The following is a 56,539-nucleotide window of genomic DNA, read 5'->3' as shown; positions in this document are numbered from 1 at the left end:
TCAACCTTCCCGTCTTCACCGACAGCACCCCGGAAGGATTCTTCGAGCGATTGCTCGCCGGCAAGCCTCGGCCCGACACCGGAAAGCCCGACCCGCAGCGGATGGCCGCGTTCATGGACCGTCATCCCGAGACCGCGGCAGCGATGAAGATCATCAAGCAGTCACCGCCCAGCGCGGGCTTCGCCGACAGCGCGTATCACGGGCTCAACGCCTTTCGGTCCTCCAACGCCGCGGGCGCGACCGTCGCGGTGCGCTGGTCGGTGCTGCCGGTCGACCCGCCGGCCCCGATCGGATCAGGGGGAAAGGATTACTTGTTCGACGAGCTGGTCCGCACGGTGGCGCAGCGACCCCTGCGGTGGCGGCTGGTGTTGACCGTCGGCGACCCGGGGGACCCGACCAATGACGCCACCAAACCGTGGCCGCCATCGCGGCGCACTATCGACGCGGGCATCCTGACTGTCGCCGCCGTGCAGACCGAAGCGGCCGGCAATGCGCGGGACGTCAATTTCGACCCGACGGTGTTGCCGGACGGCATGGCCCTCTCCGACGATCCCCTGCCCGCGGCCCGGGCCGCCGTCTACGCGCGGTCCTTCACCCGCCGTGCCGAAGAGCCCAAGTCGCCGAGCGAGGTCCGCGTCTGATGGCCGAAACAACCGCCGTAGCGCCACGTTTCGCGGTGTCGTCGCGCATTCTGCACTGGTTGATGGCACCGATGGTGATCGCCCAACTACTGATCGGCGTGACAATGGTGGCGTCGCTGACTTACTACCCCCTGCTGCTGGCGATCCACCGCCCGCTAGGGGTGCTAATCCTCATCTTCGCGGTGATCCGGCTCATCAACCGGCTCACCCACACGTTGCCGCCGTTCCTGACGACCATGGGACCGGTGGAACGGCGCATCGCGTCCTGGTCGGAATACCTGCTGTATGCGCTGCTGATCGCCCAGCCGTTGACCGGATGGGCGATGCTCTCGGCCGCCCGGAACCCTATTGTGTCGCTGGGCCCGTTCCACTTGCCCGGCATCGCTCCGCAAAGCATCGACGTCTACGCGCTGCTACGGCAGTGCCACGAGGCCTTCGCTTTCCTGTTGTTCCTGACGTTCACCGCCCACGTCTGCGCGGTGCTGTTCCACACGCTCGTGTTGCGCGACCGGATCATCGACCGAATGGCGGTGTGGCCCACCAGGCGTGGCTAGCGCGGCCCGATCAGCGGTGGTGCTGGGCGAAGAACTCCCAGATGGTGTCGGTGGCATCGAGCGCGGTCGAGGGTTGCGGCAAACCCAGCCGGTCCAACAGCGGTCCGCGGACACCGCCGGGCCATTGATGGCCCGCGTCGGCCACCGAGATCAAGCGAACCGTGCGACCGTCCGGACAGTCGGCCGTCTCTGTGGTCACCACACCGGCGGTGGTCGAGGTCGGTGCCGGGCAGCCGTCGATGGCGCGCCAGGCGGCGGCCACCGCCGGTATGGCCGGTCCGTCGACGCGCGGGTTGCCGTCGAACTTCAAACTCTTACCGGGGCCGCCGTTGTAGGGCACGCTGGCGTCGGCCGTGCCGTGAATCTGCAGTACCGAGGTCGGCCGGGCCCGCGAGCAATCGGTCACAGTGGTACCTGCCACGGGAGCGATAGCGGCGAAAGTGTCTGTCTCGCAGGCCAATCGGAGTGACATCATGGCACCGTTGGACATGCCGGTGGCATATACCCGGCTCATGTCAACGGCCGTCTGTTGCGCTATCGCGCCGACCATGGCGGTGAGGAATCCGACGTCGTCGAGGTTGGACTGTGCGGGGCCTCCGCAACATGAGCCGGCGTTCCACGCTCGGCCCTGACCATCGGGATAGGCGACCAGGAAGTGGCCCCGGTCGGCCGTACTGTCCCAGTGGTAGGAGCGTTCGGCCTGGGCTCCGTTGCCGAATCCGCCGTGCAGCATCACCACCAACGGGGCCGCTTCGGTCAAACCCGCCGGGCGGTAGAGGTGGAAAGTCCTGCTGCTGCCGGCCCATTGGATGGTTTGCGAGGACTGACCGACCGGGATCGTGGGATGGTCCGGGGATCCGACGGCGTGGCCACCGCCGAAACACCCGGCCAGCAACGTCGCAAGGGCGGCTACCACCAACACTTGCCAGGTCCGGGCATGTCGCGAGGCCATCAGTCCATGGTGGCAGGGCCGGGCGAGATTGACAAGTAACTTGTCAAACTTGGTGGAGATGGCAGACTCGGCATTCATGCGACGTCTGGCGGATGCTCAGTGGGAACCGACGGTGCCGGCCCTGATGCAACTAGTGGCGGCTACTGGTGGTCCGCGGCTGCTGGGGGCATTCACGGCCGCCGGGCTCGACGGCATCAGGCCGGCGCAGGCCGTGGCGCTCGTTCCGTTGGCCGGCGGGGGGTTGCACGCCTCGGATCTGGCCGATCGGCTCGGGATAAGTCGGCAGGCGGTGGCGCAGGCAATCACCGCGTTGGAGCGGGGTGGCTATGTGATCCGCGAGTCCAATCCCGTCGACGCACGTACCCGGATCATCGAACTGACCCCACGCGGTCGGCACGTATTGCGTGTCATGCGTTCCAGTGCACTGGCTTTGGAGAAGAGCTGGGAGCAGACCCTCGGCTCCCGCCGGCTGGCCGAATTACGCCGCGCGTTGCAGGACCTCTTGGCTGCCACGGGGGACTGACAACGCGACGGACGGGCGCACCGCCGCCAGTAGCCGCGCGGCCATCAACGCGACGAGCATGATCGAGACGCACACCAGCCCGTCATCCTTGAGCCCCCACTTCACCGCGGTGAGGATCGCTGCCCCCGCCACGCAGAGCAGCACGCCGACAACGGTGCCCCGCCCGGCCGAGGTGATCGGCGGGACGCCGTCCCAGCCCCGCAGCGGGTTGTTTTCCAATGGGCGCAGCGCGAGGAACAGCACCGCCACCACCGCAATCATGATGAACAGCTGCGCGAAGGTGACCAGCAGAAAGTCCGGCTGGCCCGGGAAGCGTGGCTGACCGAAGGTGTCGAACAGCACGTGCACCCCCAACAACGCGGGCATGTGCCACAGGTACAGGGTCATCGCCCCGGAGTTGCCGATCGCGGTCAGCCACCACACGCGCGGTCGCCGTGCCCACCGGTTGATCGCGGGCGCCGCGGCGATTGCCAACGCGCTCAGCACGATTGCGTGTCCGGCGAGCAAGAGTGACGGCGGGCTCATGTTGGCCAGGCGCTGGCCCTCGATGCCGACCAGGCTCAACTCGTAGGGCCCCCACCGGACCAGCGCCACGTCGACCGCAACCAGGGCCAGCGCCGTCATCAGCGCCGTCCGCCGGGTCATCAGCTCGCGCCGGTAGGCGACCCCGAACATGCCCGGGATGAGCCAGGCGACGAGGTTGAGGTAACCGATCGGTGCCGCGGCGGGCCAGTGCAGCCGGACCGCGTCGACGAGGGCGACCAGCGCGTAGACACCCATGACGCTCGCGGCCAGCCGGGCTGGTGTGGTGATCCGGTGCAGCAAGGGAATCGCCGCCAGCACCACGACGTAGACGCCGAGGAACCACAGCAACTGAATGCTGATGCCGGCCACCGGCTCGTAAACGTGTTGTGGCAGAGCCGGATACAGCACGGCCAGAGCTAGCGCCCAGAACGCCAGATAGTAGAACACCGGCCGGAACAGCCGCGTGCTGCGCTTCATGAGCCAGCCGCCCCAGTTGGTGCCGGGCTGCCACGAGGTCAGGCACGCCGCGGTACCGGCGAAGAAGAACAGGGGCATGATCTGGAAGATCCACGTCAGCGCCTGAAATGCCACCGACGTGGTGAGCAGGTTGTCCCAAATGAGTACGCCGCCGCGGATGATGCTGATCGCCATCACGGTGTGGCCGATCACCACGCCGATCAAAGCGGTGATGCGGATGACGTCGAGGGCGCGGTCGCGGCCAAGTGGTGTGCGCGCAGCCAGTTCAGCAGGGCTGGGAAAGCCCGTCAGAGAGGTCATTCAAGCAGCATCGCCGTTCGACAGCCGCCCACGCCTGCGTAGTTCTACTCGTCCTGCCTGGGTACCGCTACCCGAGTCCGTCCGGTCCGGGCAGGCCGGCCCGGCCGAGCAGTTCACCGCGACTGCCGCCGGTGCCGCCGTGCGCGGGGGTGAACCCGGAACCACCGGCGCCGCCGTCTCCGCCGTCGCCGATCAGTTGCGCGCTGCCGCCGCTGCCGCCCGGCCCGGCCGTCCCGTCCACCGGCGAGGCGTCGCCACCGCGACCGCCGCGACCGCCGTTACCGATCTGGCCGCCATCGCCACCGTCACCGCCGATCCCGCCGCGCGCGGAGGTGCTGGATCCGAATCCGTCGCCGCCCGCGCCGCCGTTACCGAAGTACTGTCCGCCGTTACCGCCGTTGCCGCCGTCGCCGCCACCCAAGGGGCCGCTGCCGCCCGGGCCGCCCGCGCCACCGTTGCCGAACCAGCCGGCGCTGCCGCCGAAACCACCCCAGCCACCGATCATGTTCGCGCCGCCCTGTCCGCCCTGACCGCCGGAGCCGCCGTTGCCCAACAGCCAGCCGCCGTTACCGCCGTTACCGCCGAGCGGCGCGATCTTGTTGATCGCGGTGCTGATCCCGCCCTGCCCGCCGTTGCCGCCGTTGCCGATCAACCCGGCATCGCCGCCGCGCCCGCCGAATCGGCCGGGACCCCCGGAGCCGCCGTTGCCGCCGTTGCCCAGCAGCCACCCGCCCGGGCCGCCCGACTCACCCGTGAAAGGCCGTCCGTCGACGCCGTTCCCAATCAATGGGCGTCCGGTTGCGGCTTGGGCGGGCGCGTTGACGGCGTCGAGTAGGACTTGCGGGGCCCGCTGCAGCAGGGTCTCGAGACTGGCCGTTTCGGTGGCGGCGTAGGAGCCGCCGGCGGCGCGTAGTGCCTGCACGAATTGCTCATGAACAGCGGCCACTTGGGCGCTGACCGCCCGATACGACTGCGCATTTCGGGCGAAGAGCTCCGCAATCGCAATCGACACCTCGTCGGCGCCGGCGGCCAGCATTTCGGTGGCAGGGCCGGCCGCGGTGGCTGCCCTGATCGCCGCGCCGATGCCGGCGATATCGGTGGCCGCGGCGGTGAGAAATTCCGGCGCCGCTAGCACGTAAGACATTGATTGGCTCCTGTGCCATCGGCACCTATTGCATGGCTGGTTACAGGGCCTGCTGCGTCAGTGTGAAAAAGAGATAGGCAATGCAGAACAGGAAATTGAGCGCGACCAGAACCAGGCCCGCGCATATCGCCGCATGTTTGCAACGCCGTTGTGCATGCGCGACTTTCGCGCTCTTTTTCTCGCGGTTGTATTGAGTGGCGATAAGCGCGAAATTGACGTCGGTCATTTCTCTGTCCGCCACGGGTGAACCGGTGACCAATTGCTGAAGGCGCCTCGGCGGAATGTCAACGCCGACCAGCGCGAAGCGCCGGCTGAGCCGGCGCGCCTGCCTGCGGCCAAGAATCTGACCTCGCATCTGCAGCTGTTGCGAGAGTCTCCGTCGTTCGTCGCCCCAAGGGTTCGACGGGGTCGTCACAAGCGGGAAGTCTATGTCGTTCGTCACGTTTTGTGGGAGAGAACTCAGCTCGAATTTTCGCCCGTCTTCGGACGGTCAGCGCAGCTGCTCGGTGGGCACCGCGTAGCGGTCCTGGTAGGCGCGCACCCGGTCGCGGACTTCGTCGGCGTCCAGGCCGGTGTCCGACCAGGTGTATCGACCCCGACCGCCGTCGCCGGGGTGGGCGGCCAAGAAGTCGCGCATCCGCGCTTCGGTGTCGGGCCGCAGCTCGCGGCCCAACTTGCGGTAGATGCCGCCGATCGTGGTCCAGGGGTCGTTGATGAAATCGGCGTAGTGCACGTCGATCACGCGATCGACCGGGATTCTGCCGCTGTCCCGCAGCGCCATCTCGCGCTCGAGGCCTACGACGATCTCCTCGTAGGACTGCGCCGCACATTCGGCGATCTCGGACTCGTCGCTACCCATCCGCCGCAGGTGGTGGGTCAGCGCGGCGATCGACGAGATGACGTTCAGCGGGTCGCGGTGCGTCTGCACGATCAGCGCGTCGGGATACTCGGTGAACAACGCATCGAGCTGCCACAGATGCGCCGGCGATTTCAGCAGCCACTGTCCCGGCACGCCGGATTGCAGGTGCTGCAAGAAGATTCGGTGGTAGCGGTAGGCGCCGGCGTGGTCGGCGTCGTTCAGCAGCCAGCGGTAGTAGCTCGGCAGGCGGTACTGCACCGAGAAGATCATGCTGGTGAACTCGCTGGCGGTGATGCGGACGCACTCCTGGCCGACCAGTGCGCCCATCGGGTGGAACGCCAGGAAACCAGGGATGATCTGCTCGGACATCTCGATGCTGGCTTGAGTGACGGCGATGCGGGGGTCGTCGTGGTAGGTCGCCGGCTGCGGTACCGGACACGGCGCGTCGACCTCCCAGGTCAGCGGCGCGCGCAGGTCGGGATCCTGGGCCAGCAGATCGAACAGGATCGTCGTCCCGGTGCGGGGCTGGCCGACGATGAAAATCGGCGCGTCGATGCCCTTGGCGGCGACCTCCGGATGCTGTTTACGCCAAGCGATCACGTCGAGGCGGTTCCTCAGGGCGCGCATGAGATCGAGATGGGCGATCTCCACCCCGATGGCTGACAGCCTCGCTTCGTTGAGCAGTCCGTCGACCAGCAACTCCAGTCCGGGCTGCCAGCCGTCGTCGCCGAAGTCGTCGGAACCGGCCTCTTCGCACGCGGTGGCGATCAAACGTTCCGGGGCGAACCGGTCCTGCAGCGCGGTCATTGCTGTGCAGCCCGCCGGCGCACGGACACCTCGACATCGGGCGCGGCCGGATTGTCCAACCACCGCAGCACCACAAACCCGCGATGCCGGCCCCCGGTATCGAGCCAATGGCCCAAGCCAAGATCCTCGGCGGCAATCGCGATGCGCACCCGGCCGTCCGGGTCCGGCGTGACGGCACGGTTGGTCACCGAGCTGTGCCGGCGAGGCGGCTCCAGACACTCATGCCAGATGCTTTCCAGGGTGACGTTCCAATACCGGGTGTCCGGCGGGGCGATGTCGAGCACCAGGGCTTCGTCCGGGTCGAGGCGGAAGGTGCCGATCATGTACAGGTTGTCCGGGGTGGTGTCGGCCGCGCCCAAGTCAGCGGCCTCGGCGGTGAGCAGGGTATTGGGGTTGTCGAGTAGCTCCGGCTTGATCGTGCGGTGCAGTGTCGTGAGCTTCATCAGCGACCAGGCCATCGCGGTGAACTGCTCGGCGAGTACCGCGTCGGTCAGCGGTGTCACGGGGTCTGGGTCGAGTGCCTCAATGTGCAGGCTGGCCAACTGCTCGGACGCGCGGTCGCCGATGTACTCGCGGACGACCACCGACGAGGCGTCCTGCGGAATCTTCAGCCACTGCGCGCCGCCGCTGTCGGCCGGCTCCTCGGTGGCCAGCACCAGCTCGAAATCGCCCGAGTGCAAGACCAGGTCGGCGTCGCTGAGATATCCGGCCATGCGTCGCGGCGTCAGCCCGGTGCCGGCAAGGATCTGAATGCCGAGATAGGCGCTGGTCCCGCGGGTGCCGGTGATGCGGTATCGGCGGTCACCGCGGATCATGGCGAGGTAGTAATTGCCGTCCGGATTCGGGCCGCCGATCATCCGCGTGGGCGAACACATGTCGAAGAACCATGGCTGATCCGGGTCGGCTTCCACGGACAGCTGCGCGCACAGCGAGCTCACGCGCGCGATCACCCGCAACCCTTCGGCGAGTTCCCGGTCCGACTCGGCGTCCTCAATCACCACGTTGGTGACGTTGCCCAACATTTCCTGGAAGAACCGCCACGAGGCCAGGGCCTGCGGCGCCTCGGCTTGAGTCATAGTCTCATACTTAGACTATGTCTCATCCAATAGCCAGCACTTCGCGGCAATCTCTTGTCGAGCAACGGCGCGCTGCGACCCGGCAGCGCATTGCCGCGGCCGCGGCGCAATTGGTGGGAAGTGTCGGCCTGGCCGGCGCGACGGTGGACCGGATCGCCGAGACCGCCGCGATCGGACGTGCGACTTTCTTTCGCTACTTCAACTCCAAGGAGGACGCCGTCGCCGAAGGGGTGAATGTCCAGTGGCTGGAGCGGATCACCACGGCGCTGGCCCACCAACCGGAAGGCCTGTCCGCCGGCGAGGCGGTGGTCGCGGCCTTTGGCGAACTGGGTGACGGCTTCGCCGAGATCGAGGACCAGATACGCGAACTGGCCACGCTCACCAGGTCATCGGAGACCCTGGACGCCTGGACGCTGCACATCTATGTGCGCTACGAGGCGGCGATCGCGGACCTCGTAGCGTCGCGCATACCCGAATTGGCGCCGCTGGATCCGCGGCCCCGACTGATCGGCGCACTGGCGATGGCCACCGTCCGGATCGCGCTGGACGACTGGTTGAGCCATGGCGGCTCGCTACCGGAGCGGGTGCGTGCCGGGCTGGCGGTCATCTCGATCGGGTGAGCGCATCGATGATGATCCGGGTGGTCAATTCGGCCCGCCGGCGTGAATACCGTTTGGCGTCCGAGAGGATCGGATAGACGACGCCGCCGACGATCGCATCCGCAGCGGACTCGGCGGTCTCGTCGTCGATATCGTCGGCGACCAGCCGGGTGCGGACACTGTCGTGCAACGGTTTGCTGAATCCCGCTCGGAGCTTGACCGCGGTGTCCTCGTGCTCCATGCCGGCGACGGTCAGGGTGCGCAGCATCGCGGCGCCGCGGGCGGTTGTCAGCGTCGAGGCGAGCTTGCCCACCCATTCGACGACGTCGGCGGCGAGATCACCGGTATGGTTCATCGTCGCCAGGATCCGGTCGGCGTCTTCGAGCATGACGTCGGCGACGAGCGCGGGCCGGCTGCGCCACCAGCGGTAGATGGTCTGTTTGCCCACGCCGGCCCGGGCCGCCACCGCCTCGATGGTCAGGCCGTCGAAACCCCGCTCGAGTAGCAACTCGCGGGTCGCGGTCACAATGGCCGTGCGGGACTTCTCGCTGCGGCGGCGCGGCGAGTTCGCCTGGGTTTGATCCGGTGGCATCTGGGGTGGTCCCGTTCGACTTCGATGCGGCAGGCTTGTTACCCTGCCACAAGACGAGACGGTTCGTCTTGTAAGGCCGAAAGGATAGCAGCCGGTGGGGGCGAAGCACAGCACTCTTGGGCGGCCTTCGCAGTGGGCACGCCGATGACCCTGGGATTGACGGCCGAGCAACAGGAGCTCACCGATGCCGTCGGGCAGTTCGCCGCCCGGCATGCTCCGGTTGCCGCGACGCGGGAGAGCTTCGACGCGCTTGCCCGGGGCGACCTGCCGGCCTGGTGGGATGCCCTGGTGGCAACCGGATTTCACGCGGTCCATCTGCCAGAGAGCGTCGGCGGGCAGGGCGGCGGACTGATCGACAGTGCATGTGTGCTGGAAGCGGCCGCCAAGGCGCTGCTGCCGGGCCCGTTGCTCCCGACGGTGGCCGCGGGTGCCGTTGCGCTGCAAGCGGTTCCGACACCGCCCCGGGAGGCGTTGCTGCGCGAACTGGCCTCCGGTCGGCCCGCGCTGGTCGTGCTGCCCGGCAACGGGGAGTTTCATGCCCGGCCCGCCGGTGACGGCTGGGTGATTTCGGGTGCCTCGGACCTCACGGCGGGCGTGTGTTCGGCGAAGGTGATCCTGGTCGCCGCGGTTGGCCCGGACGGCGACCTGGTGTGGGCCTTGGCGCACCCTGAAAGCCCCACGGCCGCAGTGGAAGCCGTCGACGGCACCGATATCGTGACCGATGTCGGCCGGCTGCGCCTGACCGACCACCGTGCCGAGGGAGTCCTGGTCGGCATCGACCCGCACCGGGCCGAGTGCGTCGTGGTGGGGTTGGTGGCGGCAACCACGGCTGGCATCACCCAATGGTGTGTCGAAGCCGTCACGGCACACCTGCGCATCCGCGAGCAGTTCGGCAAGGTGATCGGCACCTTCCAGGCGCTGCAGCACAGCGCCGCGATGCTGCTGATCAACAGCGAACTGGCCACCGCGGCAGCCTGGGACGCGGTACGCGCCCAGGACGAATCGCTCGAGCAGCACCGGATAGCGGCCGCCGGCGCGGCGGTGATCGCCATCTCACCAGTGCCCGACCTGGTGCTGGATGCCCTGACGATGTTCGGCGCTATCGGCTTCACGTGGGAACACGATGTGCATCTGTACTGGCGGCGCGCGATCAGCCTGGCCGCCTCGATCGGTCAGGCTAACCGCTGGGCCCGGCGGCTGGGGCAGCTGACTTGCACCCAGCAGCGGGACATGTCGGTGAACCTGGGTGACGCGGATGCGCAGTTCCGGTCCTGGGTGGCCCAAACCCTGGACACGGCAATGCAATTGAGTAATCCTCAACCGGGGCGTCAGGGTGACTACGAGGAATTCAAAACCGGACCGCAACGCACCCTGATCGCCGAAGCCGGCCTGATCGCACCGCACTGGCCGCCGCCGTGGGGACTGGACGCCGGTCCGCTGCGGCAGCTCATCATCGACGACGAGTTCGCCAAGCGCCCCGAACTGGTCCGCCCGTCGCTGGGCATCGCCGAGTGGATCCTGCCGTCGGTGCTGCGGGCGGCATCGAAAGAATTGCAGGACAAGCTGATACCGCCGACGCAGCGCGGTGAGATTGCATGGTGCCAGCTGTTCAGCGAACCGGCGGCGGGTTCCGACCTCGCCGCGCTGACCACCCGCGCCACCAAGGTCGACGGGGGCTGGCGCATCAACGGGCACAAGATCTGGACCTCGGTCGCCCAGCGGGCGGACTACGGTGCGCTGCTGGCCCGCACCGACCCGGCGGCCAGCAAGCACCGAGGCATCGGCTACTTCATTCTCGACATGCGCACCCCGGGGATAGAAATTCAGCCGATCAAGACCGCGACGGGCGAGGCGCACTTCAACGAAGTTTTCCTGACCGATGTCTTCGTGCCGGACGAGATGTTGCTCGGTGATCCGGTCGGCGGCTGGAATCTGGCCATCGCCACCATGGCCGAAGAACGTTCGGCGATCAGCGGTTACGTGAAGTTCGATCGCGCCGCGGCCCTGCGTCGCCTGGCTTCGGAAGCGGGGCCGGATCGCGACGACACGCTGCGCGCGCTTGGAGAACTCGACGCCTACACCAACGCGATCCGGGCCCTGGGTGTGCGCGAGACCATCCGCCTGCTGGATGGCCAGGCCTCCGGGCCGGCCTCCAGCATCGCCAAGGTGGCGATGAATGTTTTGCTGCGGCGCACCTTCGAAGCCACTCTGCAGCTGACCGGCCGGCTGGCCATGGTCGCGGACTCGGACCCGGCCATCGTGGAACCCTATCTGCACCTACCCGCCGAGCTGATCGGCGGCGGGACCCGGGAGATCCAGCTGAACATCATCGCCCAGATGATTCTCGGCCTGCCCCGCAAATAACCGACCACATAGCCGACAACGAGGAAACCACATGGGATTACGCGGGGAAGCCGCCATCGTCGGGTATGTCGAACTGCCACCGGAGCGCCTGAACAAGGCCTCGCCCGCGCCGTTCGTCCTCGAACAGTGGGCCGAACTGGCCGCGGCTGCGCTCGACGACGCGGGCCTGCCGGGTGACGTCGTGAACGGCATCGCCGCATCGCATCTGGCCGAGTCGCAGATCTTCGTGCCCTCCACCATTGCCGAATACCTCGGCGTGCCGGCCCGATTCGCGGAACTGGTGGATCTCGGCGGTGCCAGCGCGGCCGCGATGGTGTGGCGGGCCGCCGCGGCGATCGAGCTCGGCATTTGTGACGCGGTGTTGTGCGCATTGCCGGCCCGCTACATCACCCCGTCGTCCAAGCAGAAGCCCCGGCCGATCGTGGACGCGATGTTCTTCGGTTCGTCGAGCAACCAATATGGCTCTCCGCAAGCGGAATTCGAGATTCCCTACGGAAACCTCGGTCAGAACGGGCCCTACGGTCAGGTGGCGCAACGCTATGCGGCGGTGTACGGGTACGACGAGCGGGCCATGGCGAAACTCGTTGTAGACCAGCGGGTCAACGCCAACAACACGGAGGGCGCCATTTGGAAGGACAAGCCGCTCACCGTCGAAGACGTGTTGGCCAGCCCGGTGATCGCGGACCCGCTGCACATGCTGGAGATCGTGATGCCGTGCGTGGGCGGCGCCGCCGTCGTGGTCGCCAACGCCGACCTGGCCCGCCGGGCCAGGCGCCGGCCGGTGTGGATCAAAGGATTCGGCGAGCATGTGCCGTTCAAAACCCCCACCTACGCCGAAGACCTGCTGAACACGCCGATGGCGGCCGCGGCCGATACCGCGTTCGGCATGACCGACCTGACTCGCGAGCAGATGGACATGGTCTCCATCTACGACTGCTACACGATCACCGTGATGCTGTCTCTCGAGGACGCGGGTTTCTGCGAGAAGGGCACCGGCCTGGACTTCATCACCGGCCATGACCTCACCTTCCGCGGGGACTTTCCGCTCAACACCGCCGGGGGCCAATTAGGTTTCGGTCAGGCCGGATTGGCCGGCGGCATGCATCACGTTTGCGACGCCACCCGCCAGATCATGGGCCGTGCCGGTGCGGCACAGGTCGCCGACTGCAACCGGGCGTTCGTATCCGGCAACGGCGGAATCCTCTCCGAGCAAACCGCCCTCGTGCTGGAAGGCGACTGACGATGAACTTCGACCGCCCGATGCCCGTCAAAACACCCACCACCACGCCGTTCTGGGATGCGCTGGCCGAGCACCGCATCGTCATCCAGTACTCACCGTCGGCGCAGGCGTACGTCTTCTACCCCCGGGTGCGGGCACCGCGGACGCTGGCCGACGACCTGGAATGGCGCGAGATCTCCGGCATGGGGACGTTGTATTCGTACACTGTGGCACGCCGGCCGGTCAGCCCGCATTTCGCCGACGCGGTTCCGCAACTGCTGGCCATTGTCGAATGGGATGAGGGGCCAAGGTTTTCCACCGAGATGGTGAACGTCGAACCGGACGGACTGCGGGTCGGTATGCGGGTACGCCCGGTGTTCTTCGACTACCCCGACCACGACGTCACGATGCTGCGCTACGAGCCCGCCTGAGGCGAGCGTCTGCTCGCGCAACGGAATGCAACAGAAGTTACATCTGTGCCCAGACGATCTTGGTCTGCAGGTAGGTCTCGAGGCCGGCCTTGCCGGACTCGTACCCCCACCCGGACTGCTTGTACCCGCCGAACGGCATGGAGTGGTCGAACTGCATCTGGCAGTTCAAGCCGACCGTTCCGGCCTTGAGTCGCTTGGCGATTCGATGCGCACGGCCCAGGTCGTTGGTCCAGGCGGTCGCGGCCAGCCCATAGGTGCTGTCGTTGGCCAGCGCCACCGCCTCGTCCTCGTCGTCGAACGGTATGACCGCGACCACCGGGCCGAAGATCTCCTCCTGGAAAAGCCGGCTGGTGGTGGCGACGTTGGTAAGCACGGTGGGGCGGATGAAGTAGCCCCTGCGGTCCACGCGATTCCCGCCGGTGACAACCTCGACGCCGTCGTTGCGGCCCTGCTCCAGGTACCCCAACACGCGGGTCAGCTGCTTCTGGCTGATCAGCGGGCCGATCAGGCTGCCCTCGTCTTTGGGACCGCCCTGGGGCAGGGCGTCGGCGACCTTGGCCAGCTGCTCGACGAACTGGTCGAAGATGCCGCGCTGCACAAAGATTCGCGAACCGCACACACATGCCTGACCGGAGTGGATGAAGGTGCCGAAGGCCGCCATCGGGACGGCCTTGGACAGGTCGGCGTCGTCGAATACCACCACTGGCGACTTGCCGCCCAGTTCCAGGGTGACCTTCTTCAGGTTGCTGTCACCCGCGGCGTGCACGATCGCGCGGCCGACCTCGGTGGATCCGGTGAAGGCGACCTTCTCGACGTCGGGGTGCGCGGTGATGGCCGCACCGGCGGTGTGGCCGTAGCCCAGCAGCAGGTTCGCCACCCCCTCGGGCACGCCCGCTTCGTGCAGGATGTTGTCCAGCACCAGCGCTGAGAGCGGAGTCTCCTCTGCGGGTTTGACCACGCTGCTGCATCCCGCCGCCAGCGAGGGCGCAAGCTTGGCGCAAAAGTTGAAGACGGGTCCGTTCCACGGAAAGATCAGGCCCACAACGCCGTACGGCTCTTTGAGGGTGTAGGCGTGCTGGTGTGAGTCGATGCCGGTGAGGCCCCCGGTGTGGACGTCGGCCGCGATGCCTTCGATCTTCGTGCACCAGCCGGCGTAGTACCGGAAGAACTCCGACCCCACCGTCACGGTGCCCTGGGCCTGCAGCGGGGTCATGCCGGCGTTCAGCGACTCGAGTTCGGCGAGCAGTTCGGCGTTCTGGTCGATCAACTCGCCGACCCGCCACAGGATCTTGGCCCGCTCGCTGGGCGGCTTGTCCCGCCACACGCCTGACTCAAAGGATTCCCGCGCGCGCTTGACCGCGTCCTCGACGGCTTCGGGACCGCAGTCCTTGAACTCGGTGACCTGCTCTTCGGTGGCGGGATCGACTACCGCGATCGTTTCACCGGTGCCGGGTCGTTCGCGGATCTCGTCCAAAACAGCCTGGACCGCCATTCGTACTCCTCCTTGAGTAGCTACCTCGTCATGGCGAGGTTATGCGCTTAACCAATCAATGTCCAGAGCCGGCGTTGCGCGCCGTCAGGTCGACGAGCGCACCACGACCCAAGCGATATCGGTGATGTCGGGCGACGGCGGGGACGGATATCCCAGCTTCTCGTAGAGTTCGGCGATTGCCGCGTCGGCCAGCGCGCGGGGATTGAATTCGACCGAGGTCAGCGGCGGTGTGCTGACCACACCCATGGGGCTGGCATCCACCCCGATCACCGCCAGGTCCTGCGGGCACCGAAGTCGCGCCGCATGGATGCCGTACAGGACGACGCAGGCGATGTCGTCGCTCTGCGCGCAGACCGCGGTGACGCCGTCGCGGACCCATCCCCGGACCACCTCCGCGGCGTTGTCCACCGCGATCTCGGCGACGAATACCGGTGGCAGGCCTCGTGATTCGACGGCGCGAGAGACGCCGTCGAACCAGTAGTCACCCAGCGCGCGCCACTTGGGGCTGCCGCCGTAGGCGAAGGCCATTTGCCGGTGCCCACGCGACACGAGGTGTGCCACCCGCATTTCGCCGACGGCGAGGTGCGGGTCGCCGAGGGCGGGCAGTGTCCCGATTTCGACGTAGGGGATGCCCGCGGCTTTCACCGCGCTTGCGGCGGCCTCGCTGAGCGGAAAGAGGCTGGTCACCGCCACCGGGTCGAGATTCTCGATGGCGTCGACCACGTGGTGGTTGTCCTCGGTCTCGAAGATCTGCACTTGCAACAAACCCAGTCGCGCCAGCTCCGTGGTCATCCGGGAACCGGCCTGGATCGGCATGTCGCCCACCGCGATGTGCGGCACGACGAAAAGAACGACGCCGCTCTTGCCACGGGCTAGATTGCGGGCCGCCATGTTCGGGCGGTAACCGAGCAATTTCGCGGCGCGGTTCACCGCTTCCCGGGTCTGCGCGGAGATCCGACGGCCCTCGGCGTTGTTGAGCACGTAGCTGACGGTGGCGGTCGAGACATCCGCCAGGCGAGCCACGTCAGCGGTGGTGGGCCGCACACCTTTGTCCCCGCTCAACTCGTCACCTTCCGGGCGCCGTGATGCCTCATGGTGGCACGCGCCCTCGCGCCGCAGCGCGCAATACCCCGTCCTCGGGCCGCACCGGATTTTCGGAGTGAATGACTAATAGTCTGTAATCGGGCGCCGCCTAGTCCGTTCAGCACATGCGTTCTACCTCGTAACTCCGTTGACACCGCAATCGAAATCATTGTCTACTAGTCTGCGGAAAAAGGGGTGCGGGAGATGGACAAAGACAATCTGATCCTGATCAGCGTCGACGACCATATCGCCGAGCCGGCGGACATGTTCGAGGCGCACGTGCCCGCGAAGTACAAGCACCTCGCCCCGCGGGTGGTCATCGAGCCCGACGGCATCCAGCAGTGGTACTACGGGGAGATCCGTGGTCGGAACATGGGTCTCAACGCCGTCGCGGGCAAACCCCGGGAGATGTACAACGTCGACGCCTCACGCTACGACGAGATGCGCCCGGGCTGCTTCAACGTCGACGAGCGGGTCCGCGACATGAACGCCGGCGGGCAGCTGGCCGGTCTGAACTTTCCGAATTTCACCGGCTTCTCCGGCCAGGTGCTCAACCAGGGCCCGGACCGCGACGTCAACCTGGTGATGATCAAGGCCTACAACGACTGGCACGTCGACGAGTGGTGTGCCGCCTACCCGGGACGGTTCATCCCGTGCGGCGTCCTGCCGCTCTACGACGTGGACGAAGCGGCCAAAGAGGTGAAAAGGCTGGCGGACAAGGGCTGTCACGCGGTGACATTCTCGGAGAATCCGGAAGCGTTGCAGATGCCCAGCATTCACACCAGGTATTGGTATCCCCTGTTCGAGGCCGTATGTGACAACAACACCGTTTTGTGCACCCACGTCGGCTCGGCCTCGCGATCTCCGATGGTGTCCATGGACGCACCGGCCAGCGTGATGATGACCGCCTCGTCGATGATGAGCATGTTCACCTTCACCGAGCTGATCTGGGCGGAGTTCTGGGCCGACTTCCCGGAGCTGAAATTCTCACTCACCGAGGGTGATGTCGGCTGGATGCCCTACTTCCTGTGGCGGGCCGAGCATGTCTACAACCGGCATTCGGGCTGGACCATGGCCAAGTTCCCGCGCGGTTACCGCGGTCCCGCCGACGTGTTCCGGCGGCACTTCTACACCTGCTTCATCAGCGACAAGGTCGGCGTGCAGAACATGGACTGGTTCAACGAGGACATGCTGTGCTGGGAGTCCGACTTCCCGCATTCCGACAGCAACTGGCCGTTCGCGCCGGAAGACGTGATCGAGACGATGGGCCATCTCGACGACGCCGTGATCGACAAGATCACCCACGAAAACGCCATGGCTGCATATTCTTTCGACCCCTTCCGGCACATCCCCAAGGAACAGGCCCGCGCCGGCCGGCTGCGCAGCCAGGCTACCGACGTGGACGTGGTGACGCACGTCGGCCACCAGGCCAGCCAGCGCGACCGGGACGCCTGGACCCGGATGACTCAGTTCGCCCTACAGGCGCAGGGCGCCAAGCCGGTGACGGTGGAGGCGCCGGGGATTGCCGGACGCGCGACCACCCTGGGTAACTGAAAGTGACACCGCGGGCAGCTTTCGACGGCTGGCGGGTGCTCGAACTGTCGAACGGGATCGCGGCGGCATACGCCGGGAAGATGTTTGCCGACGCGGGCGCCGAGATTGTGAAAATCGAATCAGCACAGGGTGATTCACTGCGGCACTGGTCGGCCGGCGGCGGACCGCCCGGAGCGTTGTTCGATTACCTTGCCGCGGGCAAGAAGTCGGTGGTCGACCAGAACCCGGCGGCCCTGCTCGCCGGTGTGGACGTGGTGCTCACCGACTTGACCGACGGGTGGACGCTGGACCGCATCACGGCCCAAACCGGGCCGGCGGCCGTGGTGGTGGCCGTGACGCCGTTCGGGACGACGGGACCATACATCGACGAGCAGGTGGTCGCCAACGAGTTCATCCTGCAGGCTCTGTCCGGTTCAATCGCGAGCCGGGGCTGGCCGGGCGACGAACCCGTCCAAGCGGGCGGCCGGCTCGGCGAGTGGCTTGCCGGAACCTTCGCGGCGGCCGTCGCCGCGGCGACGGCGCGTCGTGCCCGACGATGGGGCGCGGGCGAAATCATCGACGTGTCGACGTATGAGGCGATGGCGATCGCGATGGGCGGACTGCCCGCCATGTCAGCCAGCGTGATGGGGCCCGACTCCGTGATGAACTCTCGCAGCTTGGAACTGCCGTCGATCGTTCCGACGGCCGACGGGCTGGTCGGCTTCTGCACCATCACCGCGCAACAGTTCCAGGACTTTCTGGTGCTGATCGAGCGGCCTGAGCTGATCGACGACCCGGAACTGGCGGCCGTCGACGGTCGCATCGCCCGCCGCGACGAGTTCCTCGGCATGGTCACCGAATGGACGCAGCGACGCACCACCCAGGAGATCGTGGACCTGGCGGTCGCCTTCCGAATCCCGGTGGCACCCATCGCCACCCCAGCCGCCTTGCCCACCGTCGACCACTTTGTGCACCGCGGTGTATTCGTCGAATCCCCACTCGGCGTTCTGCAACCGCGGGTGCCCTACCGTGGCGACGCGATCGCGACCAAACCCCCCGGGTGCGCGCCGGAGCTCGGTGCCGACACCGGCACCGTGCAGTGGCCCCCGCGACCCCACCAGCCCAACCCCGCCGCCGCCGAAGCACTTCCGTTGTCCGACATCCGCGTCGCCGACTTCACCGCCTTCTGGGCCGGACCGTTCGCCACCCAATTCCTCGGTGCCCTCGGCGCCGACGTGATCAAGGTGGAGGGAGTGCGTCGCCCCGACGGCATGCGGTTCTCCGCGGGCCGCCCGCCCAGCTGGGAACAGTGGTGGGAATGGGGCCCGGTGTTCCTGTGCAGCAACAACAACAAGCGCGGGACCAGTGTGGAACTGAGCACCGACGTCGGCCGCACTGTGGCGCTCGATCTCATTGCCGCAAGCGATCTCGTGATCGAAAACTTTTCGCCTCGGGTGATGGAGAATTTCGGTTTGGAGTGGGCGGCGGTGCACGCGGCCAATCCGCGCGCGGTCATGGTCCGGATGCCGGCATTCGGGCTCGACGGGCCGTGGCGCGACCGGGTGGGGTTCGCCCAAACCATGGAGCAGGCCACCGGAATGGCCTGGATGACCGGACATGCCGATGGGCCGCCCCTCATCCCGCGGGGGGTGTGCGACCCGATCGCCGGACTGCACGCCGCCTTCGCCGCCGTTGCGGCGCTGGTCATCCGCGACCGGGACGAGATCGGTGTGCATGTCGAGTCGACGATGGCGGAAGCGGCACTCAACGTCGCCGCGGAGATGCTGGTGGAATACTGTCGCAACGGGATCGAATTGCGTCGCAATGGGAATCGAGGACCCGGGGCGGCACCGCAGGGCATTTTCCCTTGCCAGGGCGAGGACCGGTGGGTTGCCCTGGCCGCGACGGACGATGCGGGCCGTCGTGCCCTGGCCGAACTGATCGACCGGCCGGACCTGGACGCCGACGAGGCCTCCTGGCGAGATCGGGCCGACGAACGCGACAAGTTGATCGCGGACTGGGCCGCGCGCCGCGGCGTGGCCGACGCCGTCGACGCGTTGCGCGCCTGTGGCGTGGCCGCCGCACCGGTGAAACCACCGGCTGACCTGCTCACCGACCCACAACTGCTGGCTCGGGGCTTTTGGGAACGGGTAGACCACCCGGCCGCGGGTTCATTTCTGTGTACCGGCATGCCTTTTGCGTTCGTCGGCAAACCGCGGCGCTGGATCCGCCGGGTCGCGCCCCTGTACAGTCAGCACACCGGCGAGGTGTTGACCGGCCTATTGGGTTACAGCGCAGCACAACTGGCCGCGTTGATGGCCTCGGGCGTCACCGCATCGCGGCCGGCGGGACTCTGAGATGGCCGTCACGCTGTGCGTCCCGCCCCGCCCGGGCGAGCTGTGTGCTCCCGTGCGCTTTCTGCTACGCCAGAATTCGGTGGTGCTGGAACTGACCGCGCGGCACCGCATCACCGGTGTCGAATGGGACGAGGACCAACAAGCCGTCGCGATGCTTGTCGAAATCACCGACCCGCAGACCGCGCGGCCGGTTGATGTGCGGATCGACGTTGTCGAGGCCGGAGACTCACCCGCCGACGGCCGGTCCCGAATGATCGGGCGCGTTGCCCGGAGCGGCCGTGACTATGACGTCGTAGGCACCTATCTCGGCGTCGTCGCAGACGAAAACTGAAGGTACAGGAGCGAAGTGAGCCCCACGATCAAGCCCACCGCCGCCATTGTCGGTGTGTACAACACCCGGCAGGGTCGCCGGTTGGACGGCGAGACCTCACGCAGCCTCGCGGTTCAGGCCATTCGCGGCGCCCTCGACGACGCGGGGCTGACCCTTGACGACGTAGACGGGGTCAGCGCCGGCCCGATGTCCACCGCGCTGATCTACGACCTGCGGATCGGACCGGCCTGGCAGGGGCTGGGTTTCGGGGTCGGCATGATCACCGAGGCCGCCACGGCGATCGAACACGGCATGGCCGATGTGGTGGTGCTGGTCGCAGCGCAGGCCGGCGAGTACCGCGACCACGAGGCCACGGCGCCGTGGACCAGACCGGAGAACGAATTCGTCGCACCGTGGGGCATGTTCACCGCCGCCGAGTTCGCGCTCATCGCCCGCCGGCACATGCACGTCTACGGCACCACGCGCGAACAACTGTCGATCGTCGCCGCCACCATCCGCAACAACGGCTCCCGTAACCCGGAAGCCGTTTACTACCAACGCGGTCCGTTTCAGCCGGACGACATCACCGCATCCCGCCCCATCGCCGATCCGTTTCATCTTCTCGACTGCGCAACCACATCCGAAGGTGGGTGCGCATTGGTGGTGGCCAACCTGGCGAAGACCCAAAGCTCGGCGAAACCCATTTACATTCTGGGCAGCGGTGCGGATTTCCACGGGCCGTCGTATCAGCACCCGCCCGCCTGGGATCTGGTGGGCCGCCGCGGTGACCACGTCAACGGTGTGGTCGGCCGGCGCGCCGCCGACCGGGCGTTCACACACGCGGGCCTGTGCCGGGATGACGTGGATGTGCTGGAACTCTACGACCCGTTCTCCTTCGAGATCATCCGCCAGTTGGAGGCATTCGGCTTCTGCGGCGAGGGCGAAGGCGGACCCTTCGTCGCCGACGGCCACATCGATATCGGGGGCAGTCATCCGATCACCACGGACGGAGGAACCATGTCGTTCAGCCACGCCGGCGCCAACCCACAAATGATGCAGCGGGCCGTTCGCGCCGTCACCCAGCTGCGGGGCGATGCGGGAGAACTGCAGGTCCCGAATGCCCATGTCGCCCTGTGCAGTAACGGGGGAGCGGGTGCCCTGTTCACCACGGTCCTGCTACTCGGAGACGAGCCACGGTGAACGCCGCAGACCCGCTGCGACCGCAAACCGGTGCCGTCCCACACGCCGCCGGCCACCTCAGTGCGCCATTCTGGGACGGCTGCCGGTCAGAAGAATTGAAATATCAACGCTGCCAAGGCTGCGGTGCGGCCAACTTCCCGCCGACCGAGCACTGCCGGTACTGCCTGTCTGCTCACCTGATTTGGCTGCCCAGTGCCGGAGAGGGCGAAATCTACAGCTGGACAATCGTTTACCGGCCGGTGACCGCGGAATTTGAACCGCCCTACGCACCGGCGATCGTGACCTTGGACGAGGGTTATCAGATGCTGACCAACCTGATCGATGTCGCGCCCGACGAGGTGGCGATCGGTATGCGGGTGCGCGTGCAATTCCGAGTCTTGACAGACGATCTCACGCTGCCCTACTTCACCAGGTCGCCGTGAGTCCCCGCCAGACCACCGACGGTCTGCCGGTGACGGCCTACCTGGTGCTGGGCGTGCTGGCGGCCAACGACGAGCAACTCACCGCCGGCGAGATCAAGATGCGCGCCGAATTGTCGGTGGGCCACTTCTACTGGTCGCCGTCGGTCAGTCACGTGCGGCGCGAATTGAACCGGTTGCTGGAGCGGGGCATGGTCGGCGAGATCCAAGCCCAGGCCGGCAAGCGGGCGATCACGCTGTACGAAACAACCGAGTCGGGTGTCGACGGGCTGCGCCGCTGGGTGCAGCACTTCCCCGGCGAGGACCAGGTGGTCATCAAGCACCCGGTCATCCTGCGAACCTGGCTGGCCCGCGGTGAGGACCCCGAACGCGTGGTCGACACCCTGGATCGGCATCTCGAGGCGACGCGAGCCCGGTTGGACGAAGCGCTGTGGTCCAGACAGCGGTCCCGCGAGCTCGGCATCCCTGACGATCCCGATCAGCGTTACTCGCTCGCGGTGCTCGACTACGCCATCCGGGGTCTGTACGCCGAGATCTCCAACATCGCGCAGCTGCGGGACGAGATCGCCACGGGCACAACACAAGACCCGGTACGACGGGTCAGACGACCGAAGGGGCAGATCCGCCGCCGCGGGACCGGCTGACCCAGCGTCAGCCGCCCACCATGATCAGGCCGCCGTCCACGGCCAGCAACTGGCCGGTGATGAAGCCCGAGCCGGAGCCGGCCAGGAACACCAGCACCGGCGCCAGGTCTCGCCCCGGGTCGCCGAGTGCGCCCCCGAGCGGAATCCGCGTCTTGAGTTGTTGGTCGATCAGGGCGCCCGCCTCTGGACCGAGGAAGTCTCGCAACCGGTCGGCCCCCGGCGTCTGCACGGCCGGCGCCAGCGCGTTCACCGTAATCTTGTCCGCGGCCCAGGCCTGAGCCGCCGATCGTGTCCAGGCTTGTACCGCACCCTTGGTCGCGGCGTAGACGGCCGAGATCGGGCTGCCCATCACCGCCTCGGACGACCCGAAATTGATGATCCGACCGCCCTTGCCCTTCATCACGCCGTAGACGGCCTGGTTGGTGAGGATGGTCGCTTTCACATTGGTGTCCAACAGGAACGAGATCTCATCGGCGCCGATATAACCCGGTATGCCGGGCTGCCACAGTCCGGCGGCGTTCACCAGCACGTCCAGTCCGGCCAGGTGTTCGGCGGCGGTATGCACCATCGACGCAACCGCGTCGGCGTCGCGCACGTCGCACTGCAGCCACGTCGCCTCGAGTCCGTCCGGCGGGGGTGTCCGGTGATACGTCGCGACGACCTGAGCGCCCGCCTCGGTCAGCGCGGCGACCGCGGCCGCGCCGATACCGGTGGCGCCACCGGTGACCAGAATTCGTCGGCCTTGCAACGTCGTCACCTCGGACATGAGGAGAACGTTAGCCCGGCGATCGGGCAGTATCGGTAGTTATGGCGCTACTGCTCTGGGATCAGCACACCTGCCTGCCCCTGCAGGCCGGCGCCGAAGTCGACCCGCTTGCCCGGTATCAGCGGCGCGGCGGCGCATTGCTGTCGGTCAATGCTGGCTATTCCCCGCACGGTTTCGACGACACCGTGGCGCTACTGCACCACTTCCGCGGTGCCGTGCAGGCTCATCCCGGCCTGGAGCTGGCGGCCACCGCCGAGGACGTGGAAACCATTGCGGGCGTGGACCGTACCGCGGTGGTCTTCGACCTGGAAGACTCACGCCCCGTCGACGACGACCTGGACAACCTGGCGGTATTGGCCGAGCTGGGGGTGCGAACCCTGCTGCCCACGTACAACCACGCCAACCGCGCCGGCAGTGGCTGTCTGGATACCCAGGACGGCGGCTTGACAAGCTGGGGCCGTTCGATCGTCGCGGAGCTGAACAACGTGGGTATTGTTCCAGACGGTTCGCACTGCAGCGCCCGGACCGGACTGGGCATGTGTGAAGTGTCAACCGGCCCAGTGATTTACAGCCACTCCTGCATGCGTTCCGTCTGGGACCACCCGCGCAACATCACCGACGAACAGGCGCGGGCATGCGCAGCCACCGGTGGAGTCATCGGCATCACGGGTGTCGGTATCTTCCTCGGCCCCAACACCCCCACCCTTGAGGCCATGACTCGGCATCTGGAGTACGCGGTGGACCTGGTCGGCATCGACCACGTCGGCATCAGCAGCGACTATTCCTTCGACTACGCCGATTTCGTCGAAGAGTTCACCCGAAACCCGCACCTGTTCGACGACAGCTACACCCGCTGGGGCACCATCCAGTGGATGCCGCCCGAGACGCTGCTGATGCTCGCGGACCATCTCGGGCGGCGCGGCTGGCGCACTGACGACATCGCGGCGGTGCTGGGCCGGAACTTTCTTCGGGTGGCCGAACGCGCCTGGCGCAATTAGCCCCGGGACTAGGTGCGCACCGCGACCGACGACAGCAGATCGGCGAGCCGGTCCGGTTGGTCGACCATCGAAAAGGTCCGAGCGCCTGCGATGACCTCGAGCCGGGCATTCGGGATGGTCGCCGCAAGTCGGCGTCCGTCCTGGAGTTCGAAGAACGCGTCATCCTCGGACCAGGCGATCAGTGCGGGCTTATCGAACCCGGGCAACCGGCGAGCGACGTCCAGGGTGACCTCGGTGCGCAGTGAAAGCGTCAGCTGGCGAAGGTCTTCGGCGACGGCCGGGTCGGACAAAGCCGGATGCACCCAGATCTGGGTCAGGTCGTCGATGTCGGTGTACGCCAGACCTTCGTAGGCGCGCCGGCGGGCGAGGGGCGCGCGCATCGTCTGGATCGCTGTCTTGAACAACGACTTCGACTTGGCCGCCAGGATCACCGGCTTGAGGATCGGCGGCGGGAAGTGCTCGAACGCATCGCAACTGGTGAGCACCAGTGCCCCGAGGCGGTCCGGGTGATGTGCGGCGACCAGTTGGGTCACCACCCCGCCGGTGTCGTTGCCGACCAGGACGACGTCCTCGAGGTCGAGAGCGGCGAGTACCTCGGCCACGATGCCTGCCACGCCGGTAATGGTCCGGTCTGCGCCGCGGCGCAGCGGTGCCGGGTGTGCGCCCAGCGGCCAGGTGGGGGCGATGCAGCGCAGACCGCGTCCGGCCAGCTGCTCGCTTACCGGACCCCACAACTGTCCGCCCATCATGTATCCATGCACGAACACGACGGGCCTGCCGTTTTCGGGTCCCGTTGCTTCGAAATGAATGATTCCGGCGCTAATGTCGATCGTTGGCATTGATCACTCCCACTAGAGATATATAGTTACAAACAGTCTGTCTGTTCGTAAGTTACCAACAGGTTGTATGGAAATTAAGAGGCGCACGCAAGAGGAGCGTTCCGCGGCAACCCGCGAAGCGCTGATAACGGCTGCGCGCAAACTTTTCGGCCAACGCGGCTATGCGGACGTGGGGACACCGGAGATCGCGAAGGAGGCCGGCGTCACCCGCGGCGCGATGTATCACCAATTCACTGATAAGGCAACACTTTTCCGCGATGTCGTGGAGGCGGTGGAGCAGGACGTGATGGCCCGGATGGCAGGCTTGGTGGCCGCGTCCGGTGCGGTGATGCCCGCTGACATGATCCGGTCGGCGGTCGACGCCTGGCTGGAGGTATCCGGTGATCCCGAAGTGCGGCAGTTGATCTTGTTGGACGCGCCCGCCGTGCTGGGCTGGGCCGCCTTCCGGGACGTCGCCCAGCGCTACAGCCTCGGGATGACCGAACAACTGATCACCGAGGCAATCAAGGCCGGTCAGCTCGGGAAGGTGCCGGTGCGCCCGCTGGCCACCGTGCTGATCGGCGCGCTCGACGAGGCGGCCATGGCCATCGCGACCGCCGACGATCAAAAGCGCGCCCGCAAGGAGATCGGGCAGGTGCTGCACCGGTTGATCGACGGGATGCTTGAGGACCGCGAATAGGGCCGCCGGCTACTGCAACTGCTCGTCACTTCACTGTTGCGATCGTCCTGCGAGAGAGTTCCGTGGCGATGTCACACGGGTTGGGAAACGGCTTCCTGACGAACTGGATCGACCACTCGAAGAAGTCGTCCTGATACTGAATGCCGACGTCGCAAAGGCGGGTGCCGAGCCGATCGGTGGCTACCGCGATGTAACCGCTGTGCCCGTCGACGGTGATGTCGCTGACCGACGAGCGACTGAGGTCCTCGTTCTTGCGTTCACGCCCGATCGGGCTGCCGCGGAACCAGCTGAACGAGAACCAGGGTCCGTCGATGCTGCCATTGACCAGCCATTGACACCCCACCGGGTTGCGGGCGGTCAAGACAAGTCCGGCCACACCGGTGAGTTCGGCGATGGTTTGGTCGGTCACGCCGCCGCACTCGGGGAAGAACGGTCCGTGCTTGGCCTGCTTCGTGGTGGTGGTCGATGACGGCGACGAAGGGCCGGTCGCCTCGGATGAACCACCGGAGCAGGCGGTCACCAGCGGCAACAATGCCAGCACGAGGTAGCGGCGGTACCAGAACATCTCAGCGCTCACCGAGCAAAGGCACTGTTCATCCGCCTTTTCAGAACATCGTCGAACCGACGGTAGGTGTGCCGCAAGGTATCTCCCGGCCAGCGGTCCGCGACGAGTTCGGCGGGCAGCTGTGGATCCCGCTGCAGATGCTGGATCACGGCGACCGACAACGCGAACTTGTCGGCAATGCTCTGCGCCGAACCGTCGCTGTTGTCTTCGAGGGCTGCCTCCATAGCGTCGATGAGCGCCCTGGCATCGCTCGCCCAGTCGTCGAGGGCGAAGAGTGCGCGCATCCGGTCCGCACCGATTTCGGTCACCGCGCGGTGGAAATGGGTGCATTGCCGGTCCAATACCGACCGATATGCCGGAAGACGCTGCGGGTCAAGGTTATCCGGCCGGATCCAGACACCCTCTCGAAGCTCGGCCAGATGCAGCGCGGTCGCGGCCTTGCGTAGCTCGAGGCGGTCGGCAGCCGAACGGCGCTCCAGCGCGACGATTGCCAGTTCCCAAGTACCGTCCCATGCGCCACCGTCTGCGAATCGGGACGCTTCGTCGACGCGCTGCCGCCGATCCAGCAACCGTCCGGCAAGGGCGTAGCTGCCGTCGTCGCCGGTCACTTCACCGTTGGAAACCATTCGCCACAAACAGGTCCGGGCCGCACCGTCGCTGATAGCGAACAGCGAGGCGATCGCGACCAGCTCCGCCACGGTCAGACGGCCCTCGTCGGAACCCAAAAGTGCTGACGCGAGGACGGAACGCGCGCTGAGCGGTCGATTGCCGATCAGCTCGCGGACCCGAGCCGCAGTTGCTGCCGCCATCCCTCTATCTTCGCTGATGAACCGTCATATCACTGAATTATTGACACGTGACTAGCGAAGTGTGATACTTGGCCATGGCTACGCCGACGAAGCCCTTGGATGCCGGCTCGCTTGCCCGCTCGGTTGCAGATGACGTCGAGATTGTCCGCCGGGTCTTGGCGCACATCGATGCCGGCACCACCGACGAGGGTGTCGCCTGGCGCGAACCCGTCGAAAACTATTTGGATCCAGCACGATTCGCTACCGAGATGCGGATGTTGCGCGCGATGCCAAGCGTATTCGTTCCCTCGGCGGCGATACCCAATCCGGGCGACCATGTCGAACGAACCGCGTTCGGCGTGCCGCTGTTCGCGGTACGGGGTCGTGATCATCGGGCGCGGGTGTTCCGCAATGCCTGCCGCCACCGGGGTTTCACACTGGTCGAGGGCTCCGGATGCGCCAAAGCGCTGGTGTGCCGTTATCACGGCTGGACCTACCGGCTGGACGGTTCGCTCGCGCATGTGCCATACCGTGACGCATTTCCCGACCTCGACATGGCGGCGCGCGGCCTGGTCGAGGTGCCCAGCCATGAGGCAGACGGACTCATCGTCATCGAGGCGCTCGCGGGTGGCTCCCCGCAGTCAGCCGGCGACGCGGCGCTGGCGTGGCTGACCGATGGCAGTGCTTGGCACGACAAGTTGGTGCCCGCGCGGCAGCTGGTTCAGGTGGACTCGACGCTGCGAGCGATGAACTGGAAGGTGCTCGTCGAACAGTTCCTGGAGGGTTACCACATCCGCTGGACCCACCAGAACACCTTTTTCCCGCTGCAGTACGACGATCTGAACGTGGTGGAGCAGTTTGGTCCGAACTGTCGAATCACCTTCCCGTACCGCAACATCGAGCGCCTGCGTGATCGGCCAGAGAGCAGCTGGACGACGGACGCCCGGGTCACCTATCTGTATCAGCTGTTCCCTAACGTGATGCTGGCGACGTTCCCGGACTTGATGCTGGTGGTTGTGATCGACCCAGTGGATGTCGGCCACAGCACAGTGGTCATCTACTCACTCGTCAAACCCGAGGTTGCCGAGCGAATCTCCGGTGACAGCCGCGATGCCGCGGGCACGCTCATCGCCCGTGGCGCGATCGAGGACAACGAGATGTCCGAGGGTGTGCAGCGCGGTTTGCATTCGGGGGCCAATGAATTCGTCGAGTTCGGGCGGCACGAGAGCGCGATCGGCCATTTCCACGCGGTTCTCGACGAGCGCCTGAGCCGATTGTCTGAGCCAGTTTTCTGACCCTACGGGGTCTTCAGGAATACATCGTTGAAAGTGACCGTCCGCAGCTTCCGGTCGCGGATGATCTCTACGAGCTGCGGGTAGACGTGGGTGACGGGCAGATGGTTGAGGTGCCCGATCACGATGGCCTGCGGCGTGAAGTACTGGTCGGCCATCTTGACGATGTATTCCTCGGTGATCAGCGTCGAGTCCGACAGTGACCCCGACCAGAGCACCGGGAGGCTGTATCCGAGGTCGGCGGCCACCGAGTCCACCTCGGCGTTGTGCTTGGCATAGGGCGGCCGCCAATAGGGTTTGGCTCCAACGCCGTACGTTTTCTTGAGAAATTCGTCGTTGCGCATCAGCTGCTTGGCGATCTCGCCCTTGGGCAGCGTGGTGAGGTCGGGATGCGACCAGGTGTGGTTGCCCAGTTCGATTTGGCCGGATTCGACAAGTGGCCGAAGCATGGCCAGGTTGTCGGTCCAGGAGTCGTAGGTGCCGTTGACGAAGAACGTCAGCCGGATGCCAGTGTCCTTGGCGAACTGCGTGTAAGCCCGCACCACTTCGCTGTTGGTGCCGTCGTCGACCGTGAGCGCCAGCAGGTCACCGTTGCCCGGAAGCTGGCTCAGCACGCCGCCGCCGGGCAGTCGCACCCGTGTGGACGGAGGGGGCGGTGGCAGCAGCCCGGCTACGGTTGGCCCGGCTGGGGGCGCCAGTTCGGCGGCTGGTGTCTGGGCGAATGTTCGCGGCTGCGGATCGACCATGCATCGCGCGAGACCCACGCTGGCAACGGTGGATATAGCGAGGGAACCCAGAAAGCGGCGTCGGCTCAGCTCGGACATGCGCCGGCCACCATAAATCGCCCGGCGCACCGTGAACCAGGCGTGCCCGCAATCACGCTGCGACCCCGGTTGACCTGCGACGACACCACAGCAGCGAACCGTACCACGCGCCGCGTCGTTTTCCGGTGCGGAACGCCGCAGGGCCACCCATCTGTTGCGGCGATCACAAAACTGCGACGCTGAAAAGGGGAAAAGGAGCAAGTAATGACTGTCAAGGTTGTCGACGCCGGGCCCCGCAGGGTGAGCCGGTCGGTAGAGGTGGTTGCCCCGGTGGCCGAACTGTTCGCGATGGCCGCCGATCCGCGGCGCCACAGTGAATTGGACGGCTCCGGCACGGTCCGGGCCAATGTCAAGGCGCCGTCCCGGCTCGCCGAAGGTTCGAAGTTCTCGACCAACATGCGCATGCTCGGCGTGCCGTATCGCATCACCAGTACGGTGACCGAATTCAAGCCGGACGAGGTGATCGAATGGCGGCATCCGCTCGGTCACCGTTGGCGCTGGGAGTTCGAGTCGCTGTCACCGAACCGGACCCAAGTCACCGAGACCTTCGACTATTCCAGCGCCGGCACCCTCAAGAACAAGCTGAAGTACTACGAGCGGATGGGTTTTGTGAAGGCGAACGCCAGCGGCATCGAGTCGACTCTGGCCAAGCTGCGCGACCGCTACCCGGCTGGTTGACCTCAGGCCGGGTCGGCGGTGTCCCAGGGCATAACGCCAGAAACCCAGTGCGACAACTCTTCCACCTGATCGTTGCGGTGCAGGTGCCGTGGTGGTGTGGCGAACGTGGAATAAGGACGGCAGCGAATCACCACCCGGTGTTCCCGTTCGCACATGGCTCGGACCGACGAACGCGCCTCCTCGCCGAGCGGCTGTCCCGACATCCTGCCCGCCACCGCCATCATCACGTCGACCGCGAGGTCGCGGTCGTCGTCCAGCACCGCATCCGCGTAGACCTGCAAGTAGCTGAACGGCCACCGTTCGTCGAGCACGCACAGGCTGACCTTGCGATCGCGTTCGATGATGCGGGCTTTACCGCGCCCCGCCATCGTGGAAACCAGCAGTTCGTCGTCGTCGGTCGGGATGTAATAGACGATCGACATGGCCGGGCCGTCGTTGCGGCGCCGGTAGCCGAACACCGCCGTGCGGTGGGTCCGGACAAATTCGCGGCGCTCCGAGGGCAGCATGTCGCGGTCGGTGGGAGCCGTGTAGGGCTCCGGGGCCAGGGGCAGGAGCATGGCGAATCGTCCTCCAAGACGGGGGTATTGACCCTCCCAAACATTTATGGATACAGTGTGTCCATAAATGCAGAACCTGTCAACCCGCCCGCGCGCGGCCGTCCCCGAGGCCGGCCGCCGCTCCCGCTCGATCGGATCCTCGAGGCGGCCCTAGAACTCGTCGACGAGCAGGGCGCCGATGCGCTGTCGATGCGGTCACTTGCCCACCGCCTTGGATCTGGAACCGCCACGCTGTACCGGCATTTCGCCAGCCGGGCCGAACTGGTGGCGATGCTGGTCGACGGGATGTTCGGCGAGCTGGAAGCCGACGAATCACAGCCTTGGCAACACGTATGCAGCTCGTTCGCGCAGCGAGCGTTCGACGCGCTCAGCCGACACGGCAATATCGCCCCGTTGCTGATCGGCCATATCCCGATGGGACCAAACGCGCTTGCCCAGCGAGAGTTCATTCTTGGGGTGCTGCTCGATAACGGCTTCTCACCCCAGGTGGCCGCGCGCAGCTATGCCACGCTGTGGCACTTCATCCTGGGCTTCGCGATGCAGGTGTCCGAGTCGGCGGCAGCCGAGCCCGACGATGCCGCCGCATCGGCCGCGTTCGGACAACTCGATCCGACGCGCTATCCGGCGACGCGCGCAGTCGCCGACAACCTTCCGGTCGAGTTGGCCGAGGAGTTCAACTTCGGCCTACGGCTCGTCGTTGCCGGGCTGGAGCGGCTGCACGCCTGACTCGGACGGGTCTTAGCGCCGGCGCCTCACTCGCCGAAGCCGGAGGGCACCGGTGCCGGCGCGCCGCCGCCGAGACGACTGGCCGCGAATGCTGCCCCCTGGTCGATCATTGCGCCGTCGTTGGCGTAGGTGTTGTGCGCGGCGAAGTTCAGTCCCTGCGAGCACACCGGGTCGTCGGTCGCGCAGACCTTCATCGTCTTCGCCTGGTAGAGCGGCCCGATGGCCACCGGCGGCTGACCGAGGAATTCCATCGCCCGCACGTTCGGCAGACCGAACAACACGACGGAGGAAACGTGATCGGCCACAGCGGGATCCAGCGGTTTCGGAACGGTCGCCGGGTCGATGCCGTCCGGCACAGCGGCCGATGTCACGAAGCCCATGACTGCAGCGCCTTGCGAGAAGCCACCGAGGACCATCTTGGTCTTGGGACAGCTGGCGGCCATGGCGTTGACGTGAGCGCCCGCGTCGCGGACACCGTCGACGCCGGTCGCCCATTCGTCACTGGCCGGATAGTTGACGGGGTACACATCCATCGACTGCGCGCCGAGGCGCGGCCGCAGGTTGTCGACGAAGGCCTGGCCCGTCGGGCCGACACCGGGCTCTTCGCCGGTGCCGCGGGCGAAAACAACCTCGACATCCGGGCATGCGGCGGATGCGACTGGAACGGGGGAACCGGAGATCACGGAAGCGCACAGACCCGATGCTGCGACTGCCGCGGGAGCGAGGATACGAGCGAGGCGACGTGCATTCATGCCGCAGTATGTGCCCACGGAAGAACCTCCTAAAACAACATTTTCGACGGCGGGGCGAAATCATTGACATAGGACCTTGACCAGCTTAGACGCCCATTAAGAGCTCCGCTCAGCGGCCGGTCTCGGCTGTCATTCGGCTGTCATTCGGCTGTGACGATGTTGGGAGATCCCACCCCGGGTAACACCTGCTCCACCAGCAGCCGCAGGCTGGACCAACCGTCGTCGATGGGAAGCCCGCCGACCAGCGGATTCATCACGATGTCCTGGCGTCCGGCGTGGATCTGCGCGATCAACTGGTCGGGCGTGAGGATCTCGACGTGGTTGAGTTGCCGGAGTTCCTCGATGGAAGCGGCGGGCGTCTCGTTGGGCCGCGGCACGCCGCGCCGCTTCCAGCCGGCGTACTCGCGCGCCTCGTTCATGATGAACGGGCCGTAACGCGACCAGGCTTCGTCCGGATCGGGGTTCAGCAGCGTGACAGTGCTGCCGTTCTCCGGGTGATACACGAATCCCGTTGTGCCCTGGTTGCGCAACTCTTCCTGATAGATCGCGGCCAGCTCCGGCATCGCCATCGGTGGTGAGAACGGCAACCCGAAACGCGCTGCGCGCCGGGCCGCCGCCGGCGTCATTCCGCCGACGAAAAGGACGGGGTGCGGCCGGGTATGGGGTTTCGGTGTGACGTTGATCAGGGTGCCGTTGTACTCGAACGGGTCGTCGCCCCATGCCTTGAGCAGCACCGATAGGCAATGGTCCATCAGGTCGCCGCGGCGCGCCCAGTCCTTGCCGGCTGCGCGGTATTCCTCGGGGCGGTAACCAATTCCGGCCACAAAGCTAAATCTGCCCTGCGCAAGGTTGTCCAGGACAGCGATGTCCTCGGCAAGCCGAACCGGGTTATAGAGCGGCACGATCAACGCGTTGACGCTGATGCGTACCCTGCGGGTCCGTCCCGCCACAGCGGCGGCCAGCAGCAGGGGTGCGGGTAGCCAACCTGTGGCGGACAGGTGGTGCTCTTCAGCGCTGACCGCAGTGAACCCGTTGCGGTCCGCATATTCCGCCATCTCCAGCGCGGCCCGATACCGGTCGCCGTGGCGGACCGACGGGTCGGCGACATTGGTCATGTTCAGCCGCAGTGCGGTAAGCAGGCGCACCCTTATCCACCGGTCCGCGCGAACAGCGTGCCGCGGATCATCTGCTTGACCGAATCCAGCGTGGCGTCGTAGCCCTCGCGCGGCAGTCGGGCCGCCTGTTCGGAGAGCCCACGGGTGAGAGCGCAGATCGATTCGACGGCAGGCGTGGCCTCGCAGGACAGCGTCCCCCGGCGGCGAGCGTCCTCGATGATTTCGGTGACGACGTCGCGTAGCGCCTTGGAGCCCGGGTAGGTCGGGCCGATGCGTCCGGACTGCCCCGCGCTCTGCACCCGGGTGGCCTGCAGGAAGGCGGCCAGATGAGGGAAGTCGCGCATCAGCTGCTTCGACTCGTCCAGCACCGCGTCCAGACGGGCGGCGGTGTCGTCGGACCGGGCGGCGGCCGCCCGCAGCCGCGGCAGGACGATCGCCTCGATCTCGTCGCCGGTGGCCTTGAACAACTCGGCCTTGTTCGGAAAGTAGTGGTACAGGCTGCCACTGGTCATGCCGGCGGTCCTGGCGATCTCGCGTATCGAGGCCTGTGAATATCCCATCTCGGCCACACAGCGCATGGCTGCGGCGATGATGCGTTGGCGGGTCTGCTCACCGCTGGCGCCGACCGGCCGGCCGAGCTGGGAGCCGACGGTCACCGGGTACCTCCGAACGGCGGAACTAATTGATCGGTCGAATATATTCGACCATGGTCGAGCGGCAGGACAGGACAGGACCCATATGACGCGTAGCCAGCTGGGCCGTCCCGTCGGCGCCGTCGGCGGCGAAACCCGAGAACGGATCATCGCCGCGACCATGAGATGCGTCGCACAGGCCGGCTACTCGCGGGCCACCATCCGTGAAATCGCCCGCACGGCCGATGTCACCAGCGCCAGCCTGTACAACTACTTCCCGAACAAGGCCGAACTGATCAAGGCCACGATCGCGACCCGGGATGAGGCCGCCATGCCCCGGTTGCGCCGGGCTGCCCAGGGCGCCGGTGACATCGTCGACCGGGTCGAAGCGGTGCTCGACGAATGCGGACGATTGCTCCGGGAGTATCCGGACCTGGCCGCCTTCGAATGGGCGATTCGGGCGGAGAACCTCGTCGCTTCCGGTGGCGACGACAACAGCACGTTTCAGATGATGCGCGAAATCATCGACGGCATCGTCGACGACGCCTGCCGGGCGGGCGATCTCGGCGCGGAGGTGGACCCGCGGGCCGTCGCCGAGGCGATCTATGCCCTCATCTACGGGTTGACCGAACTGGCAGCCACGCTGCCGCTGGAGGAGTTCCAGGCTGCGTTGGGCGCATCGAAGGTGCTGGTGCGAGGCGCGCTGTTCGGCGACGGCTAGGCACCGCACACCTTGATACGATCAAGCGATTAATTATAGAGTCGGCCGCACGGAGAGTGGGGCCGAGACTTGACCGATGCTGTGGGGACCGAGACCGTCGAGCGCGCGCTCGACGTGGACGCGCTGCGGCGTAAGTATGCCGAGGAGCGAGCGCGGCGGCTGCGTTCCGATGGCATCGGGCAGTACGTGGAAATTGCCGGAGAGTTCGCCCGGTTCGCCGACGACCCGTGGGCTGACGAGGAATTCACCCGGGCGCCGCTCACCGACGAGGTCGACGTGGCGATCGTCGGCGCCGGCTTCGGTGGATTGCTCACCGGTGTGCGCCTGCGCGAACTCGGCGTAGGGAGCATTCGGCTGATCGACCGTGCGGCCGATGTCGGCGGGACCTGGTACTGGAACCGGTACCCGGGCATCGCGTGTGACGTCGAGTCCTACGTGTACATCCCGCTGCTCGAAGAACTCGGTTACATACCCAGCCGCAAGTACGCCACCGGGGCGGAGATCTTTGCGCACTGCCGCAACATCGCCGAACGCTACGACCTGTATCGCGACGCCTGCCTGCACACCGATGTACACGAAATTCGCTGGGACGCAGGCGATTCTCGCTGGGTCTTGAAAACGAACCGTGGCGACGAGATGCGGGCGAAGTTCGTCACCATGGCCAACGGGTATCAAGCCAAACCCAAGTTGCCCGGCATACCGGGTATCACCGAGTTTCGCGGGCACACCTTCCACACCAGCCGGTGGGACTATGGCTATACCGGGGAGCGGTTGGAGCAACTGGCCGACAAGCGGGTCGGCATCATCGGTACCGGGGCCACCGCGGTGCAGTGTGTGCCCCATCTCGGCGCGGCCGCGCAACATCTCTTCGTATTTCAGCGCACCCCGTCCTCGGTGGACATCCGCGCCAACGGTCCGACAGACCCGCAGTGGGCCAACGCATTACAGCCCGGCTGGCAGCGGGAACGCATTCAAAACTTTCAGATCCTCACCGCCGGAGGCCAGGCCGAAGAGGATCTCGTGGCCGACGCGTGGACGAGCATCACCCGCAAGCTCCCGGTGATGCGCCACGACGCCGGCGCTTCCGTCAGCCACGGCCCGCGCGACATCGAGATGGCGGACTTCTCGAAGATGGAAGAGATTCGGGCCCGCGTGGACGACATCGTGGTGGATCGCGCGACCGCCGAAGCGCTCAAGCCCTGGTATGGCTATTTCTGCAAGCGGCCCTGCTTCCACGACGACTATCTGCAGACCTTCAACCGCGACAACGTGACACTGGTGGACACCCGCGGACTAGGCGTGCAGCGGATCACCGAGGCGGGTGTGGTGGTGGACGGGCAGACCTACGAGCTGGATTGCCTGATCTTCGCGACCGGTTTCGAGGTGGGCACCGACTATTGCCGCCGCAGCGGTTTCGAGTTGATCGGGCGCGACGGGGTAACGCTGACAGAGCGCTGGCGCGACGGCGTGCGCACCTTCCAAGGCTTGTGCGCGAACGGCTTTCCAAATTGCTTTATCGAGAGTATCGCCCAAGCCGGACTGACGGTGAATTTTCCTTATCTGCTAGACGTCCAGGCCACCCACGCGGCGTGGATCATCTCGTGGGCGCTGCAACACGGTGTCGACGAAGTCGAGGCGTCGGCGGCCGCCGAAGCCGCATGGGTCGATACGGTCGTGCAGCGCTCGGCGGCGACCGCGGAGCGGGCAAAGACCTGCACTCCCGGTTACTACAACCGAGAAGGCAAGGCGGACGCCAAGACTCGCCAGGGCAGCTTCTTCTTCGGTGGCCCCACCGAGTATGCCGACATCCTGGCGGCGTGGCGGGCGGCCGGCGAGCTCGCCGGGCTCGAGACACGTCGCCGCGGGAACGGTCCGTGAGATACCTGCTCGGGCGGATCCGCGCCCTGGCCCGCGGCCGGCCCTCACCAAAGGTGGCCATCATCGGCGCGGGGTTCGGCGGTCTGGGCGCCGCCGTTGCATTGCGCCGTGCCGGCATCGACGACCTGCTGATCATCGAGGCCGACGACGGCGTGGGAGGCACCTGGCGCCGGAACACCTACCCTGGCGCCGCCTGCGATATCCAGAGCCACCTGTACTCGTTCTCCTTCGCGCCCAACAAGTCCTGGAGTCGCACCTACGCCCGGCAGCCCGAGATACTTGCCTATCTGGAATCGGTAGTCGACGAGTTCGACCTCGGCCGCCATCTCATGCTGGGTACCGCGGTGCGGTCCGCTCGCTGGTGCGCCGATACTCCCCAGTGGGAGCTGCGGCTGGATCGTGGGACATCCAGCGAGACGGTCAATGTCGATGTCGTGGTTTGCGCCATCGGATTGTTTGGAGCGCAACGGCTTCCGGATATCCCCGGACTCAAGGACTTCGGCGGCACCCTGATGCATACCGCCCAGTGGGACCACGGGGTGGACCTGACCGGCGCGCGGGTGGCGGTGATCGGAACCGGGGCCAGCGGGGTGCAGGTGATTCCCGAACTTGCCCAGACCGCCGCACGCCTGACGGTGTTCCAGCGGACCCCACCCTGGATGGTGCCCAAGGACGACCGGCCCTACACCGCAACCGAATTGGCACAATTTCGGCGCAATCCCCTGGCGGTGCGCCACACCCGCTGGAAGATCTGGAAGTTCCAGCATGACAACACCGCCACCATGGCCGACGACCCGGTAGTCGCCGCGCGGTCGCAATTCGCCACCGCGTTCCTGCAGCGCAGCGTGGCCGACGAAGAATTGCGCCGCGCTCTGACGCCCGACTACCCGTTCCGGTGCAAACGGGTGCTTCTGGGTGACGATTTCTACCGGGCGTTGCAGCGCGAGAACGTCACGCTGGTCACTGATCCCATCGCGCGCATAACCACAACGTCGGTCGTCACCGCGAACGGCGACGCCGTGGCCGTCGACGCCGTGGTGCTGGCAACGGGATTCGAGACGTCGCAGTATCTGTCGGGCATTGAGGTGATCGGGGCGCAGGGACGCCGGCTACACGAGCATTGGGGCGTGGACCCCAGCGCCTACCTGGGTGTTGCCGTGGCCGGGTTCCCGAACTTCTTCATGCTCTATGGCCCCAACACCAACCAGGGCGGCAACTCGATCGTTTACATCCTCGAGGCGGGCGCGCGATTGGTAGCCAGCGCGGTGTCGCGCATCGCCCGGCGTGGTGGGTACCTGACGGTGCGTCCGGAAGCCGAACGCAGGTTCAACGAGCGGCTCTCGGCAGACTTGGACCGCAGCATCTGGACTCAGTGTGATAGCTATTTCCGCTCACCCAGCGGCCGGGTGGTGACGCAGTGGCCCTACACGGAACTGGACTACGCAAGGCGCACCTGGCGCATTCGCTCCCGGGACTGGGTGCACCACACCGGAAATCTCCGTGACGATGTCATGCTGAGCGCCACTAAACTATCAATCGATTGATTAATTGCTGAAAAACGGCCCGCACCCCGCATTGGGGTGCATACGATCAATCGATTGATTATATGGACAGTGGAGGTTTTCGGTGTCGTATCTGGTGGCCGTTCCGGATTTGTTGTCGTCGGCAGCGACGCAGTTGGAAGGTATCGGTAGCGCGCTGCAGGCGGCCGGGTCCGTGGCGTCGGCGCCGACGACCGCAATCGCGGCCGCCGCGCAGGATGAGCTTTCGGTGGCGCTCGCCGAGCTGTTCGCCGGCCACGCCCGCGACTATCAGGCATTGAGCGTGCGGATGCAGGTGTTTCACCAGCAGTTTGTGCAGTTAGTGGCTTCTGGCGCGGGCCGCTATGCCGCGGCGGAGGCGGCGAATGTCGGCCCATTGCAGCAGGCAGCGCTCGACCTGATCAATGCGCCCACCCGCTCGCTGCTGGGTCGTCCGCTGATCGGCGACGGTGCCGACGGAGTCGCCGGTACCGGGCAGAACGGCGGGGCCGGTGGCTTGTTGTACGGCAACGGCGGCAAGGGCGGATCCGGGGCGGCGGGGCAGCCCGGTGGCCGCGGCGGCAGCGCCGGTCTGATCGGTAACGGGGGCGCGGGCGGCGAAGGTGGTTCAGGCGGCGGCGCCGCCGCATCGGCACCTGCCGGTGGCCAGGGCGGCAACGGTGGCGCGCTGTACGGCAACGGTGGTGCCGGTGGACAAGGTGGCGCCGGCGCGGTCGGCGCGGCCGGTGGAGTTGGCGGCGCCGGGGGAAGCGCGGGCCTGGTCGGAGACGGTGGCAACGGTGGCGCCGGGGGATCGGGCGTGAATCCGGGCAAGGGCGGCGCCGGTGGCTCGGGCGGTCAACTGGCCGGCAACGATGGCGCCACCGGGGCGATGGGGACAAAACTCAACGGACCGGGCAACCCGGGTAACCCGACGGACCCCGGTAACCCAACCGACCCGGGCAATCCCACGGACCCGGGAAATCCCGGCCCAGGTAACCCCACCGATCCGTCCGGGCCGAACGCCGTTGGCGCGGCGCGTGACGGCGACCTGACCGGATCAAGCGGCGGGAAGATCACCGACACTAATCTCAACGAGATCTCCGGCATCGACGCCGGCATCAACAACCCGAATGTCTATTGGGTGCACAATGATTCCGGCGATTCGGCGCGCATCTTCGCAATCGATGCGAAGACCGGCCAGACGCTGGCCACCTACAAGCTCAGTGGCGCGACCGCCAATGACTGGGAGGACATCGAGGTCGCCAGGGGGGCCGACGGCAAATCTTATATTTATGTCGGCGACATCGGCGATAACGGCCACTCACGCAGCAACATCACCATCTACCGCGTTCCCGAGCCGACCGTCACCGGTACGGCGAGCAGTCCGACGAACGGGACTTTGACCGGCGTCGAACAGGTCCGGCTTACGTATCCCAATGGGGAGAAGCTCAATTCGGAGGCCCTGGCGGTTGACCCGGTGAACCACAACCTGCTGCTCATCGAAAAGACCAGTGACGATGTATCGAGGGTGTACTCAACTTCGGACAGCGGGTGGAGCAGCGCCGGAAGCAGCAGCTCGAGCCGAACGCTGACTCAGGTCGCCACCCTTGATCTGTCGGATGCCAGTGAGCAACTCGTCACCAGCGCGGACTTCTCGGCCGATGGCTCGCAGTTGGCCGTGCGGACCTACGACGATGTCCTGCTGTGGGATCGGGCACCGGGAAGCAGCTCGTGGTCGCCCTTCAGCCAGCAAACGGTCGAAGGTTTGCAGACCAGTGAAAGCCAAGGGGAGGCAATCGCGTTCCACCCCGACGGGCGGGGCTATGTCACGGTCAGCGAGGGGGCGGACCAAACGTTGCACGAGTTCGACGTCCGTGACATTTAATCAGCGAAAATATGTGGCCGAAATCGCCCTGAGATGCGGTTACTTAAGCTCAGGCTGATTCTCACCACTCCTACCGCGGGAACTGATCGTTAGCATCGTCAAAGCTCTTGGACGGCAAACGAAAACGAGACACCCGATGGTAGACACCGAGCGGCAGCGCTGGCGGCGGCTGCGGATTCCCTGGCTCAATGTGCTCGGCGTCGTGGCCATCGTGCTCGCCGTGGGCGCGATCGTGATCAGGAACCTGCCCGACGACCACACGGATCAGATCCTCAACGTCTCTTACGATCCGACGCGGGAGTTGTACGGTGACATCGATCAGGCCTTCGCCACGCAATATCGCTTGAAGACGGGAATCCGATTGACCGTCAAGCAATCTCACGGTGGGTCGGGGCGGCAGGCGCGCAGCGTCATCGAGGGTGCACAGCGGGCCGAGGTGGTCTCGTTGGCGTTGATCAGTGACATCGACGCGCTGCGCAAGCGCGGCCTGATCGCGCCGAACTGGCAGAGCCGACTGCCAAACAATTCGGTGCCCTACACCTCGACGATTGTCTTTCTGGTCCGCAAGGGCAATCCGAAGGGCATTCATGACTGGGCTGACCTGGTCAAAGACGGTGTCGCCGTGGTGACACCGAACCCGCGCACCTCCGGCAACGGGCAGCTGAGCATCCTGGCCGCGTGGGGTTCGGTCACCACCCGCGGGGGTAGTGACGAGCAAGCGGCCGAATACGTGCGGTCGCTGTTGCGTCACGTCGCAGCGGCCGACGCGGGTGCCCGCGGCGCGGGTGTCACCTTCGCGACACAGCGGATCGGAGACGTGCAGCTGTCCTGGGAGAACGAGGCGCTGCGGGAAGTGGCGACAAACAAGGACGAGTTCGAGATCGTCTATCCGCCTGTCAGTCTTCGCGCTGAGCCCGCGGTTGCCTGGGTCGACGCCAACGTCATCGATCCCAAAGCGGCGACCTACGCCAAGGACTATCTCCGCTACCTTTTCACCGACGCGGCTCAGGAAACGTTCGCACAGTTCGGATATCGACCGATCAATCCGGGGATCCTGGCCAGACACGCTGCGCGGTTGCCAGCGCTGGAACTGTTCCCGATCACCGCCATCGCCGGCGACTGGGCGAACGCACGGGAGAAGTTCTTCGGCGACAACGGGATTTACGACACTTTGTCCGCGCCGCCGGTTGCCGTGCCGCCGGCCGCCCAATAGAAAGACTGGTATCTCGTGGCTCTCGACTACGGGTGGACCAAGGGTCGCAGCGATGTGATCGCCGGGCTCACCGTCGCCGCTATATCGTTCCCCCAGGCGATCGCCTATGCGCTGATCGCGGGCGTCGACCCCAGGTTCGGCGTCTACTCCGCGATCGTGGTGACAACGATCGCCTCGATCTTCGGGTCGTCCTCTCACCTGATCAACGGCCCCACCAGTGCGATTTCGCTGCTGGTGTTCACCGCGCTGGCGTTCATCGACTCGGAGAACTCCAAGCAACTCTTCGAGGCGCTGTTCCTGCTCAGCGTGCTGGTCGGGATGTTCCAGATCATCATCGCGGTGTTCAAGCTGGGCAATTTGACCCGCTACATCTCAGAGTCGGTGATCATCGGGTTCATGGCGGCCGCGGCCCTCCTGCTGGCCGTGGGGCAGCTGGGCAATGCGCTGGGGGTGAAGGACAAAGGCAACGGGCACATGCAGGTGCTGCGACGGGTTTGGCTCACCCTGTTTCACGGCGACGCGATCAACTACCGCGCCCTAGCCCTCAGTGCCACGGCCGTAGCCCTGGCGGTCGTGCTGCGAAAGTTCGTGCAGCGCTTCGGTCTTCCGCAAATAGACATGCTCGCCGTGCTGATCGTCACCGCGCTGATCGCTTATGCCGCCGGGTGGTCGATCCCGGGTGCGGGTGGGCACACCGCTGTGGCGGTCGCGGCGAAGGTGCCACGCAGCCTGCCCAGTCCGCACATACCGGAGGTGACCACCGGCCTGCTGCCCGAACTGTCGACGGGGGCATTGGCCATCGCCTTCGTCGGCATCATAGAAGCCTTGTCGATCGCGAAAGCCATTGCGCACCAGACTCACCAGAAGATCGACTACAACCGCCAGATCATGGCCGAAGGGCTGGCCAACCTGGGTGGCGGGTTCTTCCAGAGCCTGCCGGGCTCCGGATCGTTGTCCCGGTCCGCGATCAATTTCCAGTCCGGGGCTCTGACGCGGTTCTCCGGAATCGTCTCGGCGGCAACCGTCGCTGCGGCGCTCCTGCTTTTCGCACCGTTGCTGCGGTATGTCCCGCAGCCGGCGTTGGCGGGACTGCTGCTCGTCACCGCCGCGCGGCTGGTCGATTTCAAGCGGTTGATCTACACCCTGAAGGCATCCCGGTACGACGCGGGCCTGGTGATAGTCACCGCGTTCACCGGGATTGCGGTCGACCTCGACAAAGCGGTGCTGCTCGGGGTGATCCTGTCGATCGTATTGTTTGTCCCGCGCGCGGCGAAGCTGAGCGCCAAGGAGCTCATCGTCACGCCCCAACGGGTGGTTCGCGAACGCATTCCCAGTGATCCCGCCGACCCGCAGATCGTCATCTATGACCTGGAAGGCGAGTTGTTCTTCGGGGCTGCCCCGGAATTGGACCGGCATCTTGCCGAACTCACCGAGCGGATTGAAGCAGACCACCATCAATTCGTGGTGCTGCGCCTCAAGCGGGTCCGCCATCCCGATGTGGTCTGCGTCGAGCACATCGAGCACTTCCTGCGGGATTTGACCGATCGAGGGTTAACCGTCCTGTTGGCCGGAGTGCGGCCCGATTTGCTTGCCGTGCTGAACAACGTGGGTTTCGAAAACTGGTTTCCCGCCGACCACGTCTTCCCTGAAGAGGACCGAGAATTCTCCGCGACGCTCAAGGCGGTGCGTTACGCCCACGCGGAACTGGCCAGCAAGGCCAGTGGCGCTGGGGTCGAGGACCCGGACTTGTACTACCTGGTGTGACTCACCGGCTGCCGGCCTTTAGCGCGGCGGTCACTCCGCCGTCGACCAGCAGGTCGGTGCCGGTGATGAACGTTGCGTCCGGACCGAGCAGAAAGGCGGTCGCGGCGGCGATGTCGTCGGGAGTGCCGATGCGACCGGTGCCGGACATGGCGATCATCGCTCGCATCCCGTCCCCGACCTGGGAGTCGAGTTCCTGTTGCCCCATCGGCGTCGAAATGATCCCGGGGCTGATGGAGTTGATCCGTGCACCCCGGCTGCCCCAGTACGCGCTGGCGGCCCGCACCCGAATGTGGTTGGCCTGCTTGGCGATCGGATACGCGAAATGGGAGTCAGTCACCTTGGAGACGAAGTCCAGGCGCAACAGCTCTTCGGGTGGACCGTGGGCCAGGGCCTTTTCTTGCTCGGCGGTCAATGCCGGGACCAGGTGGCCGGCCATGCTGGCGATCACGACGCCCGCGCCGCCCGGCGCGATGACGTCACCGAATTCCTGCAGCACCAGCGCGACCCCGAGCAGGTCGACCGCCAGGATTGCATCGGCGGAGGCTTGCACCGGGGACAGGCCGGCGGTGTGGGCCAGTTGGGTTACGGTGCCGAGCGAGGCGGCGAGTTCGGCGAGCGCGTGCACCGAATCCCGCGACGCGACATCGACCTGTTGGCTCTCGACGGCGTACCCCTCGGCGGCGAGCGATCGGGCCACCGAGCCGAGTGTCGCATCGTTGTTGTCGGCGAGCAGCACAGTCCTGGCCGGCCCGAGTCGCCGCGCGATGGCCTGCCCCATGCCACCCACGCCGATCACTGTCAGCACTTCCCGATGCACGGTCACGCCATCTCCCTCGCCCACGCCACATGCCCTTCAAAACCCAGCGAATTCGCCATTGCACGATAGCGATCCCGGTAGTCGTGATACGCGGCTGTGTCGTCGAGCGCGGACGCGAGCAGCGCCCGCATCCGGAGGAGCCAAATCGCGTTGAGGACGAATCCAGGCTCAGTGGGCACTGCCTCCAGCCGTTCGACGGCCACCTGCGCTTCGTGAATATCGTTGGGCTCACACCTGTTCAATAGTGCTTCCACCAGCGCCGCGACGGCCGCCGCGCGCATCGTCGTTCCTTCGGCGAGGTAGTCCCCCGCAACAGCGGGACGAGCGAGCGCGATGGCGTCGTCGAGTTCGCCCATGCGGATCTTGTCGTTGACGAGATGGATATCGATGAACCCGATCAGCGCCATGGTGAAGCGCTCGCGCACAGCGGCTTCGCGCGCCAACGCCAGCAACTTCATGCCTTCGTCACGGTGCGGGCCGCCATGCGTTAGCAATGTCACGCCGCGTACGTATCGGGCACAACTGAGTGTGAAATCATCGCCGGCTCGCTCCGCCAACTCCAGCACAGCGGCGGTCTCCGGCAAGGCCTCATCGCCGGGCAGCCACGGCCCATTGAGGGTGAGGGAGTACTTGAACACCAGCAGTACCGCACGCAATGTCACGTCGAACGCGCCGGCCATCGCGCTGGCCTGCGCAACGTCGTTTCGCCAGCGGCCGTCACCGAGGCTGCAGCGCGCGCAGCCGCGCAGCATGATGGCGCCGGCCAGCGGGGAGCCCAGGACCAGATTGCCCATGGTGGGGTTATCTCCAGCCAGGTCGATCACCCGTTGGCACAGCCGCAGGCATTCAGCTGCCTCGTTGCACTGAAGCTTGGCGGTGTACGCGGCATAAAGCAGCCCCACGGTCAACTGTGGATCTCCGATCGAATCCAGCAGGTCGACGAGTTCGGACGCCCAGCGGACGGCGTCGCGGAATTTCGCGTGCACCGTCAGGGTCGATATCCACCCGGCCATGCCTATGGCCAGCGACACCTTGTCGCCCGCGGCGCTGGTGAGTTCGCGCAGTTCGTCGAACCCGGTCTCGGCCGCACTGCCACCGCTCAGCCAGGCGGTGGCGCACAACAGCGTTCGTGGCGCTATCCGCATGGAGACGCGTTGCGGGTCGGCCTCCGGCAACCGGTCGGCGACGCTACGCGCATGCTGCCAACTGGCACGCGCCGCGGCGAGGTCGCGGTGGGTCAGCCAGCTGCCGGCGCGCATGTGCCAGGCGAACGCGGGGTGCAGATCTCCGGCCGCCCTGAAATGCTCGGCGATAAGAACAGCACTCTCGTCGGGCGAGCCGCTTTGTTCGATTGCGTTGGCAAGCCGCCGATGCAGATCGCAGCGATCCGACTTCAGCTGAGACTCATAGGCCACCGCGCGAATCAGGGGATGGCGAAACGCATATTCGGTGTCGGGGGTGAACGCGATCCGGTCGATCAGCTCCGCGGCCAGAAGTTCCTCGAAGACGGGGTCGATTCCTAAGGCGTCCAACAACTTTGGCCGGAACCTCGAACCGATCACGGCCGCGGCGCTTACCGTCCGCTTGGCGGCCGGACTGAGACGGTCCAGACGGGCAGCGATCACCGTCTGCAGCGTTGCCGGCACGCTGATGTCCGTCACCTCCGCCTGGAGCAGGTACGAACCAGGTTCACCGCGGATGATCTTGCGTTCGGACAGATCTCGCACGATCTCCTCGGCGAAAAACGGGTTACCGGAGGCGCGTTCGGCGATCACCTCCGTTAACCCACGCACGGAGGAGTCCGTGCCGAGCGCCGCACCGATCAGCGCCGTGGCCTGGGCTGCGTTCAGTGGCCGCAGCGCGATGGTCTGGGTGCCTGGAATCGTCGACAGCGGGCCTCGGTATTCCGGTCGATAAGTGATCAGCACCATCGATGGCGTCTGCGGGATGACGCTGAGGAAGGCGGCCAGCATCGACTCGCTCACCTCGTCAATCCAGTGCGCGTCCTCAATCACATAGATCGCCGGCTCGCGCCGCGCCAGCGAGGCGGAGTTGACCAAGGCCGTCAATCGCCGCCGGCGCGCGTCGGCCTCGATGCTCGGCAATTGACTACCCGGATCGGCGATTCCGAGCAGATCGTCCAGCAGCAACAGGTCCTCGGGGTCAGCCTGCTCAAACCGCACCCGGACCCGCGTTCGTGCGGTCTCATCATCAAGACCCTCGACCCCGAGTGCGGAGCGCAACAGACCCGTCACCGCGTGAAAAGGGATATCACTGGTGTGGGATTCGCAGTAGGTGGTGAACACCGACACGTCACGAGTGGATGCCAGCGCGGACGCTTCGCGCACGATGCGGCTCTTACCGATACCCGGAGCTCCCAGCACACCGATGACACATCCCGCGCCGGCGATGGCCTCGTCGAGAATTCCGTTGAGGGTGTTCAATTCCCAGACCCGCCCGATCAGCGGAAGATCGCTGCGCCGCCGGTGAGCGCGGGTTGCGGCGATCAGACGGCGCGCCGGTACCGGGGCGACGGCGCCCTTGATGGACACCAGCTCCGGTTCGCCCAGCGTAGTGGCGTTCTCGACGAGACGCGCCGTCGATTCACTGAGCATCACCCCACCCGCCGGCGCGGCCGATTCCATCCGTTGCGCCATCCCGACCTGCTCGCCGATCGTGGTGTAACCCAAAGCGGCGTTGCCGATTTCGCCGGCGACGACCTGGCCGGAATTCAGGCCTACCCGCAACCGCAGGTCAATGCCGTGCCGGTCCGCGACCTCCCGCGCCAACCGGTGTGCTTCACCTTGGATTCCCAGGGCCGCAAGACATCCACGAAATGCGTGGTCCTCCATCGTGACCGGTGCCCCGAACACCGCCATGATGCCGTCGCCGGTGAACTTGTCCACCGTCCCTCCGTACCGCTGCACCACCGCTGCCGCGGTCGTCACGAGATCGGCCATGATCTCACGCAGCCGTTCCGCTCCCACTGCCGCGGCGATGTCCATCGAACGCACGACGTCGGCGAACAGCACCGTCACCTGTTTGTATTCCGCCGCCGGTGCGGCGAACGCGCAGGCAGATCCACATTCGTCGCAGAATTTGGCGGTGGGCCGCAGGGCCGTACCGCAGGTCACGCAGGCAGATCCTGCCGTTACCACATTCGAAGAATAAGGGCTCTATCGCTATTTTGGATGAAGTGCCGGGCGATCAACCGTGGAACATCAACATCCATTACAACGCCCTCGTCGATGCGCTGGTCGGAAGCGGCGCCGTCAATGTGCTCGACGTCGGATGCGGGGATGGCTTCCTGGCGGCCCGGCTCGCGCGCCGGATCCCGCACGTGACCGCCATCGACGTGGACGCGCCGGTGCTGCAACGAGCGCGGACCCGGTTCCCGGACGCCGGGATTCGGTGGATGCACGGCGACGTCATGACTGCCGAGTTGCCCCGCTTCGATGCCGTCGTTTCAAACGCCGCCCTGCACCACATCGATGACACCCGGGCCGCGCTGGCGCGCCTCGCCGGCCTGGTCACACCAGGCGGCACGCTCGCGGTGGTGACCTTCGTCAGATTCTCGATACGGGCGGCGTGGTGGCACCTGGCTACTGCAACGGCATGTGTCGTCGTCAATCGGGTGAAAGGGAAGTGGGAGCACACCGCACCGATCAAATGGCCACCGCCGGACACACTTTCGCAGCTGCGCGGCCACGTGCGTGCGGTGCTGCCCGACGCGCGTATTCGTCGCCTGTGGTACGGGCGGGTGCTGATCACCTGGCGAGCGCCGGGCGTAGACGAGGCGTAAAGCCTGCCGAACCAGGGCATACGGACGTCATGACCGAATCAAAGCAGTGCCCGAACCTCGACGACGCGACGGTCGAGGCGGTCGGTGAGCTCTCCGAGGCGTTGGAGTATGTCGAACGCGCCCGCGGGCAGTTGTATTCGTTCCACCAGTTGATGGGCCACGCCGACCTGCTGCTTGGCCAGGCGTGCGACAAGCTGCGCGAAGCCGGGCACGACAGCATCGCTGATCGCCTGCAGACGGAGATGGTCGGTCGCAACGTGCTGTACGGCCGGTGGACCTTCCAGGTCATCGAGGAATTCGACGACAACTACTGGTTACCGTTCCGCGAGCATGAGCGCCGCGTACGTGAGGAACTGCAGGGCGGCGTGCGACACGTGCTGGAAGCCCGGATGAAGGAGGAGCGCCGCACCGCCGGACGGCCCGGCCACGAGAGCCGGCCGTCGTAACTGGTTAGTCGTCGGAACCCATGGCCGCCGCGCTGGCCTGGCTGATCAGTTCGACGGCCTGGTTGCGGCTCAACGAGCCAAGCATCTGCATCGCGGCGCGCATGTCTTCGCCCACAATCCAGGTCGGTCCGTTGGTCAGATTCTCGAACGCCTCGGCGATGACATCGTCGACGGCCACCGCGCCCGCCGGAACATCCTCGGGCGAAGCGATCTGCCCGCGGCTGTATTCCAGTTCACGCAGGGCCGGGGTATTGGTCTTGCCGAGGATCAAGCCCAGCACGTCTATGCCCCTGTCGTGTAGTTCGGCCCACAACGCCTCGGCGAACACCATGTCGAAGGCCTTGGAGGCGGCATACGCGACCATGTTCGGGCCGCCGACGAACCCGGCGCCCGACCCGAAGATGACGATGCCGCCACGTCCGCGCTGGACCATCGGCGGCGCGAAGTGGTGACTCAGTTGTACCGGCACCATGCAGTTGCGTTGCACCATCGCCTGCGCGGCTTCGACCGGAGTGGCCAGGAACGGCTTGAAATTCGGATCCCCTCCGGCACAGTAGACCAGAAAGCCGATCTCCAGAGCAGCGGTGGCCGTGGTGATGTTCTCCACCGCTCCCGGATGCGCGAGATCTATTGCCAGGGTCAGTGTTTCGGCCGATGTCGTAGCCCTTATCTCGGCGGCAACCTGATCAAGCATGGATTGCCGGCGTGCGAGCAGGACGACATTGACGCCGCGTCTGGCAAGTCCGTGCGCGAACGCCGCCCCCACGCCATCGGAGGCGCCGGCAACCAGTGCCCACGGTCCGTATTTGGAAGCGAAGGTCACTAAACCTCCTGCCCGACGGCGACGACGCGCACCGAAGTGAACCGGCGCTTGGCGATTCGCCATCCTGCGCTGGTGCGGACGATGTCGTCGTCGTAGAAACCGGCGGCATTCACGCCGCCGCTGTTGTCGGCCGCCATAATCAGCCCGTCGATGTAGGTGCGGGCCAGCGCGCGGTCGCCGTCGAGAGTGATCGCGATATTGCTCAGCCGGTGCAGTGTGTGCCCGGCCATCGCGTGGGCCAGCTGCATGAATTCCGTGACCGCGTCGACGCCTCGCCACGCACCGATCTCGCCGTAGTCCAGTTCGCAGTCGTCGGTGAACACGGTGCGGAACAACGGCCAATCACGCCGGTCGATTCCGGTGGCATAGCGCACCAGCAGGTCGGAGATGTCTTGCCGGTCTTCGCGGTCGGTCATGTCGATTCTCCGTTGGGGTGGACGATGATTCGCGGCGGACCGTCGGATCGGCGTGCGAGTTCGAGCGCCTCGGGCACCTCGTCGAGGCTGATGATCTTGCCCACGCTGGGCAATGGGTCGAGTCGTCCCGAGGCGATCGCTTCGAGTGTGCCGTACCAGTCCTGTGGGTGTGGCCCGCCGCCGAACTGGATGGTGACGCCCTGGCGGGTCGCCGTCGTGATGTCGAGCGTGTCACCGCTGTACCAGCCGCCGGCGCAGTAGATGCGGGTGCCGAATTCAGCGGACTCGACGAGCTCCTGGATCAGCCCGGCAGCACCGACGCATTCGAAAACCACTGCGGGACCGGGCAAACCGCGCTGGACGCGGACCTGCCGGAATGCATCGAACGCCGACGCTTCGGCTGGGTCCACGTCGATGTGGGCGCCGAAGAAGTCCCGGGCCAGTGCGCGACGCTCGGCCTTGAAGTCCGCGACGACGATCGGCTCGATGCCCCGGCTGGCCAAGGCGGCGACCGCGGAGAGTCCGATCGCGCCCGCGCCGATGACGATCGGAACCTCACCTGGTGCAAGCCGGGCCGAGCGCACATAGAACTCCCCGACCGCGAACGCATCAGTCAGTGCGATGGCATCGGAGGAGACGCCGGAAGACACCGCTTGGGTGGCTGCTTCCGAAACCACCAACAGTTCGGCGAAGCTGCCCTGCGCCTCGGGATGTTGGCCGATGATCCGCATCCCGCCAGCGCCACCGTCCACCAGTCGCACCGGCATTGCGGTCACGCGCGACCCGACGCTGAACTGGTCCGAGCAACCGGGGCCGAAACCGACGACCTCGCCGACGAATTCGTGGCCGAGCACGATGTCGCGGTTCGGGTCGTACAGCGAGCGCCCGGTCGGATCGTCGATTGCCAGCTCGGGGTGATCCATGAAATGCACGTCCGATGCGCAGATGGCAGTGCTGAGTGTCCGCAGCAACAATTCGCCCGCCCCGGGTTCGGGGTCCGGTGTGTCGCCAACTTGCACCTTGTCGTCCCGCAATATGACTGCGCGCACTCTGGCCTCAATTTCTCGAATAATTGAGATAGGATTTCTAATCCTCGGAATCACTATGGAATGGCGGCACGAAGGAGTCAACCCATCCGCGGAGCGACATCGGCACCGACCGCCCGGGTCCTCGACGTCATCGAGTTGCTTGCCCGCTGCGGCGGCACCCAGTTGCGTTTCTCGGACGTGGTGCGTGAACTGGGGCTGACCCAGGCGACCGCGCATGCGATCCTCAAGACGCTGTGTGACCGCGGCTGGGCGAGTCGAGATCCCGTCGCCAAAACTTTCGCCCTCGGCCCGGCGCTCGCTTTGGTGGCGGCGCGGACCGACACCGCGCGGCCACTCGCCCACGCCGCCCGTGCCGCGGCTCTGCGGATATCCGAAGCGGTCGGCTACGCCGGTTCGGTGGTCGAGCGGTTCGAGGACTCCCTGGTTATCACCGCGTTTGAGGGAAAGGGCGCCACCGAGCCCTCCGGGCTGCCCGGGGACCGCATCCCCTATGCGCCACCGTTCGGCGTCGCCTACGCCGCATGGGATACGGCCGACGGGCAACGGGAATGGATTCGGCGAGGCGCGGGTATCGATGTGGACCGCTGCCGGCGGTTGGAAGGTGTGCTGGCCAGAACCCGCGAGCGGGGTTTCGATGTCGACTGCACCACGCCGGCGCTGGCACAGGCGGTGATGGGTGCGCTGGAAAGCGACGGAATCCCGGCCACGGTCCGGCAGATCCTGGATCAGCTGATGGTCGAATTCACTTCGAGCGGCGCATTTTTCGACGACGATGCCGGTCGAGTCAAACAACCCGTGGTCACCATTTCGGCGCCTGTCTTCAATCACCGCGGGGAAGTCGCCCTGATCCTTGGGGTGCACCCGCTTTGCGCTCTGACCGCGCGCCAGATCCGGTCGATCGGTCAGCGTTTGGTCAAGGAGACGAGGCTCGTGTCCAGTGGCTAGCCTGCTGCCCGGCTCAGTTCGGCGATGGCGGCGCGCAGTTTCGTGGACGCATCGTCGGCAACGTCCTGCAGGCCCGGTTCGTCCATGACCCTGACCATGAGTTGCGGATCCATCGCCTCGACGATTACTGCGTCCTGCCCGGCCGACGGATCGGAACGCAGGACGACATTGCAGGGCAGCAACTGACCGATCTGGCGGTCCACGACGAGGGCGCGGTGCGCGAGCGACGGGTTGCAGGCGCCCAGGATCAGGTAATCCTCCATGTCTTCGCCGATCTTCTGCTTCAGCGTCGCCTTCACGTCGATGCGGGTGAGCACTCCGAAACCCTGTGCGGCAAGCGCCGCGGTGGTCTGGTCAACCGCATCGTCGAACCCGGCATGCAGTGTGGTGGCGAGACCTTCAGTGTGCAAACTCATTGCGTACCAATCCCTTCGGACGCGAAGCACCGCGCCGTTGCGCTGATGCTGAGTTTACTCCTGGGGTACCGACGCTCGCCCCGCACCAGAGTCCCCCGGTCCAGGGAAATAGTTCCGTACCCCGCGTCGTTACCGTTTTCCGGTAGCGGCGATCGGAGGGTGACCAGATATGGCGCAAGAGTATGTCCTCGACGATCTTGCTGCGTTTGTCACCGGCGCCGATCATCCCGACTTGGCGGGGCAGTCGAGAGCGGCCCTCAAGCGCAACGTGCTCGACAGCATCGCCTGTGCGGTCGGTGCGCTGGGCGGCGGACTCATCCCCGCGATCCGCGCCCAGGCGGAGGAATTCAGCGGCCGACCCACCACCACCCTGGTTGGCGGCGGCCGGGCATCGGTCGACCAGGCCGCGTTCTTCAATGCGGTGCTGGTGCGCTACCCCGACTTGCTCGACACCTATCTGACCCTGGGCGGGCTGTGTCACCCCGCGGACAATTTCGGTGCGGTTCTCGCTGTGGCCGAACACGTCGACGCCACTGGAAACGAGTTTCTGCTGTCTCTCGCGGTGGCCTATGAAGTTCAGTGCCGCTTCAGTGCTCAGGTGCCGGTCATGGCTCGCGGGCTCAATCATGCGCTGCAACTGGCGATATCGGCAGCGGCGGGATCAGCCAAGTTGCTCGGACTCGACGAGAGCCAGACGGCCGACGCCATCGCCGCCTCGGCGGCCGACAATGTCTCGCTGGCGGCCGTGCATGCCGAACCGGTGTCTCACTGGAAGGGCATCTCGCCCGCGATGACCGGCATGCGTGCGGTCTACGCGACCATCTTGGCCGGCCGGGGCATCACCGGCCCACGCACGCTGATCGACGGTCCGCACGGATTAGCCCAACTCTTCGATCAAGCAATCGATTTCGACTCCGGTAACCGGCGGCTGACCGCAGTCGAGCGGACCTACTTGAAGCAGTACTGCGCCCTGATCCATGGGCAGGTGATCATCGACGCGCTGCTGTCGATTCGCGCCGCTCACCAGCTACGCGGTGATGATGTCGCGGCGGTCACCCTGGAAGTGATTCAGAGCGCCTACGACATCGCCGGGGGCGGTGCATATGGCGACAAGGACCGTCCGTGGACCAAGGAACAGGCCGACTACAACCTGAAGTACCTCGGCGCGGTCGCCTTGCTCGACGGTGGCGTGGGGCCCGAACAGCTTGAGACCGAACGAGTCCGGCGCGACGACGTGCAGAACTTGCTGACCCGGATTGCCGTCGTGCCGGCTGCCGACCTCACTGCTGACTATCCGGAGCGCACCGGTGTACGGGTGTCCGTGGCGACGCACGATGGGCGAGAACTCAACCACCAGCAGGCCGACTATGAAGGATCACCGACTCAACCCCTGTCGTGGGACCGGGTCGTCGAGAAGTTTCACTGGCTCGCCGAACCTTGCTGCGACCGTGGCTTGCGCGGCGAAATCATCGAGGCGGTCGAACGCCTCGACGAAATACCCGTCACCGAACTGACAGGATTGCTGGGCAGGGTCAGCCCGGCGGCCGTACGGCCCCGTAGCGCGGTCAGATTCTGATGCCCGCGCGCGTCCCCTTGCGTGGTTTGCTGCTGGCGTTGATGATCGGCGTCAAATCCGCCTAAAGGAGCGCACGTGGCCAAGAACAAGAACCGCGCCGTCAACCGGTGGGAATTGGTCACCTGCGCCGTCGCCGGCCACGCCACCTACGCACCCGACGACGAGGCGCTGGCCGACCGGCTCAGGGCGGACACCAAGCTCGGGGAGGTATGGCGCTGTCTGCGGTGCGGTGACTTTGCCCTGGGCGAACCGCATGGCCGCGGGCGTCCGGAAGACGCGCCGCTGATCATGCGTGGCAAGGCGTTGCGGCAGGCCATCATCATCCGGGCGCTGGCGGTCGAACGGCTCGGGCGAGCCGTGATACTCGGCCTCGCCGCCTGGGCCGTCTGGACGTTCCGTGGTTCCCGCGGCGCCATCCAGGCCACCCTGGACCGCGACCTGCCGATATTCCGCGCCGCCGGATTCAAGGTGGACCAGATGTCGGCAATCCATGAGTTGGAAAAGGCCTTGGCGGCAAAGCCATCCACCCTGGCGTTGATCACCTGCCTGCTGGCTGCCTACGCGGTACTGCAGGTGGTTGAGGGCGTCGGCCTGTGGCTGCTGAAGCGATGGGGTGAGTACTTCGCGGTGGTGGCTACCTCGGTGTTCCTGCCGCTGGAAATTCACGACCTGCTCAAGGGCGTCACCACGACCCGGGTCGTCACCTTGACCATCAACATCGCCGCGGTGCTCTACCTGGTGATTTCCAAGCGCCTCTTCGGAGCCCGAGGCGGCCGCAAAGCTTACGACGAGGAACTGCACGGTGAGCAGTTACTCGACCTCGAACGTGCCGCCATGACGGCCGCCTGACGGCGCTGTGTGACGTAGGCGATAGGTAGCTGGCTTGACTTTAGTTTAGCCAGCTACCAATATTGCGGTATCGGCGTACCGCGAAAGGCCTGGCTCATGAGTGAAAGTATCTGCGACACAAGGGCTGCCGCGCGAACGCGCACCATCGAGTGGGCCGACCCGCTGGGCGCTGCCGAGGCGGCCCGCGGCCGAACCGGTCTGGAGTTCCTACAGGCTATGGTCGACGGCGAGATACCGGCCCCACCCGTCATGAGCACCATCGGTGCCCGCTTCGAATCCGTTTCGCCGGGAACCGCGGTGTTCACCATGACGCCGGCCGAGTTCCACTACAACCCGATCGGTTCCGTACACGGCGGCATGTACTGCACGCTGCTGGATTCGGCCGCGGCCTGCGCGGTGCACAGCAAGCTGCCGGCCGGGGTCGGTTACACAAGCCTCGACCTGGCGGTGCGGTTCATCGGCGCCATCAACGTCGATACCGGCCCGGTCCGGTGCACGGGCACCGTCATCCATCTCGGTCGGCGGACCGCACTCGCCGAGGCGGTATTGACCAGCAGCACCGGCAAGCTATTGGCGTCGGCGACCAGCAACTGCCTGATTTTCAATACCTGATCCGGTGCGGGAGGTGGGTCCGGTGGATGCGATGAAATTGGCGGGAAGTCTCGCCGACCGGGACCGGTGGATTGCGGCCGACTGGTGCCCGATGGAACGGGCCCTGCAGCTGATCGGCACGCATTCGGCGATGGTGTTGCTGCGTGAGGCGTTCTTCGGGGGACGGCGTTTCGACGACCTGGCCCGTCGCGCCGGGGTGACCGAACAGATCGCGGCCAAGCGCTTACGGCAACTCGTGGATGCCGGGCTACTGGACAAGCAGCCGTATCAACAAGCCGGGCAGCGCACCCGGTACGAGTACGTGCTCACCGAGCGCGGGCGCAGCCTGTTCCCGGTGCTGATCAGTCTGATCGAATTCGGCAGGATGCTGCAGGGCGAGTCGACGGCGAGTGAGCTGGTTCACGACGGTTGCGGCGCTGCGGTCATGCCGGAAATCCGGTGCGCCGCCGGCCACGAGGTTTCGCTCGCCGACACCGCCATCCGGACCGCGAAGCGCTGACGCCCTCGGCATGTGACCCGCTCGACTCGGGCGGTGGCGATGTGTCGGAATACACAATGTCGTTTTGCTGTTGTTAACCGTGCGTGCGGTTGGCTCGTACACGGCTCGGGTAGATATGGGCCGAGCGACCGGACTGTGCACATCAACAGTGGCCGAGAGTCGCATAGACAAAGGACCAGACGACGTGACAGTTTTGCCCGATTCGATAGACGGTGGCGCTGAAGTCACCGTGCCCATCATCAGACCGCGTACCTGCCATGTGTTGCACGTGCACCACCGGAGCGCATGTGAATCAGCCCGGCCGGCGGGCGCGCCGCGCCTGATGCAACGCGGCCTCGAGCGCTGCTGATTTAAGAAGAATTACTTTCCGCGGCGCGACGCCGCGCGCGGGAGGCCCGCAGGTTTGCAGCGTTTCCGCACGTCTTCACGTCGTGCCAGACGCCGCTGTTGTTCTTCGACCTGTCGTAGAACGTTGACGGGCAGTGTGGATTGCGGCAGCGCTTGATGCGGCGCCAGTCACCGACGAGTTGGCTGCGCAGGATCTCTGACCAGAGCGCCGAGGCTAGCCAGCGCCAGCCGTTGCCGACCGGTTCCAGCCGCACGTCGCCGCTCTCCGAGACGGCGAAGGACGCTGAGGCCGGCGCGCCGCCCGGGGCTACCGGCTCGCCTGCGACCAGTCCGGCGATCGTCGTGCGGAGGATCCTGAGCTTGGCCAGATCTGCTTCGTCCAAGAGTGGCGCTTCGGCGTCCACGCCGCTCAGGTCCGACCAGGTCTGAATCGCCTTCGCGGTCCAGCGATTGGCCGACGCGGGATCGGCCAGCAGGTCCTCGCCGTAGTGACCGATGCCCAAGGTATTGAGGAAATCCTGCACCAGTCCCAGCCCGCCGGGCGCCGGCTCGAGCCCGTAGCGCTGTGACGCATACCACCGAGACATAACTAAAGACTACTTGTCTATGTCAGCATGGTCAACTAACCTGACAGAGGTAAAGGCTTAACACCTACGTCAGGAAGAGGCGATCATGCGCAGCATCAAGGGTTCAACGGCAGTGGTCACCGGCGGCCAGCGCGGACTCGGCAAGGCGATCGTGGCCGAACTGCTGGAGCGGGGTGCGGCCAAGGTTTACGCGACCGCCCGGGTGCCGCAGGACAGCACCGACCCGCGGGTAATAAGCGTGCCCCTCGACGTCACCGATGCGGATTCCGTTGCCGCACTGTCGAAAACAGCGCCGGACGCACAGATCGTGATCAACAATGCTGGTATCGCCGGCGGGCACAGCCTGCTCGGCGACGATTTCGAGGAGATCCGCGCGATCTTTGAGACCAACGTGTTCGGTGCGCTTCGGGTGGCCCGGGTGTTCGCGCCGATCCTGGCCCAGAACGGCGGCGGCGCGCTAGTGGACATCCATTCCGTACTGTCCTGGATGGGTGGCTACGGCGCCTACGGCGCCTCCAAGGCGGCCTTCTGGTCGGTCACCAATTCGCTGCGCGTGGAGCTGGAAAAGCAAGGGACCTTGGTCACCGGGGTCCACCTCGGCTTCACCGACACCGACATGATCGCCGACGTCCGTGCGCCGAAGAACGACCCGCGTCAAGTCGCCCGCGACATCCTCGACGCGGTTGAGCGCGGCGACGCCGAGGTGCTGGCCGACGAGCTCACCCGCCGGGTCAAAGCGTCCCTGTCCGGACCGGTCGAGGCACTGCAAGCCCGATAGTGCCGGCCACCTGCTCCCCCAGGGACTCGCAACCATCGCGGAGGCGGGCCAGGTGCGAGTACGTTCACTGCCATGGCTCTCCCACCAGCAGGAAATGATCGCGCTGCCGTCGTCACCGGCGCCTCGTCGGGCATCGGCGAACAATTCGCCAGGATCCTGACCCAGCGCGGCCACCAGGTGGTGCTGGTGGCGCGCAGCGCCGACCGGCTGGCCGAGATCGCCGAACGGTTGGGTCCCAAAGCCCGGCCACTGCCCGCGGACCTGTCCGACCGGGCGGCCC

General features: G+C 66.1%; 57 protein-coding genes and 1 pseudogene (2 of these 58 running past the window's edge). 33 read left to right on the top strand and 25 right to left on the bottom strand.

Annotated elements, in window-relative coordinates:
• Both BN972_RS20430 and BN972_RS20425 read left to right on the top strand, forming a co-directional pair.
• A protein-coding gene (locus tag BN972_RS20430) for a catalase family peroxidase (protein WP_235192529.1) crosses the window boundary here: on the top strand, positions 1-641 show its 3' portion. 445 nt of this gene lie to the left of the window's left edge; the window shows 641 of its 1,086 coding nt (coding positions 446-1,086); the start codon falls outside the window, past its left edge; its stop codon occupies positions 639-641.
• The gene (locus BN972_RS20425) at positions 641-1,195 is read left to right on the top strand and encodes a cytochrome b (protein ID WP_051545692.1); all 555 of its coding nucleotides are present in this window, start codon (positions 641-643) and stop codon (positions 1,193-1,195) included. Before BN972_RS20430 ends, BN972_RS20425 begins: the two co-directional genes overlap by 1 nt.
• Positions 1,196-1,205: 10 nt before the next feature.
• Here the strand turns inward: BN972_RS20425 and BN972_RS20420 are convergent, their stop codons facing one another.
• Positions 1,206-2,147, bottom strand: coding sequence for an alpha/beta hydrolase family esterase (locus BN972_RS20420; RefSeq protein WP_036361840.1), 942 nt, complete (start codon positions 2,145-2,147; stop codon positions 1,206-1,208).
• Between the two features lie 76 nt (positions 2,148-2,223).
• On the opposite strand from BN972_RS20420, the gene BN972_RS20415 reads away from it, so the two are divergent.
• Complete coding sequence (locus tag BN972_RS20415; protein ID WP_036363522.1) at positions 2,224-2,670, top strand: MarR family winged helix-turn-helix transcriptional regulator; 447 nt, start codon at positions 2,224-2,226, stop codon at positions 2,668-2,670.
• Here the strand turns inward: BN972_RS20415 and BN972_RS20410 are convergent.
• The 5 genes and pseudogenes from BN972_RS20410 to BN972_RS20390 form a co-directional block, all read right to left on the bottom strand.
• On the bottom strand, positions 2,626-3,972 hold the full coding sequence (locus BN972_RS20410; protein ID WP_051545691.1) for an acyltransferase family protein: 1,347 nt from the start codon (positions 3,970-3,972) through the stop codon (positions 2,626-2,628). The two genes, BN972_RS20415 and BN972_RS20410, sit on opposite strands and share 45 nt — an antisense overlap.
• A gap of 349 nt (positions 3,973-4,321) precedes the next feature.
• Positions 4,322-5,116: pseudogene (locus BN972_RS31040) on the bottom strand (PE family protein); the annotation flags it as partial.
• A gap of 40 nt (positions 5,117-5,156) precedes the next feature.
• A complete protein-coding gene (locus BN972_RS20400; protein ID WP_036363514.1) occupies positions 5,157-5,531 on the bottom strand; it encodes a hypothetical protein in 375 nt (124 codons plus the stop codon).
• Positions 5,532-5,606: 75 nt separating this feature from the next.
• Positions 5,607-6,782, bottom strand: a complete 1,176-nt coding sequence (locus BN972_RS20395) for a sulfotransferase family protein (RefSeq protein ID WP_036361837.1) — start codon at positions 6,780-6,782, stop codon at positions 5,607-5,609.
• Entirely contained in the window at positions 6,779-7,858 is a 1,080-nt protein-coding gene (locus tag BN972_RS20390; protein ID WP_036361835.1) for a DUF1214 domain-containing protein, read from the bottom strand. The genes BN972_RS20395 and BN972_RS20390 overlap by 4 nt, the downstream gene beginning before the upstream one ends.
• A 17-nt stretch (positions 7,859-7,875) precedes the next feature.
• On the opposite strand from BN972_RS20390, the gene BN972_RS20385 reads away from it, so the two are divergent.
• The gene (locus BN972_RS20385) at positions 7,876-8,478 is read left to right on the top strand and encodes a TetR family transcriptional regulator (protein ID WP_036361831.1); all 603 of its coding nucleotides are present in this window, start codon (positions 7,876-7,878) and stop codon (positions 8,476-8,478) included.
• Here BN972_RS20385 and BN972_RS20380 read toward each other — a convergent pair.
• Positions 8,462-9,049: a TetR/AcrR family transcriptional regulator gene (locus tag BN972_RS20380; protein WP_036361828.1), complete on the bottom strand. Its 588-nt coding sequence runs from the start codon at positions 9,047-9,049 to the stop codon at positions 8,462-8,464. The two genes, BN972_RS20385 and BN972_RS20380, sit on opposite strands and share 17 nt — an antisense overlap.
• 144 nt (positions 9,050-9,193) lie before the next feature.
• On the opposite strand from BN972_RS20380, the gene BN972_RS20375 reads away from it, so the two are divergent.
• From BN972_RS20375 to BN972_RS20365, 3 genes are read left to right on the top strand one after another with little or no spacing between them, the layout of a single operon-like run.
• A complete protein-coding gene (locus BN972_RS20375; protein WP_036363511.1) occupies positions 9,194-11,413 on the top strand; it encodes an acyl-CoA dehydrogenase in 2,220 nt (739 codons plus the stop codon).
• Between the two features lie 31 nt (positions 11,414-11,444).
• A complete protein-coding gene (locus BN972_RS20370) occupies positions 11,445-12,653 on the top strand; it encodes a thiolase family protein (RefSeq protein WP_036361825.1) in 1,209 nt (402 codons plus the stop codon).
• A gap of 2 nt (positions 12,654-12,655) precedes the next feature.
• Positions 12,656-13,063, top strand: a complete 408-nt coding sequence (locus tag BN972_RS20365) for a Zn-ribbon domain-containing OB-fold protein (protein WP_036361822.1) — start codon at positions 12,656-12,658, stop codon at positions 13,061-13,063.
• Positions 13,064-13,100: 37 nt separating this feature from the next.
• Here BN972_RS20365 and BN972_RS20360 read toward each other — a convergent pair whose 3' ends face one another.
• Both BN972_RS20360 and BN972_RS20355 read right to left on the bottom strand, forming a co-directional pair.
• Positions 13,101-14,555, bottom strand: coding sequence for an aldehyde dehydrogenase family protein (locus BN972_RS20360; RefSeq protein ID WP_036361819.1), 1,455 nt, complete (start codon positions 14,553-14,555; stop codon positions 13,101-13,103).
• An 84-nt stretch (positions 14,556-14,639) separates the two neighbouring features.
• Positions 14,640-15,617 (bottom strand): LacI family DNA-binding transcriptional regulator, encoded by a 978-nt coding sequence (locus BN972_RS20355; protein ID WP_036361817.1) that lies wholly within the window; start codon positions 15,615-15,617, stop codon positions 14,640-14,642.
• A gap of 225 nt (positions 15,618-15,842) precedes the next feature.
• Here BN972_RS20355 and BN972_RS20350 point away from each other — a divergent pair, with 225 nt between their 5' ends.
• Genes BN972_RS20350 through BN972_RS20325 form a run of 6 tightly spaced genes read left to right on the top strand, consistent with a single transcriptional unit; the run spans position 15,843 to position 22,101 of the window.
• Positions 15,843-17,192 carry an amidohydrolase family protein gene (locus BN972_RS20350; RefSeq protein ID WP_036363508.1) on the top strand — a complete coding sequence of 450 codons (1,350 nt, stop codon included), beginning with the start codon at positions 15,843-15,845 and terminating at the stop codon, positions 17,190-17,192.
• A gap of 2 nt (positions 17,193-17,194) precedes the next feature.
• Positions 17,195-19,528 carry a CaiB/BaiF CoA-transferase family protein gene (locus tag BN972_RS20345; RefSeq protein WP_036361815.1) on the top strand — a complete coding sequence of 778 codons (2,334 nt, stop codon included), beginning with the start codon at positions 17,195-17,197 and terminating at the stop codon, positions 19,526-19,528.
• Between the two features lies 1 nt (position 19,529).
• Positions 19,530-19,859 (top strand): hypothetical protein, encoded by a 330-nt coding sequence (locus tag BN972_RS20340; RefSeq protein WP_036361812.1) that lies wholly within the window; start codon positions 19,530-19,532, stop codon positions 19,857-19,859.
• 15 nt (positions 19,860-19,874) lie between these two features.
• On the top strand, positions 19,875-21,038 hold the full coding sequence (locus BN972_RS20335) for a thiolase family protein (RefSeq protein WP_036361809.1): 1,164 nt from the start codon (positions 19,875-19,877) through the stop codon (positions 21,036-21,038).
• On the top strand, positions 21,035-21,460 hold the full coding sequence (locus BN972_RS20330) for a Zn-ribbon domain-containing OB-fold protein (RefSeq protein WP_036361806.1): 426 nt from the start codon (positions 21,035-21,037) through the stop codon (positions 21,458-21,460). The genes BN972_RS20335 and BN972_RS20330 overlap by 4 nt, the downstream gene beginning before the upstream one ends.
• On the top strand, positions 21,457-22,101 hold the full coding sequence (locus BN972_RS20325; RefSeq protein WP_036361801.1) for a MarR family transcriptional regulator: 645 nt from the start codon (positions 21,457-21,459) through the stop codon (positions 22,099-22,101). Before BN972_RS20330 ends, BN972_RS20325 begins: the two co-directional genes overlap by 4 nt.
• Before the next feature lie 7 nt (positions 22,102-22,108).
• Here BN972_RS20325 and BN972_RS20320 read toward each other — a convergent pair whose 3' ends face one another.
• A complete protein-coding gene (locus BN972_RS20320; protein ID WP_036361798.1) occupies positions 22,109-22,867 on the bottom strand; it encodes an SDR family NAD(P)-dependent oxidoreductase in 759 nt (252 codons plus the stop codon).
• Positions 22,868-22,908: 41 nt separating this feature from the next.
• Here BN972_RS20320 and BN972_RS20315 point away from each other — a divergent pair, with 41 nt between their 5' ends.
• Positions 22,909-23,865, top strand: a complete 957-nt coding sequence (locus BN972_RS20315; protein WP_036361796.1) for a dipeptidase — start codon at positions 22,909-22,911, stop codon at positions 23,863-23,865.
• Between the two features lie 8 nt (positions 23,866-23,873).
• Here BN972_RS20315 and BN972_RS20310 read toward each other — a convergent pair whose 3' ends face one another.
• Positions 23,874-24,704: an alpha/beta fold hydrolase gene (locus tag BN972_RS20310; RefSeq protein ID WP_036361794.1), complete on the bottom strand. Its 831-nt coding sequence runs from the start codon at positions 24,702-24,704 to the stop codon at positions 23,874-23,876.
• 67 nt (positions 24,705-24,771) lie between these two features.
• Between BN972_RS20310 and BN972_RS20305 the strand changes: the two genes are divergently transcribed.
• On the top strand, positions 24,772-25,383 hold the full coding sequence (locus BN972_RS20305) for a TetR/AcrR family transcriptional regulator (protein WP_036361790.1): 612 nt from the start codon (positions 24,772-24,774) through the stop codon (positions 25,381-25,383).
• A gap of 25 nt (positions 25,384-25,408) precedes the next feature.
• On the opposite strand, the gene BN972_RS20300 is transcribed toward BN972_RS20305, so the two are convergent.
• Positions 25,409-25,948 carry a DUF3558 domain-containing protein gene (locus tag BN972_RS20300; RefSeq protein WP_036361787.1) on the bottom strand — a complete coding sequence of 180 codons (540 nt, stop codon included), beginning with the start codon at positions 25,946-25,948 and terminating at the stop codon, positions 25,409-25,411.
• Between the two features lie 8 nt (positions 25,949-25,956).
• Positions 25,957-26,757: a PaaX family transcriptional regulator C-terminal domain-containing protein gene (locus BN972_RS20295; RefSeq protein ID WP_036361783.1), complete on the bottom strand. Its 801-nt coding sequence runs from the start codon at positions 26,755-26,757 to the stop codon at positions 25,957-25,959.
• Between the two features lie 74 nt (positions 26,758-26,831).
• Between BN972_RS20295 and BN972_RS20290 the strand changes: the two genes are divergently transcribed.
• A complete protein-coding gene (locus BN972_RS20290; RefSeq protein ID WP_036361780.1) occupies positions 26,832-28,031 on the top strand; it encodes an aromatic ring-hydroxylating oxygenase subunit alpha in 1,200 nt (399 codons plus the stop codon).
• A 2-nt stretch (positions 28,032-28,033) separates the two neighbouring features.
• Here BN972_RS20290 and BN972_RS20285 read toward each other — a convergent pair whose 3' ends face one another.
• On the bottom strand, positions 28,034-28,843 hold the full coding sequence (locus tag BN972_RS20285) for a polysaccharide deacetylase family protein (protein ID WP_036363505.1): 810 nt from the start codon (positions 28,841-28,843) through the stop codon (positions 28,034-28,036).
• A 213-nt stretch (positions 28,844-29,056) separates the two neighbouring features.
• Here BN972_RS20285 and BN972_RS20280 point away from each other — a divergent pair, with 213 nt between their 5' ends.
• Entirely contained in the window at positions 29,057-29,530 is a 474-nt protein-coding gene (locus BN972_RS20280) for an SRPBCC family protein (RefSeq protein ID WP_036361777.1), read from the top strand.
• 2 nt (positions 29,531-29,532) lie between these two features.
• Here the strand turns inward: BN972_RS20280 and BN972_RS20275 are convergent, their stop codons facing one another.
• Positions 29,533-30,087: a pyridoxamine 5'-phosphate oxidase family protein gene (locus tag BN972_RS20275; RefSeq protein WP_036361774.1), complete on the bottom strand. Its 555-nt coding sequence runs from the start codon at positions 30,085-30,087 to the stop codon at positions 29,533-29,535.
• Positions 30,088-30,222: 135 nt separating this feature from the next.
• On the opposite strand from BN972_RS20275, the gene BN972_RS20270 reads away from it, so the two are divergent.
• Positions 30,223-30,813 carry a TetR/AcrR family transcriptional regulator gene (locus BN972_RS20270; RefSeq protein ID WP_235192562.1) on the top strand — a complete coding sequence of 197 codons (591 nt, stop codon included), beginning with the start codon at positions 30,223-30,225 and terminating at the stop codon, positions 30,811-30,813.
• A gap of 26 nt (positions 30,814-30,839) precedes the next feature.
• On the opposite strand, the gene BN972_RS20265 is transcribed toward BN972_RS20270, so the two are convergent.
• The 3 genes from BN972_RS20265 to BN972_RS20255 form a co-directional block, all read right to left on the bottom strand.
• Positions 30,840-31,583: a cutinase family protein gene (locus tag BN972_RS20265; RefSeq protein ID WP_036361771.1), complete on the bottom strand. Its 744-nt coding sequence runs from the start codon at positions 31,581-31,583 to the stop codon at positions 30,840-30,842.
• A 122-nt stretch (positions 31,584-31,705) separates the two neighbouring features.
• Positions 31,706-32,710, bottom strand: a complete 1,005-nt coding sequence (locus tag BN972_RS20260; protein ID WP_036361769.1) for an LLM class flavin-dependent oxidoreductase — start codon at positions 32,708-32,710, stop codon at positions 31,706-31,708.
• A 2-nt stretch (positions 32,711-32,712) separates the two neighbouring features.
• Positions 32,713-33,336: a TetR/AcrR family transcriptional regulator gene (locus BN972_RS20255; RefSeq protein ID WP_036361767.1), complete on the bottom strand. Its 624-nt coding sequence runs from the start codon at positions 33,334-33,336 to the stop codon at positions 32,713-32,715.
• 82 nt (positions 33,337-33,418) lie between these two features.
• Here BN972_RS20255 and BN972_RS20250 point away from each other — a divergent pair, with 82 nt between their 5' ends.
• From BN972_RS20250 to BN972_RS20225, 6 genes are all read left to right on the top strand, one after another.
• Positions 33,419-34,033 (top strand): TetR/AcrR family transcriptional regulator, encoded by a 615-nt coding sequence (locus tag BN972_RS20250; protein ID WP_036361765.1) that lies wholly within the window; start codon positions 33,419-33,421, stop codon positions 34,031-34,033.
• A 69-nt stretch (positions 34,034-34,102) separates the two neighbouring features.
• Positions 34,103-35,911: a flavin-containing monooxygenase gene (locus BN972_RS20245; protein ID WP_235192528.1), complete on the top strand. Its 1,809-nt coding sequence runs from the start codon at positions 34,103-34,105 to the stop codon at positions 35,909-35,911.
• On the top strand, positions 35,908-37,455 hold the full coding sequence (locus BN972_RS20240; protein WP_051545758.1) for a flavin-containing monooxygenase: 1,548 nt from the start codon (positions 35,908-35,910) through the stop codon (positions 37,453-37,455). The genes BN972_RS20245 and BN972_RS20240 overlap by 4 nt, the downstream gene beginning before the upstream one ends.
• Before the next feature lie 82 nt (positions 37,456-37,537).
• Positions 37,538-39,319, top strand: a complete 1,782-nt coding sequence (locus BN972_RS20235; RefSeq protein ID WP_036361759.1) for a PE domain-containing protein — start codon at positions 37,538-37,540, stop codon at positions 39,317-39,319.
• 136 nt (positions 39,320-39,455) lie between these two features.
• Entirely contained in the window at positions 39,456-40,532 is a 1,077-nt protein-coding gene (locus BN972_RS20230; RefSeq protein WP_036361756.1) for a sulfate ABC transporter substrate-binding protein, read from the top strand.
• A 15-nt stretch (positions 40,533-40,547) separates the two neighbouring features.
• On the top strand, positions 40,548-42,296 hold the full coding sequence (locus BN972_RS20225) for a SulP family inorganic anion transporter (RefSeq protein ID WP_036361753.1): 1,749 nt from the start codon (positions 40,548-40,550) through the stop codon (positions 42,294-42,296).
• Between the two features lies 1 nt (position 42,297).
• Here the strand turns inward: BN972_RS20225 and BN972_RS20220 are convergent, their stop codons facing one another.
• Both BN972_RS20220 and BN972_RS20215 read right to left on the bottom strand, forming a co-directional pair.
• The gene (locus BN972_RS20220) at positions 42,298-43,113 is read right to left on the bottom strand and encodes an SDR family oxidoreductase (RefSeq protein ID WP_036363496.1); all 816 of its coding nucleotides are present in this window, start codon (positions 43,111-43,113) and stop codon (positions 42,298-42,300) included.
• Between the two features lie 2 nt (positions 43,114-43,115).
• The gene (locus BN972_RS20215; RefSeq protein ID WP_235192527.1) at positions 43,116-46,247 is read right to left on the bottom strand and encodes an ATP-binding protein; all 3,132 of its coding nucleotides are present in this window, start codon (positions 46,245-46,247) and stop codon (positions 43,116-43,118) included.
• Positions 46,248-46,309: 62 nt separating this feature from the next.
• Here BN972_RS20215 and BN972_RS20210 point away from each other — a divergent pair, with 62 nt between their 5' ends.
• Together BN972_RS20210 and BN972_RS20205 are read left to right on the top strand one after the other, a co-directional pair.
• Positions 46,310-46,915: a class I SAM-dependent methyltransferase gene (locus BN972_RS20210; RefSeq protein WP_036361747.1), complete on the top strand. Its 606-nt coding sequence runs from the start codon at positions 46,310-46,312 to the stop codon at positions 46,913-46,915.
• A gap of 29 nt (positions 46,916-46,944) precedes the next feature.
• Complete coding sequence (locus BN972_RS20205) at positions 46,945-47,361, top strand: hypothetical protein (protein WP_036361744.1); 417 nt, start codon at positions 46,945-46,947, stop codon at positions 47,359-47,361.
• A 4-nt stretch (positions 47,362-47,365) separates the two neighbouring features.
• Here the strand turns inward: BN972_RS20205 and BN972_RS20200 are convergent, their stop codons facing one another.
• The 3 genes from BN972_RS20200 to BN972_RS20190 are packed head-to-tail and all read right to left on the bottom strand — an operon-like array spanning position 47,366 to position 49,649.
• The gene (locus tag BN972_RS20200) at positions 47,366-48,184 is read right to left on the bottom strand and encodes an SDR family NAD(P)-dependent oxidoreductase (RefSeq protein ID WP_036361741.1); all 819 of its coding nucleotides are present in this window, start codon (positions 48,182-48,184) and stop codon (positions 47,366-47,368) included.
• Positions 48,184-48,600, bottom strand: coding sequence for a nuclear transport factor 2 family protein (locus BN972_RS20195; protein ID WP_036361738.1), 417 nt, complete (start codon positions 48,598-48,600; stop codon positions 48,184-48,186). Before BN972_RS20195 ends, BN972_RS20200 begins: the two co-directional genes overlap by 1 nt.
• Positions 48,597-49,649 (bottom strand): zinc-binding dehydrogenase, encoded by a 1,053-nt coding sequence (locus tag BN972_RS20190; RefSeq protein ID WP_036361733.1) that lies wholly within the window; start codon positions 49,647-49,649, stop codon positions 48,597-48,599. Before BN972_RS20190 ends, BN972_RS20195 begins: the two co-directional genes overlap by 4 nt.
• A gap of 60 nt (positions 49,650-49,709) precedes the next feature.
• Here BN972_RS20190 and BN972_RS20185 point away from each other — a divergent pair, with 60 nt between their 5' ends.
• Complete coding sequence (locus BN972_RS20185) at positions 49,710-50,594, top strand: helix-turn-helix domain-containing protein (protein WP_051545689.1); 885 nt, start codon at positions 49,710-49,712, stop codon at positions 50,592-50,594.
• Here the strand turns inward: BN972_RS20185 and BN972_RS20180 are convergent.
• Positions 50,591-51,010 (bottom strand): DUF302 domain-containing protein, encoded by a 420-nt coding sequence (locus tag BN972_RS20180; protein ID WP_036361730.1) that lies wholly within the window; start codon positions 51,008-51,010, stop codon positions 50,591-50,593. The genes BN972_RS20185 and BN972_RS20180 overlap by 4 nt on opposite strands.
• 169 nt (positions 51,011-51,179) lie before the next feature.
• Here BN972_RS20180 and BN972_RS20175 point away from each other — a divergent pair, with 169 nt between their 5' ends.
• The 4 genes from BN972_RS20175 (at position 51,180) to BN972_RS20160 (ending at position 54,546) form a co-directional block, all read left to right on the top strand.
• Positions 51,180-52,586 carry an MmgE/PrpD family protein gene (locus BN972_RS20175; RefSeq protein ID WP_036361727.1) on the top strand — a complete coding sequence of 469 codons (1,407 nt, stop codon included), beginning with the start codon at positions 51,180-51,182 and terminating at the stop codon, positions 52,584-52,586.
• A 75-nt stretch (positions 52,587-52,661) separates the two neighbouring features.
• A complete protein-coding gene (locus BN972_RS20170) occupies positions 52,662-53,435 on the top strand; it encodes a DUF2127 domain-containing protein (RefSeq protein ID WP_036361724.1) in 774 nt (257 codons plus the stop codon).
• A gap of 96 nt (positions 53,436-53,531) precedes the next feature.
• Positions 53,532-54,047, top strand: coding sequence for a PaaI family thioesterase (locus BN972_RS20165; protein WP_036361721.1), 516 nt, complete (start codon positions 53,532-53,534; stop codon positions 54,045-54,047).
• A 31-nt stretch (positions 54,048-54,078) separates the two neighbouring features.
• Positions 54,079-54,546: a winged helix-turn-helix transcriptional regulator gene (locus BN972_RS20160; RefSeq protein WP_036363490.1), complete on the top strand. Its 468-nt coding sequence runs from the start codon at positions 54,079-54,081 to the stop codon at positions 54,544-54,546.
• Positions 54,547-54,896: 350 nt separating this feature from the next.
• Here BN972_RS20160 and BN972_RS20155 read toward each other — a convergent pair whose 3' ends face one another.
• A complete protein-coding gene (locus BN972_RS20155; RefSeq protein WP_235192526.1) occupies positions 54,897-55,481 on the bottom strand; it encodes a CGNR zinc finger domain-containing protein in 585 nt (194 codons plus the stop codon).
• An 85-nt stretch (positions 55,482-55,566) separates the two neighbouring features.
• On the opposite strand from BN972_RS20155, the gene BN972_RS20150 reads away from it, so the two are divergent.
• Both BN972_RS20150 and BN972_RS20145 read left to right on the top strand, forming a co-directional pair.
• The gene (locus BN972_RS20150) at positions 55,567-56,259 is read left to right on the top strand and encodes an SDR family oxidoreductase (protein ID WP_036361718.1); all 693 of its coding nucleotides are present in this window, start codon (positions 55,567-55,569) and stop codon (positions 56,257-56,259) included.
• A 72-nt stretch (positions 56,260-56,331) separates the two neighbouring features.
• Positions 56,332-56,539 carry the 5' end (the start) of an SDR family NAD(P)-dependent oxidoreductase gene (locus BN972_RS20145; RefSeq protein ID WP_036361714.1) on the top strand. Its footprint extends 605 nt past the window's final position, so the window shows 208 of its 813 coding nt (coding positions 1-208); the start codon lies at positions 56,332-56,334; the stop codon falls past the right edge of the window.

This window comes from Mycobacterium asiaticum DSM 44297 (assembly GCF_000613245.1).
GTDB lineage: Bacteria > Actinomycetota > Actinomycetes > Mycobacteriales > Mycobacteriaceae > Mycobacterium > Mycobacterium asiaticum.
Note: the sequence above shows the minus strand (reverse complement) of the source record. Positions and strands in the feature narration are given on the sequence as shown.

Excerpts from the sequence above, each read along its gene's own strand:
- BN972_RS20425 (WP_051545692.1), top strand. The coding sequence starts at position 641 with ATGGCCGAAACAACCGCCGTAGCGCCACGTTTCGCGGTGTCGTCGCGC.
- BN972_RS20420 (WP_036361840.1), bottom strand. The coding sequence starts at position 2,147 with ATGGCCTCGCGACATGCCCGGACCTGGCAAGTGTTGGTGGTAGCCGCC.
- BN972_RS20415 (WP_036363522.1), top strand. The coding sequence starts at position 2,224 with ATGCGACGTCTGGCGGATGCTCAGTGGGAACCGACGGTGCCGGCCCTG.
- BN972_RS20410 (WP_051545691.1), bottom strand. The coding sequence starts at position 3,972 with ATGACCTCTCTGACGGGCTTTCCCAGCCCTGCTGAACTGGCTGCGCGC.
- BN972_RS20395 (WP_036361837.1), bottom strand. The coding sequence starts at position 6,782 with ATGACCGCGCTGCAGGACCGGTTCGCCCCGGAACGTTTGATCGCCACC.
- BN972_RS20390 (WP_036361835.1), bottom strand. The coding sequence starts at position 7,858 with ATGACTCAAGCCGAGGCGCCGCAGGCCCTGGCCTCGTGGCGGTTCTTC.
- BN972_RS20385 (WP_036361831.1), top strand. The coding sequence starts at position 7,876 with ATGTCTCATCCAATAGCCAGCACTTCGCGGCAATCTCTTGTCGAGCAA.
- BN972_RS20380 (WP_036361828.1), bottom strand. The coding sequence starts at position 9,049 with ATGCCACCGGATCAAACCCAGGCGAACTCGCCGCGCCGCCGCAGCGAG.
- BN972_RS20375 (WP_036363511.1), top strand. The coding sequence starts at position 9,194 with ATGACCCTGGGATTGACGGCCGAGCAACAGGAGCTCACCGATGCCGTC.
- BN972_RS20370 (WP_036361825.1), top strand. The coding sequence starts at position 11,445 with ATGGGATTACGCGGGGAAGCCGCCATCGTCGGGTATGTCGAACTGCCA.
- BN972_RS20365 (WP_036361822.1), top strand. The coding sequence starts at position 12,656 with ATGAACTTCGACCGCCCGATGCCCGTCAAAACACCCACCACCACGCCG.
- BN972_RS20360 (WP_036361819.1), bottom strand. The coding sequence starts at position 14,555 with ATGGCGGTCCAGGCTGTTTTGGACGAGATCCGCGAACGACCCGGCACC.
- BN972_RS20350 (WP_036363508.1), top strand. The coding sequence starts at position 15,843 with ATGGACAAAGACAATCTGATCCTGATCAGCGTCGACGACCATATCGCC.
- BN972_RS20340 (WP_036361812.1), top strand. The coding sequence starts at position 19,530 with ATGGCCGTCACGCTGTGCGTCCCGCCCCGCCCGGGCGAGCTGTGTGCT.
- BN972_RS20320 (WP_036361798.1), bottom strand. The coding sequence starts at position 22,867 with ATGTCCGAGGTGACGACGTTGCAAGGCCGACGAATTCTGGTCACCGGT.
- BN972_RS20315 (WP_036361796.1), top strand. The coding sequence starts at position 22,909 with ATGGCGCTACTGCTCTGGGATCAGCACACCTGCCTGCCCCTGCAGGCC.
- BN972_RS20310 (WP_036361794.1), bottom strand. The coding sequence starts at position 24,704 with ATGCCAACGATCGACATTAGCGCCGGAATCATTCATTTCGAAGCAACG.
- BN972_RS20305 (WP_036361790.1), top strand. The coding sequence starts at position 24,772 with ATGGAAATTAAGAGGCGCACGCAAGAGGAGCGTTCCGCGGCAACCCGC.
- BN972_RS20300 (WP_036361787.1), bottom strand. The coding sequence starts at position 25,948 with ATGTTCTGGTACCGCCGCTACCTCGTGCTGGCATTGTTGCCGCTGGTG.
- BN972_RS20295 (WP_036361783.1), bottom strand. The coding sequence starts at position 26,757 with ATGGCGGCAGCAACTGCGGCTCGGGTCCGCGAGCTGATCGGCAATCGA.
- BN972_RS20290 (WP_036361780.1), top strand. The coding sequence starts at position 26,832 with ATGGCTACGCCGACGAAGCCCTTGGATGCCGGCTCGCTTGCCCGCTCG.
- BN972_RS20280 (WP_036361777.1), top strand. The coding sequence starts at position 29,057 with ATGACTGTCAAGGTTGTCGACGCCGGGCCCCGCAGGGTGAGCCGGTCG.
- BN972_RS20275 (WP_036361774.1), bottom strand. The coding sequence starts at position 30,087 with ATGCTCCTGCCCCTGGCCCCGGAGCCCTACACGGCTCCCACCGACCGC.
- BN972_RS20250 (WP_036361765.1), top strand. The coding sequence starts at position 33,419 with ATGACGCGTAGCCAGCTGGGCCGTCCCGTCGGCGCCGTCGGCGGCGAA.
- BN972_RS20230 (WP_036361756.1), top strand. The coding sequence starts at position 39,456 with ATGGTAGACACCGAGCGGCAGCGCTGGCGGCGGCTGCGGATTCCCTGG.
- BN972_RS20205 (WP_036361744.1), top strand. The coding sequence starts at position 46,945 with ATGACCGAATCAAAGCAGTGCCCGAACCTCGACGACGCGACGGTCGAG.
- BN972_RS20195 (WP_036361738.1), bottom strand. The coding sequence starts at position 48,600 with ATGACCGACCGCGAAGACCGGCAAGACATCTCCGACCTGCTGGTGCGC.
- BN972_RS20185 (WP_051545689.1), top strand. The coding sequence starts at position 49,710 with ATGGCGGCACGAAGGAGTCAACCCATCCGCGGAGCGACATCGGCACCG.
- BN972_RS20180 (WP_036361730.1), bottom strand. The coding sequence starts at position 51,010 with ATGAGTTTGCACACTGAAGGTCTCGCCACCACACTGCATGCCGGGTTC.
- BN972_RS20175 (WP_036361727.1), top strand. The coding sequence starts at position 51,180 with ATGGCGCAAGAGTATGTCCTCGACGATCTTGCTGCGTTTGTCACCGGC.
- BN972_RS20165 (WP_036361721.1), top strand. The coding sequence starts at position 53,532 with ATGAGTGAAAGTATCTGCGACACAAGGGCTGCCGCGCGAACGCGCACC.
- BN972_RS20160 (WP_036363490.1), top strand. The coding sequence starts at position 54,079 with ATGAAATTGGCGGGAAGTCTCGCCGACCGGGACCGGTGGATTGCGGCC.
- BN972_RS20155 (WP_235192526.1), bottom strand. The coding sequence starts at position 55,481 with ATGTCTCGGTGGTATGCGTCACAGCGCTACGGGCTCGAGCCGGCGCCC.
- BN972_RS20150 (WP_036361718.1), top strand. The coding sequence starts at position 55,567 with ATGCGCAGCATCAAGGGTTCAACGGCAGTGGTCACCGGCGGCCAGCGC.